Below are 55,821 nucleotides of genomic sequence, written 5' to 3' on the forward strand. Positions count from 1 at the left end.
TAGCTTTGCAGCGCCGGTGGCGGCGGGCTGACAAAGCGCCAGATCACCCTTAGAACCATGGCGGCCAACAGTACAAGGCCAATGCTTTTGTGCAGGTCCGGCGCGTCTTTGCGCCAGCTGCTGTAGTAGTCGAGCCCAACCATCCACAAGCCCAGCGCAAACAGACCGAAGACTGCCAGCGCCACGCCCCAGTGCATGAAAATGCTGACCCAACCGTAGCGCGAAGAAGAATTACGTAGCTGCATTGCCCAAATCCTGTGATAACGGCGACCAAGACTATCGAGTTATCTATCGATTTAAAGCGGAAAATTTCGCTTTGAAATATCGAGAAATACGATCAAGAGCCTAAAATGGGTGAGTTAAGGAAAGATTAAAGGCGAAATTGTGGCGGGATATTAGTGGTAGTCGAGGAAAAATCTGGTAGCTGGGAAGGCCCTTCGCGAGCAGGCTCGCTCCCACACTGGATCAGCGTGAACACAAGATTGGTGCCCACCACAGAACCCTGTGGGAGCGAGCCTGCTCAAGAAAGCGATAGTGCAGGCAAAAAAAAGCGTGGCCAATGACCCGCACTTTCGTTCACTCCAAAGTCTTACTGCGCCATGGTCTCAGTGGCTGCAGCCTTCCTGGCCGGCTTGGAATTTTTCATTAGGCCCACTCTGAGGCTGTAAGCAATCATGGTTGTACGGATCTATCTGGCATTTGTGGGCTAGTTCAGTGCCATGATTTTTTGTCATTGGACGACCATCTACACAGCCAGATACGGCTATCAATATTATTATTGCTGCCAGTGCTTTCATCATGCTCTCCAGTTTTTTGAAGAACATAGAATTTAAGGTCAGGCGCTATCTATCATTTCGATCTGATTCTTTTGTGGGACGCATCTGATATATCGCTGAGGCGTGTAGGACCGGGACGTGGATGGTGCGACCCCAACGCACTGCGCAGCAAAGCCGGATGTTACATGCTTGATAGATGAGCAAAAAAAAGCGCGGCCCTTGAGCCGCGCTTTTTTACCTCTGAATGTTATTGAGCCTTGGTCTCAGTGGTCGCCGCCGGTTTAGCCGCTGGCTTCTTTGCGAGTTCAGCCTTTTTCGTCGGCGCCTTGGCCGGGACTTTTTTCGCCTCGGTCTTGGCTGCCGGTTTCTTCGCCGGAGCTTTAGACGGAGCTTTCTTGGCAGGCTCCGCTTTCACAGGCACCACAGGCTTCGGCGCTTCAACCGGTGCTGGCGCAGGAGTCGGAGCAGGTGTTGGAGCCGGTGCCGGAGTAACCGGAGCTATTGGCTCAGGCGCCTTGACCGGTGCTGGCTTGTCATCCGAACCACCAAACAGGTTGCTGAAGAAGTTGCCCTTCTTCGCCGCCACCGCGCCGGCCGCCACAGCGGCCGCCGCCGGAACTACCTTCGCAGGCTCAAACGACTTGCCCGCCGCCAGGTCTTCAACTTGACTGGCCGCCCGCTGCCCCGTGCGCAAGGCACCTTCCAGAGTGCCCGGGTACAAGGAGTCCGTGTGTTCGCCAGCGAACGCTACACGCTGAATCGGACGTTCCCACAGGCGCCAGTATTTGCTGATCTGCCCCGGACCGAAGGCCAGGTAAGCGCCGCCCATTGACGGATCGGTGCTGTAGCGACGGATTTCATAACCGGTGAACGAACCGCGCGCCTGTGGATAAAAAGCGTGCAGGCGGATCAAGACCTGATCGGCCATCTGCTTGTCGCCGAAAGCCTGCATGACCCGAGCGTTATCGCCGGACAGGTTGATCACCACATTGGCGCCGCCCTTCAGGGCCGGTTCGACCCACAACATACCCAGACCGGTGTTGCTGTAGATTTCGCCGGACATGCGCGCCTTGCTTTCCCATACCGGCGTCTTGAACTTGAGCAGGATCTGGTCGCGCCAGCCGTAGTTGGTGCCTTTGATCGCGGCCATGTGCTGAGTATCCAGCGCCGGGGTCATCTGGATCTTGTTCAGCGCGCGCAACGGCACGGCCACGATGACGTAGTCAGCCTGATAACCGACGCTGCCGACTTTGACGGTCACGCCGTCCTTGTCCTGGATAATGGCCGAGACCGGTGCGCTGGTCTTGATCGTTTTCAGTTGTTTGACGAAAGCCTGGGCCAATACCGTGCTGCCACCGAGCAGGCGCGAAGCGCGCAGGTCACGGTCGGAGACGCCACGATACACCCGGCTCTGCTGGGCGAAGTACAGCAGCGACAGGCGCGAAGGTTCGTCATAGCGGGTACGAATCTGCTGGTTCACCAGCTGACGGGCGGTCGCTGGCAACGTCAGTCGATCGAGCCAGTTGGAGACGTTGATCTGATCCAGGGCATGCAGCGTGCTGTTCGCTGCCGGGTTCTGCGGGTCTTCGATCGAACGCGCCAGATCATCCAGGGTCTTCTCGTAGCGCTTGAGCGCTTCGGCGGTGGCTGGCTCCTTGGTGGCCAGATCGGCAGCGGTGTAATACACGCCGTCGATCAGATAGCTTGGCGTGCGCACGAATTCCGGGGCCGGCGTGATGCCCAGCTTGAACGTCGAGACGTACTTGTTCAACACCGGCTGAGTCTTGTCGTTGCCGATCCACTCGCTGGTGGCCATGCCGGAGCGGCCGCCCAGGCTCGGCTTGGCTTCCAGCAGAGTGACCTGCCAACCTTTGTTCTGCAGCTCATAAGCAGCCGTGAGGCCCGACAGGCCACCGCCGATCACGATCGCCGTTTTATCCTTGGCCAGCGCGGACACGCTGAACAGCCCCAACATCACCAGCGCACAGGCGCGCAGCCAACCAGCAGACATTCAGAGAACTCCGAAAATACACAAGGAAATAGCGGTTTTACGAGTCAGACGACCCAAAGAACCGCGAAGAATACGTTAGCCATCAAAAGGCCGCCAGCGACGTCTATCGTCCTATATAAAGTAGCTCAAACGGCGCAATGGGTTGTCCCGAGGACGCGCTTTGCATAGGCTTGCGCGATTGTATGTCCGCAGATGTCACGGACCGCCTCGAGGAGACTGAACATGGGCCTGAATAATCAGTGGATGCAACGCGATCTCGCGGTGTTGTGGCATCCCTGCACCCAGATGAAAGATCACGAGCAACTGCCGCTGATCCCGATCAAGCGCGGCGAAGGTGTATGGCTGGAAGACTTTGAGGGCAAACGCTACCTCGACGCCGTCAGCTCCTGGTGGGTCAATGTGTTTGGCCACGCCAACCCGCGGATCAACCAGCGCATCAAGGATCAGGTCGATCAGCTGGAACACGTGATCCTCGCCGGTTTCAGCCATCAGCCCGTGATCGAGCTGTCCGAGCGCCTGGTGAAGATGACGCCGGAGGGCCTGACGCGGTGCTTCTACGCCGATAACGGCTCATCCTGCATCGAAGTCGCGCTGAAAATGAGCTTTCACTACTGGCTCAACCGCGGCCAGCCGAACAAGAAGCGCTTTGTCACCCTGACCAACAGCTACCACGGCGAAACCATGGCGGCGATGTCGGTGGGCGACGTGCCGCTGTTCACCGAGACCTACAAGGCCTTGTTGCTGGACACCATCAAGGTGCCGAGCCCGGATTGCTACCTGCGCCCCGACGGCATGAGCTGGGAAGAGCACTCGCGCAACATGTTTGCCGCCATGGAACAGACCCTGGCCGAGAACCACGACACCGTCGCGGCAGTCATCGTCGAGCCGCTGATCCAGGGCGCCGGCGGCATGCGCATGTACCATCCGGTGTACCTCAAGTTGCTGCGCGATGCCTGCGACCGTTATGGCGTGCATCTGATCCACGACGAAATCGCCGTCGGCTTCGGCCGCACCGGGACGATGTTCGCTTGCGAACAGGCCGGCATCCGTCCGGACTTCCTCTGCCTGTCCAAGGCCCTGACCGGCGGATACTTGCCGCTGGCGGCGTGCGTGACGACCGAAGATGTCTACAGCGCGTTCTACGACGACTACCCGACCCTGCGTGCCTTCCTGCATTCCCACAGCTACACCGGCAATCCCCTGGCTTGCGCGGCGGCATTGGCGACGCTGGATATTTTCGAAGAAGACAACGTCATCGAGAACAACAAGGCCCTGGCCCAGCGCATGGCATCCGCCACCGCGCACCTGGCCGATCACCCTAACGTCTCGGAAGTGCGCCAGACCGGCATGGTGCTGGCCATCGAGATGGTCAAGGACAAGGCCACCAAGGAAGCTTATCCGTGGCAGGAGCGGCGTGGTTTGAAGGTGTTCCAGCATGCTTTGGAACGCGGTGCTTTACTTCGACCGTTGGGCAGTGTGGTGTATTTCCTGCCGCCGTATGTGATTACACCTGAGCAGATCGATTTTCTGGCGGAAGTGGCCAGTGAAGGGATCGACATCGCGACTCGCGATAGCGTCAGTGTTTCGGTGCCGAAGGACTTTCACCCGGGCTTCCGAGATCCGGGCTGATTGAATAGCGCTCGTTCCCACGTCGAGGCGTCGAACCGTCCGCGTGGGAATGCAGCCAGGGACGCTCTGCGTCCCAAAAAGCGGACGCTCAGCGTCCAATGAGGCATTCCCACGCAGAGCGTGGGAACGATCAAACTACAGAGACCCAGCATGAGACTGTCCCGCTTCTTTATCGACGCCCCCTTGAGCACCGGCGAACACGAGTTGCCCGAGGCCCAGGCCCATTACATCAGCCGCGTTTTGCGCATGGCCGAGGGTGATGCGCTGCAACTGTTCGACGGCTCGGGCCAGGAGTTTCGCGCCACGCTGGTGGAGGTCGGCAAGAAGCGCGTCGTCGTGCAGATCGATGAAAGCTTCGCCGGACAGGTCGAGTCACTACTGCAGATCCATCTCGGCCAGGGCTTGTCCCGTGGCGAACGGATGGATTGGGCAATTCAGAAAGCCACTGAACTGGGCGTCACTGAAATCACCCCGATCTTCAGCGACCGCTGTGAAGTCCGACTCAAGGACGAACGCGCCGACAAACGCCTGATGCACTGGCGCCAGGTTGCGATCAGCGCTTGCGAGCAATGCGGACGTTCACGGGTGCCGGTGATTCATCCGCCGCTACTGTTGCCGGATTGGTTGAAACAGACCCAGGCAGAATTGAAGTTGGTGCTGCATCCGGTGGCCGAGCCATTGGTCAGTCATGCGAAGCCTGCGACGTTGGCATTTCTGATCGGGCCTGAGGGCGGGTTGTCGGAGGCCGAAGTGGATCAGGCCAAGGCTAGCGGTTTTCACGCCGCCCGCCTCGGCCCTCGCGTGTTGCGCACCGAAACCGCGCCGGTGGTGGCGTTGGCGGTGGCGCAACAACTGTGGGGCGACTTTTAGGTTGGTGATCGTTCCTGATCGTTCCCACGCTCTGCGTGGGAATGCAGCCCGTGACGCTCCGCGTCACTGAACGCAGAGCGTCCCTAGAGGCGTTCCCACGCAGAGCGTGGGAACGATCAGTCATCTACCAGAAGCTACTGCACCGGATCGCTCACCGGCTTGGCGATGATTGCCTTCAGCTCGCTGGTCATCGGGAATTCCAGGTTCAGGCCTTTGGGTGGAATCGGTTGCTGGAACCAGCGCTGATAGATGCTGTTGATCTCGCCCGAACTGTACAGATCGGCGAGGGTCGAGTTCACCAATTCGAGAAACTGCGGGTCGCCCTTGCGCACCATGCAGCTGTAGATTTCCCGCGACTGCTCCTCCCCCACCACGACCCAATTATGCGGATCGCGGGCCTTGGCGCGCTCACCATAGAGCAACGCATCGTCCATATAGAACGCCGCCGCCCGACCTGACTGCAACATCTGAAAGGCTTCGCCGTGGTCCTTGGCACTGATCACGAACATATCGATCTTGTGATCGATGTTGTAGCTCTTCAGAAACCGTTCGTTGGTGGTGCCGGCGGTGGTCACGACATTCTTTCCGCGCAGGTCGGCGAAGCTTTTGATGCCGCTGTCCTTTGCCGTGAGCAACTGCCCCTTCACGTAGATGAACCCGTAGGAAAACGCCACTTGCTGCATACGCTCGGCCGTCACGCCGGTGGAGCCGCACTCAAGGTCGACCGTGCCGTTCTGCACCAGCGGAATGCGCGTTTGCGAGGTCACCAGGTTGTACTTCACCTGCAGATCCGGCAGCTCAAGTTTTTGCTTGATGCGCTCGACAATCTTGCTCGCCAGGTCCACCGAATAGCCCATCGGCTGCCCCGTGTGATCACCCACGTAGGAGAACGGCACCGACGCGTCGCGATAGCCCAGCGTGATGCTCTTGGCATTGGCAACCTTGTTCAGCGTGCCGGTCAGTGGCGCTTCGTTGGCCTGGACCTGGCTGGCGAGCAGCAAGCCGAGGGTGCAGCCGATCAACGTGATTTTTTGCATTGTTATTCTCCGTTGTGGGTAGAGCGATTAGCGGCGGGCGGCGATCACGATGATTTCCACCAGCACCTCTGGACGGGCCAGTTGCGCCTGCAAGGTGGTGCGGGTCGGCGCCTGGCCCGGTGACAGCCACTGCGACCAGACCTCGTTCATGGCGGCAAAGTCGCGGCCAATGTCGTTCAGGTAAATAGTCGCGTTGAGCAGATGATCCTTGTCGCTGCCAGCTTCGGCCAACAACGCATCGATTTTCGCCAGTACTTCGGCGGTTTGGCCGGTAACGTCGGTGCTGTCACCCGGAACCTGTCCCGAGAGAAACACCAGATCGCCAAAGGTCACCGCGCCAGAGAGTCGGCTGTTGCTGTTGATACGGTTGATGTTCATCGGTTTTTCCTTTTCAAGTCAGGCAACGCGGGGGGCGAGGCCCTGCATTTCGATTGAAGGTGCGCGCCGGGCGATCAACTCGCTGAGCACCCGAGCACTGCCACAGGCCAGGGTAAACCCCAGGGCGCCATGGCCGAGGTTGAGCCACAGGTTGCGGTACGCCGTGGCCCCGATCAACGGCACGCCGCTGGGGGTGGCCGGGCGCATGCCGGCCCATTCGATGGCGGCGTCGTAATCACCGGCATTGGGCAAGGTTTCCTGCGCCTGGCGCTTGATCAGCGCCAGACGTTTGGGGTCGAGCGCCGGGTCGAAGCCGACGATGTCGACCATCGCTGCCACGCGCAGTTGTTCACCGATGCGGGCATAAACGATCTTGCGGTTGTAATCGGTGATGCTCAGCTCCGGCGCACGATGTTCGGCGCGGATGGGCAAGGTCAGGCTGTAACCCTTGAGCGGATACAGCGGCAGGTTCATGCCGGGCAGCGCCAGCGCCGGACTGCGATGGCCGGCAGCAATCACCAACTGCTCGACCGGCAGCACTTGCGAACCCATTTCGACTGCCTGCACCGCGCCGTCCGCGTGGCGAATGCCGGTGACCTTGCGCCCAAGTAAAAACTCGCAACGCCCCGACGCCTGGAGTCGAGCCAGCAGTTGCTGGCAGAAAGCATGGCAATCGGCGACTTCTTCGTCAGGCGTATAAATCGCGCCCACAAACGGCGCCTCGGCGAGCGCAGGCTCCAACTGTGCACATTCGGCCCGCGACAGCACGTGCTGCTGTTGCGGATCGGCCAGGCCATGGCGCGCATGCTCAAAACTCGCGGCTTCACGAAACGTCACCAGTTTGCCGTTGCGCCGCCAGTCGAAACCGTCGAGGCGGTCTTCTTCGCGCCAGCCTTGCAGCGTGGACTGGCTCAGCAGTGCCAGACGCAGCAGGTGTGCGCCGTTGCGCTGATTCACCGAACGGCGGCAGGCCGCCAGGAAGGACGCCATCCAGCGCCATTGAGCCGGGTCCAGGCGCGGGCGCAGCTTCAACGGCGAGTCACCTTGTAGCATCCAGCCAATCGCCTGAAGCGGTACGCCTGCATCGGCCAGTGGCGCGACGTAACGGTAGGACAACTGGCCGCCGTTGGCGAAACTGGTCTCGCTGCCCAACGAATCCCGGGCCTCGATCAGCGTCACGTCGATGCCGTCGCGAACCAGTGCGTAAGCCGTCGTCAGTCCGATGACGCCACCACCGATGATGCAAACCCGCTGAGCCATGTCTGTCCTTAACCGTTGTTGAAACAGGCTTCAGGTTAGGACCAGGTGACAGACCTTGAACAATGCATAAAGATGCCTGACCCATAAACAAAGGTTATGGACTTGCCATGCGACTGCGACACATCGAGATTTTCCAGGCCATTCGCCAGACCGGTTCGGTCAGTGGCGCCGCGCAGTTGCTGCACGTATCGCAGCCGGCGGTGAGCAAAGTGCTGCAACACGCCGAACAGCAACTGGGCTTTCCGTTGTTCCTGCGGGTGCGCGGTAAATTGCAGGCTACGCCCGAAGCGCTGGAGCTTGAGCGCGAGGTCGACAAGGTCACCGAGAGCCTGCAAGGCGTGCGACGTCTGGCCCAGAGCCTGCGCCGTGAGCCGGGTCACAGCGTACGGATCGGCGCGATCCCGGCGCTGGCCCTGTCGCTGCTGCCGCCAGCCATCAACGAATGGACGCAACGCTACCCGGACATTGTCTGCGAATTGTCCAGCGCCCACAGTCGTGAGCTGATGCAGAATTTGTTGATGCGCGAAGTAGATGTCGCGCTGACCTTGCAGCCGCCGGATCATCCAGGCCTGAAGGCGCAAGCCCTGGCCTGCGGGATGCTGGTGGCGCTGGCACCGACCGGTTATTGGGCCGTCGAAACCCTGGGCCAACCATTGCCGTTGAGCGAACTGGCCGGTGCGCCGCTGATCGGCCTGTCCAGCGCCGACCCGCTGGCGGCCAGGCTCGACAGCTACCTTGAGGCGGTCGATCCGCCGCCACGGGTTCGCATTGCCGTGCAGACCTATTCGCTGGCGCGGGCGATGGTTGAGTCCGGTGCCGGGCTGGCGGTGATCGATCCGTTTACCGCGCTCGGTGCGTCCCCCGCCACCACGGCGATTCGACCTCTGGCGCCAGCGTTACCGATCACGTTGTATGCGGTCACCCGCGCCGACGAACCGCCACCCCACACCTTGAGTGATTTGTTGCAGGTGTTCAGCCGACGGGCACAGGCGCAACTGGATCGCCTGTGTGGGAGCGAGCCGGCTCCGGGCGGCGTTCCGACGAAAGCGTCAGGTCAGTCGACATCATTGCTGACTGATCCACCGCATTCGTCGGAACGCCGCCCGGAGCCGGCTCGCTCCCACAGGTTTTTCAAATAGCTGCAGTGCGATCTACAACACATAAAACAGAATCGCCACGAAGTGCAGCAAACTCCCGGCGATCACGAACAGGTGCCAGATCCCGTGGGCATGGCGCAAACGACTGTCCAGCGCAAAAAAGACAATGCCCACGGTGTACAGCACGCCACCAGACGCCAGCCAGGCGAAACCTGTACTGCCCAACGCCGCCAGTAACGGTTTGACCGCCACCAGCACGATCCAGCCCATCACCGCGTAGATCACGATCGACAGAATCCGCGCCTCCGAACGCGGTTTGATCTCTTGCAGGATGCCGATCAGCGCCAATCCCCAGACAATTCCGAACAGCGTCCAGCCCCACGGGCCGCGTAGGGTCACGAGACAGAATGGCGTGTAGCTGCCGGCGATCAGCAGGTAGATCGAATAATGATCGACCTTCTGCATGATCTCTTTCTTGCGTCCACGCACGCTGTGGTAAACGGTCGATGCGCTGTAAAGCACCAGCAAGGTAAACCCGTAAATCGCCACGCTGACGATCTTCCACGGGCTGCCGTCCATGCCGGCGATCACCAGCATCCACACCACCCCGACCACCGCTGCCACCGCCCCGACCAGATGCGTCCAGGCGTTCAATCTTTCCCCGTGATACATGTGTTGCTCACCTCAAGATTCGTTGCAACATCGCGCAAGGCTCAGGCCTTGAGACTAAAAGCGCAATGTTTCAGAACACTGCTCCTACAAGAACCCACATACGTGCACAATCGAGCCATTCGAATAAGAGTCTGCATCATGCTGATCGACGAAGAGTTGACCCTGAAAAAACTCGAGGTGTTCCTGGCCTTCATGCGCACCGGCAACCTGGCCCGTGCCGCCGCCGAATTGCAGACCAGCAACGTCAGCGTGCACCGGGCGATCCATTCCCTGGAAAGCGCCCTGCGCTGCCCGCTGTTCAAGCACGAAGGCCGCAACCTGACGCCGCTGGAAAGCGCTTATGTGCTGGAGGAGCGGGCGCAGAAGCTAATTCAGGACGTGGTCGAAACCGTGCGCCTGACCCGCGAAGCGGCCGGATTTTCCGCTGAACGCTTCAAGCTGGGCTCGCTGTATTCGCTGACGGTGAAGACCGTGCCGCAGCTGATCATGGGCCTGAAAATCCGTCGCAGCGAGCTCAACATCGACCTGATCCTCGGCTCGAACTTCGACCTGCTGTACAAGCTCAAGAACATGGAAGTCGACGCGATCCTGGTGTCCCTGGACGAGAGCGTCAACGACCCGGATTGCGAGCAGATTCCGCTGTTTTCTGACGATATCTTTCTGGCCACGCCGGCTGACTCGAAGTTCGCCCAACGAACCGAAGTGGATCTGGCCGAAGTGCGCGACGAGACGTTCATTACCCTGACCCAAGGCTTCGCCACGCATCAGGATGGGAAACGTGTCTTCCAGCAGGCTGGGTTCGAACCCAAGGTGGCGATGCAGGTCAACGACATCTTCACCCTGCTGAGCATGGTCAGTTCGGGGGTGGGTTATGCGTTGTTGCCGGGGCGGATCGCGGCGGTGTACGAGAACCGGGTGAAGCTGATTCCGTTGCAGGAGAAGTATCGGTTGCAGCAGCACATTGGGGTGGTGTTTCTGAAGGCCAAGGAGAGGGATCCGAATTTGCTGGCGCTGTTGGCTGAGTGTCGGATGTATGCCAATCGGCAGCCCTGACAGACCGTGTCGCCTGCATCGCGGGCAAGCCACGCTCCCACAGGAACTGCGCTGTCCTTGTGGGAGCGGGCTTGCCCGCGATGGCGTCGGTACAAGCAGCAACTATCTAGCGGGCTAGCCCACAATCCCGCGAACAATAAAGTACAACAACGAAGGCCCGAGCAAGCACCCAAGCCCGGTATGGAAGGTCGCGGTCAACGCGCCATAAGGCACCAACCGCCGATCCGTCGCCGCCAGTCCGGCCGTCACACCGCTCACAGTACCCGCCAACCCGCCAAACACCATCGCCGAACGCGGGTTATCCAGGCCCATCCAGCGCGCCGCCATCGGTGTGCCGACCATCACCAGAATCGCCTTGATCAATCCGGTGGCAATCGACAGCGCCATCACATCCGAGCTGGCACCAATCGCCGCTCCGGTCACCGGGCCGACGATGTAGGTTACCGCGCCAGCGCCAATGGTGGTCATGCTGACCGCATCGCGATAACCGAACGCCCAGGCAATACTCGCGCCGACAATGAACGGCAGAATCGTGCCGAGCAGCAGTGCAATGACACCGATCAATCCGGCCTTTTTCGCTTCGGTGGCCTGCACTTCAAAGGCCGTGGCCACGATTGCAAAGTCCCGCAGCATCGCACCGCCCATCAAACCGATACCGGAAAACAGCGTCAGGTCCGCCAGGCCTTTTTGCCCGCCAGTCATGGTGCCGCCGACCCAGGCCAGCACCAGCCCGATCACGATGGCGATCGCCGAACCATGGATGCGTCCGAACGTCAGGCGTTTGGACAACACCACCGACACCCACATGATCACGCCAACGAACGCGAACGCGGTGACCAGACCGTTATGCTCCAGACCTTTCTCAATGAGATCCCACATATCAGCGACCTCCTACTGGAGTGCCGACCGGTGTGATGTCCACCGGTTCATCGGGCAAAGGTTCGCCTTTGTGAGTCCGGCTGATCAGCGCAATGGTGCAGCCGCAGATCACCACCGAACCGATCGCCGCCAGCACCGCCACCGGGCCACCGTGCAGGGCGGTGACGACGTTCTGTTGTGCGGCCATCGCGACCACGACGGGAATGTACATGGCGCCCCAGAAACCGACGCCCATCTCGCAGTCCTTGGTCATGCCGCCGTGCTTATTCATCCATAACCGCGCGCAGATCAACAGGATCATCGCGATCCCGACGCCGCCGACGTTTGATTTCACGCCCAGCAACACGCCGAGCATGTCTCCCACGATCACCCCTGCCAGCGTACAAATCGCCAACAGCGCCACACCGTAAATAATCATTGTTGTTGTCCTCAAAGTGCATCGTCGAATGTTGTTTTTGTTGTTCGAAGCCTTAAGTCGGGGGTCTAGGATTGGCGGCTTCCCTCCTCACGCAACAGCGCCTGCAGGGTATCGAGCCGCGCACCGTCGAAAGCGATCACGGTGCCCTGCTCGAATACCCGGCGCGCCAGCCCGGTCAGAACTGCACCGGGCGGCAGTTCAATCTGTAGTCGTACGCCGCGCTCGTAGGCGCTTTGCACCGTGCCGCGCCAATCCACCACGCGACACATGTTGAAGGCCAGGTCGTCGCGCAAGGCATCGGCTTGGGTGACGGGCCGGGCGCGACTGCCGCTAAGGTAGCTCAGGGTCGGTGTTTTCAATTGCACCTTGGCGAAGGCTTCGGCCAGGGTTTTCGCCGGTGTTTCCAGCAGCGGGCAATGGGAAGGAACGCTGACCGACAGGCGCTTGGCCACGCCTGCACCACAACCTTTCGCCAATTGCGCTACCGCTTTCATCGCCCCTTCGCTGCCAGCAATGACCACTTGGTTATCGGCATTAATGTTGGCCAGATACACCGGTGATTCGGCGCTGTGAATCTGTGCCAGCAGTTCTTCAACCGTGGCCAGTTCCAGACCAATGATCGCGGTCATGCCGTAGCCCTGTGGATACGCCTGCTGCATCAACTCACCGCGCAGGCTGACCAGATGCAGCGCATCGCTGAAGCTCAAGGCCTCGGCCACCACCGCTGCCGGGTACGCGCCAATGGACAACCCGGCGACGTAATCCGCCTTCAATACCAGCTGGCGTGATGCGGCGACCCCGGCAATCAGCAGACAAAGCTGAACCGCCCGGGTCGACTTCAACGCTTGGGCAGAGTCCAGAAGAAACACGTCTTCTCCGAGGACGTCACTGGCCTCGATCACCGTTTCCCGAGGCAAGCGATGGAGCATGCCCGGCTGCTGCGCGCCTTGCCCCGGAAACACCAGCAGACTGCTCACGCTGCTTGCTCCTGCGGATTCCACGGATCAATCACGAGACAGGCCTGGCGCGCATTTTTCAGCAACACCCGACGTACCGGGCCGGCCCATTCTCTCAAGGCGACAGCCCCGAAAGGCGTCTGCAACTGCATGTCCACCAGACACGCAGCGGTGTCGAGAAGACTCACCAGTTCCTGCGCCTGAGTACGGCTCAGCGGTTGCGGTGTGCGCAGGATCAGGTCGAGGTCGCTGCGCTCGTGCAATGCCGCAAAGCCGCTGGCCAACTCGAACCCGGCGCTGCCACTGACGCCCCAGACCCAACCACAGCCATCGAGCAGCGGACGCAGTTGATCAAGGGCACGCACTGCGGGTAAAGCCCGATCAATCGAGACATGACAAAGCGCTTCCGGCTGCACCCGACGCTGGATCGCATCGATCGCCATCGATGTTGCATACCGCTGCTCGCGTAACCGCCCACGTACCCCGACCGCGATTTGACCCGTTGCGCTCAACGCACGCCGAACCACCACCGGCTGACCCGCGCTGACCGACTCGATCACCCACGAAGGCACGTCCGCGGGCAGCTGCTCCAGAGTCATCCCCCAGAGCAGGTCGTGGGCCAGAAACGTGCTCACCACTGCTCTCTCAACAGTTGGCGCACCTTGCTCGACGCCGCGCGGTTGCTCGCGCCCAAGCGGCCACTCAGATCGCGACCGGTGGCAGCGACATCGCCAATCGCCTGATTGAGGCATTCCGTCACTCGCGTCACGTCGGCCGCCGTCGGCTGCTCGATCTGTTCCACCGACAAGGTTTCCCAAAGCAAACCCAGGCTGGCATAGCTGTCGATGTCATACGCCATGGGCGGCACGCTGGCGGCCAGGGTTTCGAGTTCTTCGACACTGCGCAAGGTCACCCGCGCCGCCGACGCCTTGCCCATCGCATGCACCATCACCCCCGGATCACGCAGGGCGATCAGCCGATTGGCCTGATACCCATGAGCGAGAAACGCCCCGGACATCGCCTTGCCCACCAGCAAACCAATCACCGCGTGGCCGGCCAGTCGGGCGCGGGCATAACTGTCCGCGGCACCGGCCAAGGCCTGATGAATGCCGAGGGCTTCTTCGCGCCGACCGTAGGCCTGGCTCGGCACATCGACGATGGCGATCAAGGCACGCTTGTGCGGTTTATCCAGATCGGCTGCGATAACTTCATCCACAGCCTTGGCCAAGCCCCAGCCTTCCAACAGACCGACCTCGCCATTGCGGGCGCGGACGAAGCGGTTGTCGGGATCAGCCACCACGGCAATAAACCGAACAGGTTGATCGCCCAACACACCATCAGCGACTTTCAACGACGCTGGCAAACCATCGACCGGTTTGGCGCCCGCACTCAAGGCATTGAACCAGTTCAAACCTCTCAGGGAATACGAACTCATGAGCGCTCTCCTTGGTACAGATCGCGAACCGTTGACGGCTCGATTTGCGGCTCGGCGTCCAGACGGGCCAGCCGTTGCAGGAACAATTCGGCCTGACGGCTGCGTTGTTGCGCAGGCAAACCCTGTTGCAGCAATTCGCTGACCTGCTGCTGAACCTGCGCCACGTCGTCAGCGACAAAGCGATCTGCCAAACCACTGGCGAAACGTTGCTCGCCACCAGTCAGGCTCCAGATGAAGGGACGATCACGGGAGTCGTATTCCTCAAGCCCGGCTTCCTGTTCGATCACTTGCGGACCGTTCAGGCCAAGCCGCGCTTCCTGAGTCACCAGCAGATAGCTGCACAACCCGGCAGCAATCGACATCCCGCCAAAGCAGCCAACGCTGCCGGCCACCACGCCGATCACTGGCTGGTACTGGCGCAGATCGACAATCGCCGCATGAATATCGGCAATGGCCGCCAGCCCGAGGTTGGCTTCCTGCAGGCGCACGCCACCGGTTTCCAGCAGCAACACGGCGCGAGTCGCAATACCTTTGCGGTTGTCTTCGGCCGCCAATTCCAGCGCACCGGCAATCTTCGCCCCGCCGACCTCACCGAGGCTGCCACCCTGAAACGCACCTTCGATCGCGGCGATCACCACCGGCAAACCGCCAATGCTGCCCTTGGCGATCACCACGCCGTCATCCGCTTGCGGCACCACACCCTGGCGCGACAGCCATGGCGACATGACGCGCTGAAACGGGTCGAGCAGTTCACGGAAGGTGCCGGCGTCGAGCAAGGCTTTCGCCCGTTGTCGGGCACCGAGTTCGACGAAACTGTGCTTGTGCAGAAGCGCGGTGCTGTCAGTCATGGCCGATCTCCTCAAAGCCTTGTTCCAGACGCAAGCGCACCACACCCGGCGTGGCGCCGAAATCATGGATATCAATCGCCATAGCGGGCGGTGTCTGACCGTCGAACATCCGCGCAAACAGATGCTGCCAGCGTTGTTCGGCGCCATTGACCGAGGTCTGCACCTTGATCGTCAACTTGCCGGCCTGACCCGGTTCGATCAGCACTTCCAGGTCGCCGGAGCCGACACAGCCCACCAGCGTCCTGCCGTGTGGCGGCTGCCCGGCGGGGAATTCAAACGATAAGGTTTCCATCAGCAAGCTCCCTGGATGATGCCGTCAGCCGACTCGACGCGGTCGATGAACAGGCAGGCTGCGAGCAAGTCCGCAGCGCCACCGGGCGAGGCATTCAACGCGATTAATTGTTGGTCCAGCTCATGCAGGTGACGACGACCGCCGAGGCTGGCACTGCCGCCGGCATCAAGCACGGCCTGGGCGCCGAGTTGCATGGTGTGCAGGCCTTGTTCGCCGGCACGGTAGAGCACGCAGGTGTCGGCCAGTTGGGTCATGATCGCCAGCAGCGCATCAAGGCGAGCGTTCTGCTCGCCATGGCCGGCGGCGCGGCTGCGTTTGAGTTGCGGCAGCGCCCGTTGAATCACTGCCGGGAAACCAAGCTGGGCTTCTTCACGGGCACCGCGTGCGCCATAACGCTGGGCAACTTGGGCACCGTGGCTGAGCGGACGCGGGGCGTAACGGTCGTCGAGCAGCGCCAGGCGTGCAGCGCGCAAAGTCACGGCACTTGCTTTGGTATTGGTGGATTCCAACGCGGTAGCAGCGACCAACAGGCCCAACGCCCAAATGGCCCCGCGATGAGTATTCACCCCGTGGGTGGTGGCGAGCATCGTTTGCTCCCCTTCCCGGCCGATCCGCCCGAGGGCTTCACGCAGCGGCAAGCCCACTTCAGCAAACTCGATGGCCGCTTCGGCCATTTCCTTGAACGCTGGCCACAAGGACAGCGCCGAAGCGTGCATCAGCCCGAGGTGCAAATCGGTATGCGCGCCATTGCCGCGACGGTCGACCAGCGCCGGTTTCGGCGACAGGTCCGCTTCGTCGATCAACGCATCGACGGCCAGATCCGCCAGCTGCTCAGCCAGGGACAAGGTTTTCGGTTGCAGGTTGAATGCGTGCATTACCAGCTCCTGAACTTGGCGGGCGGGTTATAGAGGCCACCGGACCACTCGACCAGATCGGCCACGCTTTTGGCCGCCAGCAGTTCGCGGGTTGCGTCGGTGCGGCGGATGCCGAGGTCTTCGGGCAAGGCGATCAAACCTTCGCGGCGCATGCGCGCGGTGTCTTTGGGGTTGTGGCGCAGGCCAATGACGGTTACCCCGGCCACGGCGGCGATCATCGCCTGGCGCTCTTCCAGCGAACGCGCCTTGTACAGATAGGCGATGCCTTCTTCAGTCAGCAGGTGGGTGACGTCGTCGCCGTAGATCATGATCGGCGCCAGCGGCATGCCGCTTTTTCTCGCCACTTCCACCGCGTCGAGGGTTTCGACGAAGGTCGGTTTGCCGCCCTCCTGGAAAGTCTCGACCATTTGCACCACGAGTTTCTTGCCCCGTTCCAGCAGCGCTTCGGGCGCATCGTCATGGCGCATGTCGAGCCAGGCCGGCGTGCTGTGACGGCGACCGCGCGGGTCGTGGCCCATGTTTGGCGCACCACCGAAACCGGCGAGACGTCCGCGCGTCACTGTGGAGGAATGGCCGTCGCCATCAACTTGCAGGGTGGCGCCGATGAACAGGTCCACCGCGTATTGCCCGGCCAGTTGGCAGAACATCCGATTGGAACGCAGCGAGCCGTCGCGTCCGGTGAAGAACACGTCAGGCCGTGCGGCGATGTAGTTTTCCATGCCCAGTTCGGTGCCGAAGCAATGCACGCTTTCGACCCAACCGCTTTCGATGGCCGGGATCAGGGTCGGGTGAGGATTGAGGGTCCAGTTGCGGCAGATCTTGCCCTTCAGGCCGAGGGATTCACCGTAGGTCGGCAGGATCAGTTCGATGGCGGCGGTGTTGAAACCGATGCCGTGGTTGAGGGACTGGACGTTGTGTTTTTCGTAGATGCCGCGGATCGCCATCATCGCCATCAGCACGTGAACGGGCTTGATGTGCCGTGGATCACGGGTAAACAGCGGCTCGATGTAGAACGGCTTGTCGGCCACCACCACGAAGTCCACCCAGGATGCCGGGATGTCGACCCGCGGCAGTTCACTGACATCGTCCACCAACTGATTGACCTGGACGATGACAATGCCGTCGCTGAAGGCGGCGGGTTCGATCAATGCAGGGGTGTCTTCGGTGCTCGGGCCGGTGTAAATATTGCCGGCGCGGTCGGCCATGAAACCGGCCGAGAGCACGACGTTGGGGATCAGGTCCACCACCAGTCGCGCATAGAGCTCGATGTAAGTGTGGATCGCACCGATTTCCAGCAGGCCGTCTTCGAGCAACTGGCTGATGCGCAGGCTCTGGGTGCCGGCAAAGGAGAAGTCGAGCTTGCGGGCGATGCCGCGTTCGAACAGATCCAGATGCTCGGCGCGACCGACGCTGGGCATGATCATGTGCAGGTCGTGCAGCTTGTCCGGGTCAGCCTTGGCCAGGGAGCGTGACAGGAAATCCGCCTGCTTCTGGTTGTTGCCCTCCAGCACCACGCGGTCGCCGGGCAGGATCAAGGCCTCCAGCGCGGCCACGATTTTGTCGGTGGGCAACACCACACCGTCGGCGAGACCTCGCACAAGCTCGAGACGCCGCTGCTTTTCGCTGCGCCGCCGCGTCCATCGCGAGTCGGGGGATATTGTTGTTGTCATGACCACTCCACGGGTTCGCTGTCGTGGGAGTCACCTTAGGAGTGTTGGGTGGGGGCATCAATCAAGCAGAGAGACGGATCGTTACGCTCAGGGTAATGGTTGACCGGACTGGCGCCTTCGCGAGCAGGCTCGCTCCCACAGGGAATGCGTTACCCTGTGGGAGCGAGCCTGCTCGCGAAGGGGCCGGTCAGGTCAACCCGGCACTCACCAGCAGTTCCTCCAGCGCCAGCAAGTCAGGCACCTTCGCCACCTGCTCCCCCACCTGCACCGCCGCCAGTTCCAGCGCACACAGCGGCACATCGACATAGCTCAACTGGCTGTCGAGCTTGTACGACCGCGGAATCCCCTGCACCAGCAACGCAATGAACTTCAGCTCAGGCCGCCCGCCAAGGGCATTGAGGATGACAATCCGCGCCCGCTCACCGATGACGATTTTGTTGCCACACGCCGACTCGAAACTGAGCAATGGAATCTGCCGGTTACGCCACGCTACCCGTCCGAGATACCAGGGTGGCGTATCGGGATCGAAGGTTCCCGGTTGGTAATCGATCAGCTCGGCGATGGCGACGTTGGGCAAAATCAGGTTACGGTCGGCCAGGGGCAACAGCAGCCCGGTGAGGTTGCTGGTGCGATGCTCAAGCATGGGTCTTGCTCCATAGGGCGATACTGTCGAGCAGCACCGATTCCTGGTACGGCTTGCCGAGGTAGTCGTTGACGCCGATGGCCATGGCGCGGTCGCGGTGTTTCTGGCCGGTGCGCGAGGTGATCATGATGATCGGCAGGTGCCGCAAGCGTTCGTCCGCGCGCACCCGGGTCGCCACTTCGAAGCCGTCCATGCGCGGCATTTCGATGTCCAGCAGCATCAGGTCCGGCAGGTGTTCTTCGAGCAGCAGCATGGCGTCGACGCCGTCCTTGGCGGTCAGCACGTTCATGCCGTGGCGTTCGAGCAAACGGCTGGTGACCTTGCGCACGGTGACCGAGTCATCGACCACCAGCACCAGCAAGGGTTTGTGCGGCTCGGGTCCCGCGTCTTGAGCCAATGGTCGCTGCGGCAAACGCGCCTGCATGGCGCGGATCGGTGCCAGCAGATCGACAATCAGCACCACCCGGCCATCACCCAGGATCGTTGCCCCGGACAAACCCTGTACCGCTGCGAACTGCGGACCCAGGCTTTTCACCACGATCTCGCGAGTGCCGGCCATGGCATCGACCTGCACGGCAATATGTCGCTCGTTGCATTGCACCAGCAAGACCGGCAGCGGCAGGCTCTGGCCCAGCAGTTTCGGACGGGTGCTGGTCTTGAGCAATTCACCGAGGTAACACAGTTCATAGTGTTGCCCGGCGTATTTGTAAGTCGGCGGATCGAGCCGGTAATGCCCTTCGAGTTCGTTAGGCAACACGCGCACGATACCGTCGATGGTATTCAGCGGGATCGCGTATTGATCTTCCCCGCACTGCACCATCAGCGCCCGGTTGACCGACACGGTGAACGGCAGGCGAATGCGGAAGTGCACGCCCTGCCCAGGCACAGAGTCGATGCTCATCGTGCCGCCGAGTTGCCGGACTTCTTCGTGAACCACGTCCATACCGACGCCCCGCCCGGAAATCTGGGTGATTTTCTCGGCGGTGGAGAACCCCGGTTGCAGGATGAATTGCAGCACGTCGCGGTCGCTGATGTTGCTGTCCGGCGCCAGCAGGCCGCGCTTGATCGCCTTGCGCCGGACCGCGTCCAGCGGCACGCCGGCACCGTCGTCGCGGATGTCGAAAATGATGTCGCCGCCCTCTCGCGACAGGTCGAGGGTAATCCGCCCCTGAGCTGGTTTACCGGCCGCGATACGCACCTCGGCGGACTCCAGTCCGTGGTCCACGGCATTGCGTAGCATGTGCTCCAGCGGCGCCGCCATGCGTTCGAGCACGTTACGGTCCATCTCGCCTTCAGCGTTGCCAACGATGAACTCCACGTCTTTGCCCAACTCGCTGGAGACCTGGCGAACGATGCGCTTCAAGCGCGGCAGCATGCGCTCGAACGGCACCATGCGCGTACGCATCAGCCCTTCCTGCAACTCAGTGTTGATGCGGCCCTGCTGTTGCAGCAGGTTGTCCGCATCCTGATTGCGCCGCTCGAGGGTTTCCTTGAGGTCGAGCAGGTCCGAGGCGGATTCGAACAGCGCCCGCGACAGTTGCTGCAACTGCGAATGACGGTCCATTTCCAGCGGGTCGAATTCTTCGTAGCCCAGGCGTTCGGCGTCGACCTGCTGACGGCTGAGAATCCGCCCCTGGGTTTCGGTATCGAGGCGGCGCAACTGGTCGCGCATGCGCTCGATGGTGGTTTCCATTTCGCTCAGGGCCACGCGCGCATCGTTGACCTGTTGCTCGATCCGACCACGGAAGATCGAGGTTTCGCCGGCCAGGTTGACCAGGTCGTCGAGCAGTTCAGCCGAGACCTTGACCATGTCGGCGCCGGCGTCAGGTGGCAGCGCGAGTGGCTCGGGCTTGTGCGTTGCAAGTGTTGCAACCGGCGCTTCAGGCACCGCTGGGTGGCTGAAATTCCTGATCGCGTCGATCAGTTGATCGGCCGCTGGCAACGGGTCCCCGGCGCGGGTCGCATCGAGCATTTGCGCCAAGCGGTCATGGCTGCTTTGCAGCAGCGCGAACAATGCGGGGGTGGGTTGCAGCACGCCAGCGGACAGGCCTTCGTAGAGAAATTCCAGCTCATGGGCGAGGTCGCCGATCGGGACGATCTCCACCATCCGCGCGCCACCCTTGAGGGTGTGCAGATCGCGCAACAGGGTTTCCACTTCCTGACGATGGGTCGGTTCAGCCTGCCAGCGCACCAATGCGGCGCCAGAGTTTTCAATGATGTCGAACCCTTCCTCGAGGAAGATGTCCTGCAACTCGGGATCATGGGCGGTCGAGTCGTTGACCGGCGCGGGCTCGACCCGCTCAAGGGTACTGACATTGTCCTGACGGAATTGGCGTATGACTTCGATCAGTTCGCCCGGATCGCCCAATGGCTGCTGGTCTTGCAGTTGTTCAAGCAACCCTGCGAGTCGGTCATGGCTGTGTTGCAGCAGCTGCGCCAACGCTTCGCCGTGACTGAAACGGCGATCGACCAAGCCTTCGTAAAGGCTTTCCAACTCATGGGCCAGGTCACCGATGGGCTCGACTTCGGCCATCCGCGCACCGCCCTTGAGGGTGTGCAGGTCACGCTGCAGGGACAGCAGCGGCGCGGCGTTGTCCGGGTCGCCCAGCCAGCGTTGCAGGGTCTGGCCGGCGCTGTCGAGGATATCCAGCGCTTCCTCGAGGAAGATCGCGACGATCTCATCGTCCAGCTCAACGCGGCTCTTTGTAGGAGCTGGCTTGTCGGATCGCCGCACCGCAGCGAAGGACGTTAACGATGACGCGTTTTCCATGGATAAACGCGGCGCCTGTGAGTCCTTCGCTGGCAAGCCAGCGCCTACAAGGGTCTGCGCCAGTTCCGCCGTAGCGCTGCCCAGCTCGCGAATGCTCAGGGTTCGGCTGCCGTCACTACGGATCAAGCCCATCGCCGAGGGATCGAGGCTCTCATCGAGCAAGCCGCGCAAGGCCTGGATCCGCTCCGGTTGCGGGCTGACTTCCTGGCCGGCGGCCAGTTCGTCGAGCATATTGATCAGTGCTTCATGGGCACTTTGTGCCTCGTGAAAAAACCGCTCACTGACCGCCAGGCTGCTTTCCTCCACCGCGCCATAGAGGTCGAGCAAGGCTTCGCAGAGCTCATCCACCGGATGCAGATCGGCCAGGTGCGCGCCTTCGCCCAGGGTGGTCAATTCGTCCAGCAGTGCACTGAGTTCCTGCCGCTCGCCGGGATGTTGCTGCCAACGCCGCAACAGACTTTCGGCATCCAGCAGAATGTCCATGCCCTGGGCGAGAAAGTTGTTGATCAACTGCGGATCGCGCTTGATCCGCAGCCGGGTATTGGGTGCACTCAGTAGACTTTGCAGACGCTCGGCCAGTAACGCCTGGGTGCGTTCGATCAACGCGCGGGCACCGGGAATCCCGGCCAGTGGATCGCGCGTGAGTTGACGCAGCCCGAGACGGAACAGTCCTTCAGCCTCCAGCAACAGTTCGACTTCATCCTGATCCAGCGCAAGCAGGTGTGCCTTGTATTCCCTGGTCAGTTGATCCAGCGGCGTTGCCAGCTCGGCAATCGGCAAAACGCCCGCCATGGAGGCACTGCCCTTGAGGGTGTGCAAGGCCCGCTGCAACTCGTCGCTGGCCTGCAACGGCACCTGCTCGGCGGCCCGGTCGAGAAAGCGGTTGAGACTGGCCAAATGGGTTTCGGCTTCGTTGCGAAAAATCTCCAGCAACAACGGATCAAGCGCCGCAACCTCCTGCGTGACCTCATCCGCCGGCGGTTCACGACCCTCGGCCAGCGCATGGGCACGCGCGGCCAATTGATCGACATCATTGCGCTGGCGCTGGTCATTGGCGGCAAATTCGGCCACCAACTCCGGCATCAGGTTCAGCGCATCAGCCAGCAGTTGTTGCACCGCGGCCCCCGGCGCGACGTTGTTTTCCAGCACGCGGTTAAGCAGGTTTTCCACAGCCCAGGCCAGTTCGCCCAACACCAGCGCGCGGACCATCCGGCCACTGCCCTTGAGGGTATGGAAGGCCCGGCGCAGTTCGCTCAGGGCCGACTTGTCGTCGGCATTGGCCGACCAGCGCGGCAGGTATTCCCGGAGGATTTCCAGGACCTCGGCGGTTTCTTCGAGGAAGACTTCCCGCAGCTCATCGTCCACCCGCTCTTCGCCGACCGGCGGCGGCAACAGGCTGCCGGGGGAGGTCAAGGCGGGCGGGTTGACGGCAGATACAGGACTGGCCAGCACATCGGCCAGGGTCTGCACGATGGCCGGATCGTCCAGTTCCTGATGATCGCGCATGAGCTGTGCTTGCGCCGGGCTGAGCACCTCTTCAAGCACCGGCACCTGTTGCTCGCGGGGGAAAAAGCCGAGGGAGGCCAGGCTCTTTTGCGCGACGTCGAGCAGATGTTCGCCCGGCGCTTCGGGGTCGTCGCCAAGGCGTTCCAGGTAGTACTCGATGCTGGTCACGACGTCGGCCAGGCTGTCGAGTTCCTGCCAGCCGGGGTGATCCGGATCCAGCAACAGATGCTCGTGGATAAACTGGTTGCAGGTTTCGATCAGGCTCGCCGCGCGGCTCAACGCAATCATCGCCAGCGCGCCGCGTACCTGGGTCAGCAAGGCCGGCAATGGCTGCAGGTGCTGGCGATCCCAGTCGGCGTCGATGTAGTCGACGATCATGTCCTTGGCCTGTTGCAGGCAAATGCGTGCTTCCTTGATCACGATCTGGTGGATCTGCGTCAGGTCGGTGGTCGGCAGACGGCTTTCTTCCTGGCTTTGCGGCTCGACGGTGCCAACCATGCCGGCCAGGGTCGCTTCGACATAGAGCAAGGCGCCGGCGACGTCCATGAGGATTGCGTCATTGGGCTCACGCTGGCCTTGGGCAAGGCTCAGTACCACCGCCAACTGATCGATGATGACCTTGCGTGGCTGGCCGAAACCGAGCACCGCCAGGGTGTCGGCGATTTGCCGTAGAGGCGCCAGCAAGCTGTCGAGGTCCGAGGTGTGCTGACGGTCGCTGCGCACGAACAGGTCCAGGCGCTCCTTGACCCGCACCAGTTCTTCGCACAGCGCCGCCAGCACCGAGCGCATGGCGTCGCGGTCGGGGCCGGCCAGCCGTGCCCGTTCTTCATCGACCATCGCGCTGTCAGGCAGCGCATCGTCCAGTCCGTAGCGATCTTTCATGGTCAGCATCTGCCCGGTAGGGTGTTCGGCCTTGGCAATGTAAAACAGCAAACGCTTGAGCAACACCGGCGGCGCCGGCTGATTGATGCCGGGCATGCCCTGTTCGAGCAGCCGTTTGAGCTCCTGATCGGCCTCCTTGAACAGGCTACGCAAGGCCGGGCTATTGACGATCTCGCCGCTGCGCATGCCTTCGACCAGCGCCGAGGCGACTTGCCACAACGGCCCCAGGGGCGCAGTGCCACACAGCCCTTCCAGGCGCGAAAACACCTTGGTCAGGTACCCGAGATTAGTCTCCTCATCCTGCTCGTGCAGCAATCCGGCCAGGGCCATCTGCACCATCTGCCGCAGCTTGCGTAGCACATCAGGTAAATCCGCCGGTTCCAGCAACGCCAGGGATTCCTCATCCAGTGGCAGAAGGTCCGGCAATTGCGGAGTGAACAGGCTGGTTTCCGACAACAGGCTTTCGCCTCGGGCGCTGCGCAGATCGTTGATCAGCGGCAACATGACCAGCGGCAGGTCCCGACGGGCGCCTTGCACCCGGTCGAGGTAGATCGGCAGTTGCCCGAGGGCCTGCAGCAACAGATGGATCGCCTCATCACGACGGTCGACGCGGTTAAGCAGCAGGGCGCTGGTCAATTGCTCCATTTCTTCGGCGAACAGCGCCGCGCCGTAGAACTCGACCATCTGCAAGCTGCCATGAACCTGATGGATGCACGCCAGGCATTCGCTCAGGGCGTGCGTCGCCTGCGGGTCATCCAGCAAGGTCACGATCGCCTGATGAGCCACTTTCAACGTTTCGGCAATCTCGCCCTTGACCCACTCGAGGGCCACATAGTCGTGCCGATCACCCATAACCACTCCAGTCCGCACCCCAATCAGGAATCATACGCCCCAGGGCGCTTCACACTTTATCAGCAGCCTGCGCCCTGGTGGCCGGCAAGGTGAAACCGGACACCGAACGCCGCAGCTGACTGGCCATTTTCGCCAGGTTGCCGATGCTTTCGGCGGTGGCCGTGGAACCGGACGAGGTCTGCGTGGTGATCTGCTGGATCACGTTCATCGTCAGGGAAATCTGCCCGGCCGAAGACGCCTGTTGCTGCGCGGCGTTGGAAATACTCTGGATCAGCGCCGCAAGGGTCTTCGACACCCCTTCGATTTCTTCCAGGGCCACCCCCGCATCCTGCGCCAGATGCGCGCCGCGCACCACTTCGGTGGTGGTCTGCTCCATGGAAATCACGGCTTCGTTGGTGTCGGTCTGGATCGCCCGCACCAGGGTTTCGATCTGTCGGGTCGCGGCGGACGAACGCTCGGCCAGTCGTTGCACTTCGTCGGCCACCACTGCAAACCCGCGCCCGGCGTCACCGGCCAGGGACGCCTGGATCGCCGCATTCAGGGCGAGGATGTTGGTCTGGTCGGCAATGTCATCGATCAGGCTGACTATATCGCCAATTTCCTGGGAGGACTCACCCAATCGCTTGATGCGCTTGGCGGTGTCCTGAATCTGCTCGCGAATATTGTCCATGCCGTGGATTGTGTTATGCACCACTTCGTTGCCCTTGTTGGCGATTTCCACCGAACGCTCGGCCACCGCCGAGGATTCGGCCGCGTTGGCCGAGACCTGATCGATGGACTGAGCCATGTCGTTGATCGCCGTGGACGCTTCGGCAATCTGCTGGGCCTGATGCTCCGAGGCCTGGGCCAGGTGCATGGCGGTGGCCTGGGTTTCCTGCACCGCGGCGGCAACCTGGCCGGCCGTGAGGTTGATCGTCGCCACCAGATCCCGCAGTTGATCGACGGAGTAGTTGATCGAATCGGCGATGGTTCCGGTAAAGTCTTCGGTCACCGTAGCGGTCACGGTCAGGTCGCCGTCGGCCAGGTCCTCGATTTCGTCCAGCAGCCGCATGATTGCGTTCTGATTGCGCTCGTTCTTCTCGGCAGTCTCGCGCAACTGACGATTGGTTTCGCGCACCATCACCAGCCCGATGAGGATGATCGACATCAGTGCCGCGAGGCCCAGTACATAGCCGCCAATGGTGTCGGTGTTGCGCCCGCCGGCGAGATTTTCGAATCCGGTGGCCAGGTGCGAGGCTTCGTCGAGCAGGGTTTGCGACAAGGTAAAAATGTTGCCGGCCGATTCACGAACCTTGAACAGCTCCGGCGAAGTTTCGAGGATTTCGTCCACCGAACCCGAGACGAATTCGAACAGTTCTGAAATCTCGACCAACCGGGCGCGGGCATCGCGGTCTTCGACCTGGCTCACCTTCAGCGCCGGATTACCCTGGAGCATGCCGGTGAGCACCTGGCCGAATCGCGCGGCGTCGCGACCGAACGCGTCGGCGGCCTGTTGCGAGCTTTCGTCTCCGGACAGCACGGTGTTCACCGCGCCGAGGATACGTTCAGCCAGCAGCGTCTGACGCTGGGCCATCGCCACCTGTGCGGCCGGAGCACCGCGTTGCAGGAGGATTTCGACGACCTTTTCGTATTCGACCTGCAGCTGCGGCACGGTTTCGGCCAGGGTGGCGGCGACCTGGTGCAGGGACAGTACGGTCTGTTCGCTTGCGAGGATCGTGTCGGTGTTTTTCAGCAGACGCTCCCAATCCAGCTGCACGGCGCGCATTTCCGGGCGCACGGTAGACGGCGCCGGCGGCAGGCCGGTGGAGGGGTCGCCCTGCTTCAAATAGCCCCAACGCCGGGCAAAATCATTGCGCGCGTCGCTGAGCAGTTTGAACGCCGCCGCCTTACCCGCCGCGGCTTCGGTGGCGTTCTTGGCGATGCGCTGGGACAGCACGCGCAGCTCGCCGGCGTGGCCGATGTACTGCTTGTCGTACGTGGCCTGGGTATTGAGGTAAGCGAAGTGGGCGAACAGCAGCATGATGAAGACGATCAGCGCGATGAACAGCGCGATGATCTGTGAGCGGCTGCGCGACCCTTCCGGCTTGCCTGTTTTTGCTTTTATCATCGGTCCTCGCCTTTAACCAACCTTTAGAACCCACCGAAGATCCCTTGTGGGAGCGAGACCGGCTTGCTCGCGAATGCGGTGTGTCAGTCGACATCAAAGTTGCATGATCAGCCGCATTCGCCGGCAAGCCGGTCTCGCTCCCACAGGTTCAAAGTGCGACGTTCATGAATCCTGGCGACTGCACCAACGCAAACGGGCTGAACACCTGCCAGCTCTGCTCGCGTTGAAAACGGCCGGTGACGAACGCCGACATCGGCCCGTGCCCATTGCCTGCCGGCTCCAGGCTGTCCTGGGCGAAGTGCTGCAAGCCGAAGACTTCATCGACCATCAACCCGGCGAACATATCGCCATGCTCGACCACCAACACCCGCCGCTGCTTGCGCAGAGGCGACAGTTCATGACCGAAGAAACCACACACATCCATGATCGGCAGCAATCGTCCGCGCAAGTTGGCGACGCCCTTGACCCAGGGCTTGACGCCCGGCAGTTGAGTGAACCGTGGCTCGTGCAATACTTCGCTGACTTCGCCCATGGGCGCGACGTACCAGCGCTCGCCCAGGCGAAAACCGATACCGCTCCAGCTGTCCTGTCGGAACGGCTGGGACGGTAGATCCGCCGCCAGCAGACGACAACGCCGATCGATCTGCAACAGCAGTTCGAAGGCGGTCAGCGACTCGGTCATGGCCGGACGTTCAACCGGCCAGCACGTTGTTCAGGGTCTTGATCAGGGTGTCTTCGTCGACCGGTTTGGTCAGGTAGTCCCTGGCCCCCTGGCGCGTGCCCCAGACCTTGTCGGTTTCCTGATCCTTGGTGGTGATGATGATCACCGGAATGTGCCCGGTCTCCGGGTCTTTGGTCAGCTGACGGGTCGCCTGAAATCCGTTGAGGCCGGGCATGACGATGTCCATCAGCACCGCGTCGGGTTTTTCCTGGCGGGCCAGGGCGACGCCGTCGGCGCCGTTTTCGGCTTTCAACACTTCATGCCCGTGCTTTTCCAGCATGCCGGTCAGTTTGTACATTTCGGTCGGCGAATCATCGACGATCAGAATACGTGCCATGGTCTTCCCCATTCTTGTCGACACCGGGCCCGCTGGCCGAGCGTCACTGTGGTGTCTTACTGCGGCAAAACGGCGGCGAAGCCCGGTACATGGGCCTGGATCGCGTTCAGCAGTTCTTCCTTGCTGAAAGGTTTGGTCAAAAACTGGTCGGAGCCGACGATGCGCCCCTTGGCCTTGTCGAACAGCCCGTCCTTGGACGACAGCATAATCACCGGCGTGGACTTGAATGCGCTGTTGTTCTTGATCAAGGCGCAGGTCTGATAACCATCCAGACGCGGCATCATGATGTCGACAAAGATGATGCCGGGGTGATTATCGGCAATCTTGGCCAGGGCATCGAAACCATCGATGGCCGTGATGACCTCACAACCCACGTTCTTCAACAGCGTTTCGGCGGTGCGGCGAATCGTCTTCGAATCGTCGATCACCATGACCTTCAAGGCGCTGGAATGCTGTTCCATAAATGCTCTACCGTCGCCTTTGCGAATCAAATTGTCCATTTGCGCTAACCGGAGGCTTGAAACCCTTGATGTTCAAGGCCCAGCACGATATGGCAGCCTTTTTAGCACAGTCTCCAAATCCAATCTATCGGGCGACTGGCGCGGTGGTTTTTCCTTGACCCGGAACACACTCAGCGCCACTCTGACGCCACTTTTATACGGTCCTGTGGACTGATCTTTTGTGTAGGAGCGAGCTTGCTCGCGATGGACCCGAGAACACCACGGGGTGTCAGGCTCAGAGCGTTATCGTTGACGACCATCGCAAGCAAGCTTGCTCCTACAGCAGATCGCCATAGCCCCCCAAATTTTCGAGGAAACACCCATGAGCGTTCGCGTCGGGATTGTCATGGATCCTATTGCCAGCATCTCCTATAAAAAGGATAGCTCGCTGGCCATGCTGCTGGCCGCGCAGAAGCGCGGCTGGGAACTGTTCTATATGGAACAGCGCGATTTGTACCAGGCCGAAGGCGAAGCGCGGGCGCGGATGCGTCCGTTGAAAGTCTTCGCCAACCCGCAAAAATGGTTCGAACTGGACGCCGAGCAGGATTCGCTGCTGAGCGATCTGGACGTGATCCTGATGCGCAAGGACCCGCCGTTCGACATGGAGTTCGTCTACTCCACGTACCTGCTCGAGCAAGCCGAGCGCGCTGGCGTACTGGTGGTCAACAAGCCGCAAAGCCTGCGTGACTGCAACGAGAAGCTGTTCGCCACGCTGTTCCCGCAGTGCACCCCGCCGACCATCGTCAGCCGTCGTCCAGACGTATTGCGTGAGTTCGCCGATCACCATGGCGATGTGATACTCAAGCCGCTGGACGGCATGGGCGGCTCGTCGATCTTCCGTCATACCGCCGGCCACCCGAACCTGTCGGTGATCCTCGAAACCCTGACCCTGCATGGCAATCAGCAGATCATGATCCAGGGTTATCTGCCGGCCATCGTCGATGGCGACAAGCGCATCCTGATGATCGATGGCGAACCGGTGGATTACTGCCTGGCGCGAATCCCGGCGGCGGGCGAAACCCGGGGCAACCTGGCCGCCGGCGGGCGTGGTGAAGCGCGTCCGCTGACCGAGAAAGATCGCTGGATCGCCGCCCAGGTCGGCCCGACCCTGCGCGAGAAAGGCCTGCTATTCGTCGGTCTCGATGTGATCGGCGAACACCTGACGGAAATCAACGTCACCAGCCCGACCTGCATTCGCGAGATTGATAATGCGTTCGGCACCGACATCGGTGGCCTGCTGATGGATGCCATTGAGAAGAAGCTCCAAGCTGCAAGCCTCAAGCCGCAAGTTTGAAGCATGCGGTATACAGCTTGTCGCTCGAAGCTTGTCGCTTGAAGCTAAAAACCAACATTGCGTTATCATGCCGGGCCCGTAAAAACGCGATGTTGGTTTTTTTGTCATGACGCTTCCGTCCGATCTGCCCGCTGAACTCGCCCATCGTGGTGTGCGCCCGGTCGATCGCCTCGGTTTTACCCTGTTCCTGGCCGCGCTGATTCACCTGGCCTTGCTCTTGGGTGTCGGGTTCACCATGGTTGAACCCAAACAGATCAGCAAAACCCTGGAAATCACCCTCGCCACCTTCAAAAGCGATAAAAAGCCGGAAAAAGCCGATTTCCTTGCCCAGGAAAACCAGCAAGGCAGCGGCACCCTGGATAAAAAGGCGATTCCCAAGACCACCGAGGTCGCGCCGTTTCAGGACAACAAGGTCAAGAAAGTCACACCACCGCCAGCGGCCAAACCTCAAGTACAGGAAGCCCCGCCCAAGGCAGCCGTGACCACCGTCGCGCCAAAACCGAAAAAAGCCCCGGCCAAAACCGCAGAACCCAAGACCGACACCAAACCCAAGGTGGCGGCGCCGACATTCGACAGTGAACAGCTGTCCAGCGACATCGCCAGCCTCGAAGCGGAACTGGCCAACGAACAACAGTTGTACGCCAAGCGCCCGCGCATCCACCGCCTGAGCGCCGCCTCGACCATGCGCGACAAGGGCGCCTGGTACAAGGACGAATGGCGCAAGAAGGTCGAGCGCATCGGTAACCTCAATTACCCGGACGAGGCCCGACGCCAGCAGATTTACGGCAATTTGCGCCTGATGGTCTCGATCAACCGCGACGGTTCGCTGTATGAGGTGCTGGTGCTGGAGTCTTCCGGGCAACCGCTGCTGGATCAGGCGGCGCAGCGGATTGTGCGGCTTGCAGCACCGTTTTCGCCGTTTACCGGGGATCTGTCGGACATCGACCGGCTGGAAATCATCCGCACCTGGAAGTTCGCCCGTGGGGACCGTTTGTCCAGCAACTGATCAGCGCAACCCCCTGTGGGAGCGAGCTTGCTCCGGGCGGCGTTCCGACGATAGCGGCAGTACATTCAATATTCATGTAACAGACAGACCGCCATCGCGAGCAAGCTCGCTCCCACATTGTATCGATGTCGACTGGCAAATTGCGCCATCCCCGGCTTGTCAGTTCGCCCCTCCAACGCCACACTAGCGCTCATGAAGAACGTCAGCCCCAGCTACCTCAAGCATCACTTCCTGATCGCCATGCCTCACATGGTCGACCCGAACTTTGCGCACACCTTGACCTACATCGTCGAGCACACGGCCAATGGTGCCATGGGGCTGGTGGTCAACCGTCCGCAAGACCTGAACCTGGCCGATATCCTCGAGCAATTGCGCCCCGACATCGAACCGCCGGTCCTCTGCCAGCATGTGCCGATCTTTATCGGCGGGCCGGTGCAGACCGATCGCGGCTTTGTTCTGCATCCATCGGGAAAAACCTTTCAGGCGACCGTTGATCTGGAAGGCGAGCTGTCTCTGTCGACCTCCCAGGACGTGTTGTTCGCCATCGCCGACGGCGTCGGCCCTGCGAAAAGCGTGATCACCCTGGGCTACGCCGGTTGGGAAGCCGGGCAACTGGAGGCCGAACTGGCCGACAATGCCTGGCTGACCTGCCCGTTCGACGCCGACATCCTGTTCAATACCAGCAGTGAATTGCGCCTGGAAGCGGCGGCCAGGCATCTGGGCATTAATCTCAGCCTGCTGACCAGCCAGGCGGGGCACGCCTGATGGCCCTGCGGTTGATTCTGGGTTTCGACTACGGCACCAAACAGATCGGCGTCGCGGTCGGCCAGGTGATTACTGGCCAGGCCCGCGAGCTGTGCACCTTGAAGGCACAGAACGGCATTCCCGACTGGAATCAGGTCGAAGCGCTGATCAAGGAGTGGAAACCCGATGCCGTAGTGGTCGGCCTGCCATTGAACATGGACGGCACACCAAGCGACATGTGCCTGCGGGCGGAAAAATTCGCCCGGCGCCTGAATGGCCGCTACAACCTGCCCTTCTATACCCACGACGAACGCCTGACCACCTTCGAAGCCAAGGGCGAGCGGCGTGATCGCGGCGGGCAAAAGGGCAGTTACCGCGACAACCCGGTCGACGCCATCGCCGCGGCCCTGTTGCTGCAAGGCTGGCTCGACGAAAACACCGCGCTGTTCGAATCCTGAGCGCAACAGATCCTGATGAGCCGCTGCGCGTCTCTTTTAGCTACAACCCGAGCCCCGCCCAAGCGCTATACCCCAAAAGCTGGGCTCGGGCCGAAGAAGGAGCAAACCATGAGCCTGCCTAATCCCGGCGAACTGATCAGCCAGATGGCGATCCGCCTCAAGGACCACCTGGAACACCGTGGCATCAGCGAACCGCGTTACATCGGCATTCGTACCGGCGGTATTTGGGTCGCCCAGGCGTTGCTCGACGAACTGGGCAACGACTCGCCCTTGGGCACGCTGGACGTTTCCTTCTACCGTGACGACTTCAGCCAGAACGGCCTGCACCCGCAAGTACGCCCGTCTGCCCTGCCCTTCGAGATCGAAGGCCAGCATCTGGTGCTGATCGACGACGTGCTGATGAGTGGCCGGACCATCCGCGCCGCCCTGAATGAACTCTTCGACTACGGCCGCCCGGCCAGCGTGACATTGGTCTGCCTGCTGGATCTGGACGCCGGCGAGTTGCCGATTCGCCCGGACGTAGTGGGCGCGACCCTGTCGCTGGCAGCCCACGAGCGCGTAAAGCTGTCCGGTCCGGAGCTCAAGCTCGAACTGCAAGACCTCGCCTTTTAATTCGCCCTATTGAGAGTCCCCCTCGCGATGACGCCTCTAGAAACCAAGCGCCCGCTGCAGCTCAATGATCAGGGCCAGCTGCGCCACTTCCTCTCGCTCGACGGTCTGCGCCGCGAGTTGCTGACGGAAATCCTCGACACCGCGGACTCGTTCCTCGAAGTCGGCGCCCGGGCGGTGAAGAAAGTCCCGTTGCTGCGTGGCAAGACCGTGTGCAACGTGTTCTTCGAGAACTCCACCCGCACCCGCACCACCTTCGAACTGGCGGCCCAGCGGCTGTCGGCCGACGTGATCACCCTCAACGTGTCCACATCGTCGGCGAGCAAGGGGGAAACCCTGCTCGATACCCTGCGCAACCTGGAAGCCATGGCCGCCGACATGTTCGTCGTGCGTCACGGTGACTCCGGCGCGGCCCACTTCATTGCCGAGCACGTCTGCCCGCAAGTGGCGATCATCAATGGTGGCGATGGCCGACATGCCCACCCAACCCAGGGCATGCTCGACATGCTCACTATCCGTCGGCACAAAGGCAGCTTCGAAAACCTCTCGGTGGCCATCGTCGGCGACATCCTGCATTCGCGGGTTGCGCGCTCGAACATGCTGGCCCTGAAAACCCTCGGTTGCCCGGACATCCGCGTGATCGCGCCGAAAACCCTGCTGCCGATCGGCGTCGAACAATACGGGGTGAAGGTCTACACCGACATGACCGAAGGCCTGAAAGACGTCGACGTGGTGATCATGCTGCGCCTGCAGCGCGAACGCATGACCGGCGGTCTGCTGCCGAGCGAAGGCGAGTTCTACCGCCTGTTCGGCCTGACCACCGCGCGCCTGGCCGGCGCCAAACCGGATGCCATCGTCATGCACCCGGGGCCGATCAACCGTGGGGTGGAGATTGAGTCCGCCGTGGCGGACGGCCCGCACTCGGTGATCCTCAACCAAGTGACCTACGGCATCGCCATTCGTATGGCCGTGCTGTCCATGGCCATGAGCGGGCAGACTGCCCAGCGCCAATTCGAGCAGGAGAACGCCCAGTGAAGCTCAGCATTCTCGGCGCCCGCGTTATCGATCCAAGCAGCGGCCTGGATCAAGTGACTGATATCCACGTTGAAGCCTGCAAGATCGTCGCCATTGGCGCCGCACCGACCGGTTTTGTCGCCGTCGACACCCTCGATGCCCAAGGCCTGGTGGCCGCGCCTGGCCTGGTTGACCTGAACGTCGCCCTGCGCGAACCGGGCTACAGTCGTAAAGGTTCGATCATCAGCGAAACCCGCGCCGCCGCAGCCGGCGGCGTGACCAGCCTGTGCTGCCCACCAAAGACCAAACCGGTGCTGGACACCTCGGCCGTGGCCGAACTGATCCTCGATCGCGCCCGCGAGGCCGGCAACACCAAGGTTTTTCCGATTGGCGCCCTGAGCAAAGGCCTGGACGGCGAACAGCTGGCAGAGCTCGTGGCGTTGCGCGATGCCGGCTGCGTGGCTTTCGGCAATGGCCTGGAAAGTTTCCGCAACACCCGCACCTTGTGCCGGGCGCTGGAATACGCCGCGACTTTCGACCTGACGGTGATTTTCAACTCCCAGGACCATGATCTGGCCGAAGGTGGCCTGGCCCATGATGGCCCGACCGCCAGTTTTCTCGGTTTGCCGGGCATTCCGGAAACTGCCGAGACCGTGGCCCTGGCCCGGGACCTGTTGCTGGTCGAGCAAAGCGGCGTGCGCGCGCACTTCAGCCAGCTCACCAGTGCTCGCGGCGTCGCCCTGATCGCTCAGGCCCAGGCGCGCGGCCTGCCGGTAACGGCCGACGTCGCGCTGTACCAACTGATCCTGACCGACGAAGCACTGATCGACTTCAGCAGCCTCTATCACGTCCAGCCACCGCTGCGCACCCGTGCCGACCGCGATGGCCTGCGCGAGGCGGTGAAGTCCGGTGTGATATCGGCCATTTCCAGCCATCATCAGCCCCATGAGCGGGACGCGAAACTGGCGCCGTTCGGTGCCACCGAACCGGGCATCAGCAGCGTTGAGTTATTGCTGCCACTGGCGATGACGTTGGTGGAAGACGGTTTGCTGGACCTGCCAACGTTATTGGCGCGCCTCAGCGCCGGACCTGCCGAGGCCTTGCGCCTGCCGGCGGGCAAGTTGGCGGTGGGTGGGGCGGCGGATATCGTACTGTTCGACCCTGCGGCCTCGACCGTGGCTGGCGAAACCTGGCGGTCCAAGGGTGAGAACTGCCCGTTCATGGGGCACAGCTTGCCGGGTGTGGTGAGGTACACCCTGGTAGATGGGCGCATCACTCACCAGGCTTAAGACCGCGTCGCTCCAATCGCGGGCAAGCCCGCTCCCACAGGGTTTGTTGTGACCGCAAATCTTGCGGCTAACCCATAAACCTGTGGGAGCGGGCTTGCCCCGTGCGGCGTTCCGACGATGGTTTACTGGAAGGCGCCTCTGTTCTGGGCATTGCGAATCGACACCTGATCATTCAACGTCCAGAAGTCATACAGCACCCCCAGAAAAAACAACCCGCCCGTCACCAGGTACAGCAAGCCGCTGATCCATTTGCCTTGATACATCCGGTGTACGCCAAATACCCCAAGAAACGTCAGCAGAATCCAGGCGACGTTGTACTCGATGGGCCCGGCGGTAAATCGCAAGTCCGCTTCACGATCCATGGCGGGGATCAGAAACAGATCGATCAGCCAGCCGATACCCAACAAACCGAAAGTGAAGAACCAGATCGTCCCGGTCACCGGCTTGCCGTAATAGAAGCGGTGAGCCCCGGTAAAACCGAAAATCCACAGCAGGTAGCCGATCACTTTGCTGTGGGTGTCCTGATGTGGAACGGGGTGTTGATAGGTGTTCATGGAGGACCTCGATTCACACGATAGATAAATATTCTTTAAATCTTTGTGACTTTTTTACAGGTGGCCGACGCATGGCATCCGGCCACGTCATTCTGCGCCAAAGCCTTGTTCGCAAAAGACTTATTGCCAAAACCCGCGTCAACTTTTTGCTTATTTGGTTCCGTTGCGACCAGGCGGAATCGACCAACGGACTTAAAAAAGACCAAAAAGCTGTTATAAAGTTGCGCGTTCACCCATATGAGCCTTGCCTAATGCGTCCATTTTTCAAGACATGGCTAACCATTTGCCTATTATTGCCCCTGGCCGCCCACGCCACCAACCGCGAGCAACGTCTTCCAAACGTTAATGGTTACACCCCGAAATCCCATGTATCTGTTCCTTCAAGCAAGTACAAGAAAGCCGGACCACGGTCCCCTTACCTGAACAGCAGCAAGACCAGCAAGAACACGAGCAGCCTGGTTCCGCCAATGGCGAGCAAGGAAAGCAGCAATGTGCTGAGTCGCGCGGTCAACGTGCTTGGCACTCCGTACCGTTGGGGCGGCAGCAGCCCAAGCAAGGGTTTCGATTGCAGTGGCCTGGTGAAATACGCGTTCAACGACGCCACGTTTGACCTGCCGCGCACGTCGAACGCCATGGCCAGCGGTCATGGCGAGAAAGTCGATCGCAAGGATCTGAAGCCTGGCGACCTGATTTTCTTCAACATCAAGAGTCGCAGGGTCAATCATGTTGCCATCTACCTGGGCAACGACCGCTTTATCCACGCACCACGCCGTGGCAAATCGGTCAGCATCGATACCCTGAAAAAACCGTATTGGGAAAAACACTACGTGGTTGCCAAGCGGGTTTTGCCGAAAGAGCAGAACACCATACAGGTGGTTCAACGCTGATTTGAGCTCCCGGCGGCAGTACTGATCGCTCCCATGCTCCGCGTGGGAATGCAGCCCGGGACGCTCTGCGTCCCTGCTGAAGCGGACGCAGAGCGTCCATTGAGGCATTCCCACGCAGAGCGTGGGAACGATCATCCACCCCTCAAAAACTATCCGGTGACCGCGCTTTCTCCCGCGCATGCTCCCGGCTGATCAAGCCCTTGTTCACCAGATCCTTCAAACACATATCCAGCGTTTGCATCCCGATCGACCCCCCGGTCTGAATCGACGAGTACATCTGCGCCACCTTGTCTTCGCGGATCAGGTTACGAATGGCCGATGTGCCCAGCATGATTTCGTGGGCCGCGATCCGCCCACCGCCGATCTTCTTCACCAGCGCCTGGGAAACCACCGCCAACAGCGACTCGGACAGCATCGAACGCACCATCGACTTCTCATCCCCCGGAAACACATCCACTATCCGGTCGACGGTTTTCGCCGCCGAGGTGGTGTGCAGCGTGCCAAACACCAGGTGACCGGTCTCGGCGGCCGTCAGCGCGAGACGGATGGTTTCCAGATCGCGCATCTCCCCCACCAGAATCACGTCCGGATCCTCCCGTAGCGCCGAGCGCAGGGCTGTGGCGAAGCTGCGGGTATCGCGATGGACCTCGCGCTGGTTGATCAGGCACTTGCGCGATTCGTGGACGAACTCGATCGGGTCTTCGACGGTAAGAATGTGATGGTGGCGATGGTTGTTCAGGTAGTCGATCATTGCCGCCAGGGTGGTGGACTTGCCGGAACCGGTCGGACCGGTCACCAGCACCAGGCCACGGGAAGATTCTGTAATCTTGCGAAACACTTCCCCCATCCCCAGGTCCTCCATGCTCAGCACCTTGGACGGGATGGTCCGAAACACCGCCCCAGCACCGCGGTTCTGATTGAACACATTGACGCGAAAACGTGCCACACCCGGCACTTCAAAGGAAAAATCGGCCTCCAGGTGTTTTTCAAACTCCACCCGCTGGACATCGTTCATGACGTCGTAGATCAACTCATGGACCTGCTTGGCGTCCAGTGCCGGCAGATTGATGCGCCGCACATCGCCATCGACGCGAATCATCGGTGGCAGGCCCGCAGACAGGTGCAGGTCAGACGCACCTTGTTTGGCGCTGAAGGCCAGCAGCTCAGTGATATCCATAGCGCTCCTCAATTCCAGTAGAATGCCGCGACCCTCAGACCCGCTGGCGCCTCTTGAATGTCCACGATAGCAGACAACATCGCACAGGTTAGTTCACGCATCCACGCCGCGGCCGTCGCCGCCCATCGTGATGAACACAGCGTCCAGCTGCTGGCTGTGAGTAAAACCAAGCCCGCTGCAGCGGTGCGCGAAGCCTGTGCCGCCGGGATCCGCGACTTTGGCGAAAACTACCTGCAGGAAGCCCTGGGCAAACAACTCGAATTGGCCGACCTGCCCTTGATCTGGCACTTCATCGGCCCCATTCAATCGAACAAGACTCGCGCTATCGCCGAGCACTTCGCCTGGGTGCACTCCGTGGATCGTTTGAAAATCGCACAACGCCTGTCCGAACAACGTCCCGCCGATTTACCTCCACTGAACATCTGCATCCAGGTCAACGTCAGCGGTGAAGCCAGCAAATCCGGCTGCACCCCGGCCGATCTGCCGGCACTGGCCAACGCCATCAGTCAATTGCCGCGTCTGAAGTTGCGCGGGTTGATGGCGATTCCCGAGCCGACTGAAGATCGCGCTGCCCAGGACGCCGCTTTTGCTGCCGTACAAAGCCTGCAAGCCGGTCTCAATCTGCCGCTCGACACACTTTCCATGGGCATGAGCCACGACCTTGAGTCGGCCATCGCCATGGGCGCCACCTGGGTCCGTATCGGTACGGCCCTGTTCGGCGCTCGCGGCTCTCAACAAATGCATGGCCAGCCCTGAACATGGCTGACACCCCTCTTTATAAGGACCTGACATGAGCAAGACTCGTATTGCCTTTATCGGTGCCGGCAACATGGCCGCCAGCCTGATCGGTGGCCTGCGCGCCAAAGGCCTGGACGCTGCGCAGATCCGCGCCAGCGATCCGGGCGCTGAAACCCGCGCTCGTGTGAACGCCGAGCACGGCATCGAAGTATTCGCCGACAACGCCCAAGCCATTCAAGACGCCGACGTGGTCGTGCTGGCGGTCAAGCCCCAGGCGATGAAAGCCGTCTGCGAAGCCATCCGCCCAAGCCTGCAACCGAATCAACTGGTGGTCTCGATCGCTGCGGGCATCACCTGCGCCAGCATGAACAACTGGCTCGGCGCCCAGCCGATCGTGCGCTGCATGCCCAATACCCCGGCGCTGCTGCGTCAGGGCGTGAGTGGCTTGTTTGCCACCGCGCAAGTCACCGCCGAACAACGTCAGCAGGCCCAAGAGCTGTTGTCGGCCGTCGGCATCGCCCTGTGGCTGAACGAAGAACAGCAACTGGACGCGGTGACGGCCGTTTCCGGCTCGGGTCCCGCGTACTTTTTCCTGCTGATCGAAGCCATGACCGCCGCCGGCGTGAAACTCGGCCTCCCTGCGGACATCGCCGCCCAACTGACCCTGCAAACCGCCTTGGGCGCTGCACACATGGCGGTCGCCAGCGATGTCGACGCCGCCGAACTGCGTCGCCGCGTGACGTCCCCTGCGGGCACCACGGAAGCGGCCATCAAGTCGTTCCAGGCCGGGGGCTTCGAAGCCCTGGTAGAAAAAGCACTCGGCGCCGCTGCGCACCGCTCGGCCGAGATGGCCGAACAATTGGGTCAATAAGGAGCCTTACATGATTGGATTGAACACCGCAGCGGTCTACGTGCTGCAAACCCTCGGCAGCCTGTACCTGCTGATCGTGCTGTTGCGCTTCGTGCTGCAACTGGTGCGCGCGAACTTCTACAACCCGCTCTGCCAGTTCGCCGTGAAAGCCACCCAGCCGCTGCTCAAGCCGCTGCGCCGGATCATCCCGAGCATGTTCGGCCTGGACATGTCCTCGCTGGTGCTGGCGATCCTCGTGCAACTGGCGCTGATGGCCCTGACCCTGCTGCTGACCTATGGCACCATCGGCAACCCCCTGCAATTGCTGATCTGGTCGCTGATTGGCGTGACGGCGCTGTTCCTGAAGATTTTCTTCTTCGCGCTGATCATCAGCGTGATCCTGTCGTGGGTCGCACCGGGCAGCCATAACCCTGGCGCCGAGCTGGTGAACCAGATCTGCGAGCCGGCCCTGGCGCCGTTCCGCAAGATCGTGCCGAACCTGGGCGGCCTGGATATCTCGCCGATCCTGGCATTCCTGGTGCTCAAGCTGATCGACATGCTGGTGATCAACAACCTCGCCGCCATGACGATGATGCCGGAAATCCTGCGCCTGCTGATGTAATCCGGATCTTCAGCGCACGGCAGGATAACCGTGTCATCGTTCTTCGCGAGCAAGCTCGCTCCCACATTTGAAATGCATTCCCCTGTGGGAGCGAGACCGGCTTGCCGGCGAAGAATGCGCCTCGGTCGAGCTGAATGAAATCAGGCCCGGCCTTTGCTTGCCGCTAACCCCACCGGTCTTTAGACTTACGCCTCATTTCAACGAGAGCAGGGTCGATGCCAGCTGCCTTTCCCCCCGATTCTGTTGGTCTGGTGACGCCGCGAGTGGCGCACTTCAGCGAACCCCTGGCCCTGGCCTGCGGCCGTTCGCTCCCGGCTTATGACCTGATCTACGAGACCTACGGCACGCTGAACACCACGGCGAGCAACGCCGTGCTGATCTGCCACGCCTTGTCCGGCCACCACCACGCCGCCGGTTTCCACAGCCCCGATGACCGCAAACCCGGTTGGTGGGACAGCTGCATCGGCCCCGGCAAACCGATCGACACCGACAGGTTCTTCGTGGTCAGCCTGAACAACCTCGGCGGCTGCAACGGCTCCACCGGCCCGAGCAGCATCAACCCGGAGACCGGCAAGCCGTTCGGTGCCGACTTCCCAGTACTGACCGTGGAAGATTGGGTGCACAGCCAGGCGCGCCTGGCGGATCTGCTCGGTATCAGCCAATGGGCCGCCGTGATTGGCGGCAGCCTCGGTGGCATGCAGGCCATGCAGTGGAGCATCACGTACCCTGAGCGCATTCGCCACTGCCTGGCCATCGCCTCGGCACCCAAGCTGTCGGCGCAGAACATTGCCTTCAACGAAGTAGCGCGCCAGGCGATTCTGACCGACCCCGAATTCCACGGCGGCTCGTTCCAGGAAGCAGGCGTGATTCCCAAGCGCGGCTTGATGCTGGCGCGGATGGTCGGGCACATCACGTACCTGTCCGATGACTCCATGGGCGAGAAATTCGGCCGGGGCCTGAAGAGCGAGAAGCTCAACTACGACTTCCACAGCGTCGAGTTCCAGGTCGAAAGCTACCTGCGTTATCAGGGCGAAGAATTCTCCGGACGTTTCGATGCCAACACGTACCTGCTGATGACCAAGGCGCTGGACTACTTCGATCCCGCGGCGAATTTCGACGATGACCTGGCGAAAACCTTCGCCCATGTCCAGGCCAAGTTCTGCGTGATGTCCTTTACCACCGACTGGCGCTTCTCCCCTGCCCGTTCGCGGGAACTGGTGGACGCGCTGATGGCGGCCAAGAAAGACGTCTGCTACCTGGAAATCGACGCTCCGCAAGGCCACGACGCCTTCCTGATTCCGATCCCGCGTTACCTGCAGGCTTTTCGCAACTACATGAACCGAATTTCGCTTATATGAGCCGTTATCACTTGGGGAGGAAGCCATGAGAGCCGATCTGGACATCATCCAGGAATGGATCCCCGCCGGTAGCCGCGTGCTCGACCTCGGTTGCGGCGACGGCGAATTGCTGACCTGGCTGCGTGATAACAAGCAAGTCACTGGCTATGGCCTGGAAAACGACCCGGACAACATTGCCGAGTGCGTGGCCAAGGGCATCAACGTCATCGAGCAGGACCTGGACAAGGGCCTCGGCAATTTCGCCAGCAACAGTTTCGACATCGTGGTCATGACCCAGGCGCTGCAGGCCGTTCATTACCCGGACAGGATCCTCGATGAAATGCTGCGCGTCGGTCGCCAATGCATCATCACTTTCCCCAACTTCGGTCACTGGCGCTGCCGCTGGTACCTGGCGAGCAAGGGCCGGATGCCGGTGTCCGATTTTCTGCCGTACACCTGGTACAACACGCCGAACATCCACTTTTGCACCTTTGAAGACTTTGAAGCGTTATGCCGCGAACGTGAAGCCAAGGTCATTGATCGGCTTGCCGTGGATCAACAGCACCGTCACGGGTGGGCCAGTAAGCTATGGCCTAATCTATTAGGTGAAATCGGTATTTACCGCGTCAGCAGCCCCGGGCTGCAAGACCACAAGGTCGCGGTCTGAGTCACGACATTTCGAGGAGAACGATCATGGGTCGTCTAGCGCTGTTTGTACTTACTGCCTGCCTGAGCGTCACCGCCATGGCCGCCGACGTCATCAAAGGCGAGCGCCAGGAGACCTTTGGCGACGTGACGGTGCACTACAACACCTTCAATTCCACCTTCCTGACGCCGGACATCGCCAAAGCGGCGGGTCTGACCCGAAGCAAGAACCAGGGTGTGATCAACGTATCCGTGCTCAAGGATGGCAAGCCTCTGACCGCTGAAGTCAACGGTACGGTCAAAGATCTCACCAGCCAAAGCGTCTCGTTGAAATTCAAACAGATCACCGAACAGGGCGCTGTCTACTACATCGCGCAATATCCGGTCGATCAGCAGGAAACCCGTACCTTCCAGATCAACGTGAAGAACGGCGATAAAACCAACACCATCAGTTTCCAACAAGAGCTTTTCCCCGGCCAATGATGAACTTCACGCAACTCGTACTGGCCAGCCATAACGCCGGCAAACTCAAGGAACTCCAGGCCATGCTCGGCGAATCGGTGCAACTGCGCTCGATCGGCGAGTTCAGCAGCGTCGAGCCTGAAGAAACCGGCCTGTCGTTCGTCGAGAACGCCATTCTCAAGGCCCGTAATGCCGCGCGCATCTCCGGTCTGCCGGCGCTCGCCGACGATTCGGGGCTGGCGGTGGATTTCCTCGGCGGTGCGCCAGGGATCTATTCGGCGCGTTATGCCGACGGTCTGGGCGATGCGGCGAATAACGCCAAACTGCTCGACGCGTTGAAAGACGTGCCGGAAGCCGAGCGCGGCGCGCAGTTCGTCTGTGTGCTGGCGCTGGTGCGGCATGCCGACGATCCGTTGCCGATCCTCTGCGAAGGCCTGTGGCACGGGCGCATACTGCCGGCAGCCAGCGGTGAGCACGGTTTCGGCTACGACCCACTGTTCTGGGTGCCGGAGCGCGAATGCTCCAGCGCCGAGCTGAGTCCGAGTGAAAAGAACCTCATCAGCCACCGCGCCCGTGCAATGGATCTGCTGCGCCAGCGTCTGGGCTTGAAATGACCCTTGAATCGTCCGCGTCACCGCTGATCTTCGGCGGTGCCGCACAATCGCCACGGGCTGCGCTCCCAATACTGCCGCCCTTGGCGCTGTACATCCACATCCCGTGGTGTGTGCGCAAATGCCCTTATTGCGACTTCAACTCCCACACCGCCAGCCCGGTGCTGCCGGAAGAAGAGTATGTGGACGCGTTGCTGGCCGACCTCGATCAGGACCTGCATGCAGTCTACGGTCGTGAACTGAGCTCGATCTTCTTTGGTGGCGGTACGCCAAGCCTGTTCGGCGCCGAGGCGCTGGGCCGCTTGCTCAGAGGCGTCGAGCAACGCATTGCGTTTGCCAGCGACATCGAAATCACCCTGGAGGCCAATCCGGGGACTTTCGAGCAGGAGAAGTTCGTCGCCTACCGAAAGCTGGGCATCAATCGCCTGTCGATCGGCATCCAGAGCTTTCAGCAAGAAAAACTCATGGCTTTGGGGCGGATTCACAACGGTGACGAAGCGGTGCGTGCTGCCGGCATGGCCCGTCAGGCCGGGTTCGACAACTTCAACCTGGACCTGATGCACGGTTTGCCCGATCAGTCCCTGGACGACGCCCTGAGCGACCTGCGCCAGGCCATCGCCCTCAAGCCGACCCACCTGTCCTGGTATCAGCTGACGCTGGAGCCGAACACGGTGTTCTGGAACCAGCCACCGACGCTGCCGGAAGACGACACCTTGTGGGACATCCAGGAAGCCGGTCAGACCCTGCTGGCCGAGCACGGTTACGCGCAATATGAAGTCTCGGCCTATGCCCAACCCGGTCGTGCGGCGCGGCATAACCTCAATTACTGGAGTTTCGGCGACTTCATTGGCATCGGTGCCGGTGCCCACGGCAAGCTCAGCCATCCGGACGGACGCATCGTGCGTACCTGGAAGACGCGCCTGCCGAAGGACTACCTCAACCCCGCCAAAAGCTTCCAGGCGGGCGAGAAGGTCCTGACCAACGAAGAGCTGCCGTTTGAATTCCTGATGAACGCCTTGCGCCTCACCGAAGGCGTCGAGTCGTGCTTGTATCCGCAACGCACCGGGCTGACCCTGGAAAGCCTCGCCGAAGGCCGTCGCGAGGCCGAACAAAGTGGCTTGTTGCAGGTCGAACCGTCACGTCTGGCGGCCACGATGCGCGGACAACTGTTTCTCAATGACTTGCTGCAGAAATTTCTGACATAAGGAAATCGAATGGATTTGGTACTCGACCTGCTCGCCACGGCGTCCCGCTGGAGTCGCAGCAATCTTTCGGAAATCGCCCTGGCCTTGGTGGGCTGCCTGCTGGTGCTGTTTGGCGCGGATATCAAAGGCTGGGTCGATCAACGCCTGGGCAGCATCGCCGGCGCCTTGCGCGTGCCGCTGATGGCCCTGGTGTGCATGGTCGGCAGCGGCGTGGCGCTGATCTACGCCACCCCGTGGATCATCAAGGGCCTGAGCCAGTTCAACAACTACAGCCTGGCACCGGTGTTGTTGGTGGTGCTGGTGCTCATCGGTGTCGTCGCCGACCGCCGCTGACTTTCGGACACACCACAAAACAACTGTGGGAGCGAGCTTGCTCGCGATGAGGCCATTACATTCAACATCTCAGTTGACTGTCAGGCCGCCATCGCGAGCAAGCTCGCTCCCACAGTTTGTATTGCGTATGGTTTAGGACTGCTTTTCGAACTTCAGGTCCCAAACACCATGCCCAAGCCGTTCGCCGCGGCGTTCGAACTTGGTGATCGGGCGTTCGGCCGGGCGCGGGACGCACTTGCCGTCTTCGGCCAGGTTGCGATAACCCGGCGCAACGTTCATCACTTCCAGCATGTACTCGGCATACGGTTCCCAGTCGGTGGCCATGTGCAGCACCCCGCCGACCTTCAACTTGCTGCGCACCAGTTCCGCGAACGACGCCTGAACGATACGGCGCTTGTGGTGGCGGCTTTTGTGCCATGGGTCCGGGAAAAACAGCATCAGGCGATCGAGGCTGTTATCAGCCACGCAATTGTTAAGCACTTCGATTGCGTCGCAATCGTAGACCCGCAGATTGGTCAGGCCCTGGGTCAGCACGCCATTGAGCAGTGCGCCGACACCCGGACGGTGAACTTCCACGCCGATGAAATCCTGCTCTGGCGACGCCGCGGCCATTTCCAGCAGCGAATGGCCCATGCCGAAACCGATTTCCAGCGAGCGCGGCGCCGAACGGCCGAACACCTGATCGAAGTCCACCGGTGCATCGGCCAGCGGCAGGACGAACAGCGGCGTGCCCTGCTCCAGGCCTTTTTGCTGGCCTTCGGTCATGCGGCCGGCGCGCATCACGAAACTCTTGATGCGGCGGTGTTGGCGTTCTTCGCCTTCTTCCGGCTGGATAGGCGTGTCGTTCGATTCAGTCATCAATGGCTCTTACTTGATCAGACCATCCAGCGGCGAGGAAGCGCTGGCATAGAGTTTTTTCGGCATGCGGCCGGCGAGGTAGGCCAGGCGACCTGCAACGATGGCGTGTTTCATGGCTTCGGCCATCATGATTGGCTGCTGGGCGTGGGCGATGGCCGAGTTCATCAGCACCGCTTCGCAACCCAGTTCCATGGCGATGGTGGCGTCGGAAGCAGTACCGACACCGGCATCCACCAGCACCGGGATCTTGGCTTCTTCGAGGATGATCTGCAGGTTGTACGGATTGCAGATCCCCAGGCCCGTGCCGATCAGACCGGCCAGCGGCATGACCGCGATAACGCCGATTTCTGCCAGTTGACGGGCGATGATCGGGTCATCGCTGGTGTAGACCATCACGTCGAAGCCTTCCTTGACCAGCACTTCGGCGGCCTTGAGAGTTTCGATCACGTTGGGGAACAGGGTTTTCTGGTCCGCCAGCACTTCCAGCTTTACCAGGTTGTGGCCACCGAGCAGCTCACGGGCCAGGCGGCAGGTGCGCACAGCCTCGGTAGCGTCGAAGCAACCGGCGGTGTTAGGCAGGAAGGTGTAGCGATCCGGCGACAGGACTTCGAGCAGGTTCGGTTCGCCCGGGTTCTGGCCGAGGTTGGTGCGGCGCACGGCGAAGGTGACGATCTCGGCACCCGAGGCTTCGATGGCCAGGCGGGTTTCTTCCATGTCGCGGTACTTGCCAGTACCTACCAGCAAACGCGACTGGTAAGTACGACCGGCCAGGACAAAGGGCTTGTCGCTACGAACGATGCTCATGGGAAATCCTCTATAGGGGTGAGGTTCTTGCAGAATTCTGTGCCCTTGCGGGCCAGGCGACTAGCCGCCGCCGATGGCGTGCACGACTTCGACCGAATCGCCGTCGTTCAGCGTGGTGTCAGCATGCTGGCTGCGCGGGACGATATCCAGATTGAGTTCGACCGCCACCCGGCGTCCGGTCAGTTCCAGACGGGTCAGCAGGGCCGCAACGGTTTCACCGTCGGGCAGTTCAAGGGATTCGCCGTTCAATTGAATGCGCATACCGAATGGCCGCCATCATTTTAAGGGGCTGGCATTCTAGCCCGATCAGTCTTGGCGACCCAAGCCCTTAAGTCAGCCCAAGCGCCAAGCGGCAAGCCCCAAGCAAATCCAGCCCGCGAGAAACGCGAGGCCACCGATAGGCGTGACGATGCCAAGCTTGCTCACGCCAGTGATCGTCAGCAGATACAAGCTGCCGGAAAACAGCAGGATGCCGATGGCAAAGGATGCCCCCGCCCAAGTGATCAAACGGCCGGGGATCTGCGTGGCCAGCAGCGCTACACCCAGCAGCGCCAAGGTGTGCACCAGTTGATAGGTGACGCCGGTGTGGAAGATCGCCAGGTATTCGGGCGTCAGACGGCTTTTCAGTCCGTGGGCCGCGAATGCTCCAAGAGCAACGCCGGTGAAGCCGAAGAAAGCGGCCAACATCAGAAAGCCACGCAGCATGAAGAACTCCAGTCAGACTCGATCCACAGGGTCTGTATAATGGCCCGCTCGACGGGTTCGGCCAAGCCATCTCTATGCTGCGTTTATTCTTACGACGATTCACGAAGGCCCTGCTCTGGTTCGCGGGCGGCAGCGTGTTGCTGGTTCTGATCTTTCGCGTGGTGCCCCCACCGGGCACGGCGCTGATGGTCGAGCGCAAGGTCGAATCCTGGATCGACGGCGAGCCGATTGACCTGCAACGCACCTGGAAGCCCTGGGATGAAATCTCCGACGACCTGAAAGTCGCGGTGATCGCGGGCGAGGATCAGAAATTCCCGGAGCATTGGGGTTTTGACTTTGGGGCGATCCAGAAAGCCTTGGCCCATAACGAGCTCGGCGGTTCGATTCGCGGTGCCAGCACCCTGAGCCAGCAAGTCTCGAAGAATCTGTTTTTGTGGTCCGGCCGCAGTTGGCTGCGTAAAGGCCTGGAAGCGTGGTTCACCGGGTTGATCGAGGTGCTGTGGCCCAAGCAGCGGATTCTTGAGGTGTACCTGAACAGCGTCGAGTGGGATGACGGGGTGTTTGGCGCGGAAGCGGCGGCCCGGCATCACTTTGGTGTGAGCGCTCGTTCGTTGTCCCGGCAGCAGGCAAGTTTGTTGGCTGCTGTTCTGCCAAACCCGCGGGTCTGGAGTGCGAGTCATCCGACCAACTATGTCGCACGGCGGGCCGGGTGGATTCGGCAGCAGATGAGCCAGTTGGGTGGCGACAGTTATCTGGTCGGCCTCAACGATTCGCGTCGGGCGCCTTGGGCGCAGTAGCCGATTTCCTGAGCGCTGAAGATCCACTGTGGGAGCGAGCCTGCTCGCGATAGCGGTAGATTATTCAACATCTGTACCGACTGACCTGACGCCATCGCGAGCAGGCTCGCTCCCACAGGGGCCGGCGCCAGACGAAAAACCAGTACAAACAAAAACGCCCCGATCAATGATCGGGGCGTTTTTTATTGCCGGTTCGCAGGTTATGCGGCAATCGACAACTTGAGCTTGTTCATCGCGCTCTTCTCGAGCTGACGAATACGCTCGGCCGACACGTTGTACTTCTGCGCCAGGTCGTGCAGCGTGGCTTTTTCTTCTGCCAGCCAGCGCTGGTAGAGGATGTCACGGCTGCGGTCGTCCAGCACTTCCAGCGCTTCGTGCAGGTTGTGGTTGGAGTTGTCGCTCCAGTCGGCATCTTCCAGTTGACGGGCCGGGTCGTACCGGTGGTCTTCCAGATAGTTGGCCGGCGACTGGAATGCACTGTCGTCGTCCGCTTCCGCGGCCGGGTCGAAGGCCATGTCATGGCCGGTCAGGCGACTTTCCATCTCGCGCACTTCCCGCGGCTCTACGCCAAGGCTTTCCGCCACACGGTGGACTTCCTCGTTGTTCAGCCACGCCAGACGTTTTTTCTGGCTGCGCAGGTTGAAGAACAGCTTGCGCTGGGCCTTGGTGGTCGCGACTTTCACGATGCGCCAGTTGCGCAGGATGAACTCGTGGATTTCCGCCTTGATCCAGTGCACCGCAAAGGACACCAGGCGCACACCCATTTCCGGGTTGAAGCGCTTCACGGCCTTCATCAGGCCGACGTTGCCTTCCTGGATCAGGTCAGCCTGAGCCAGACCGTAGCCTGAATAGCTACGGGCGATATGTACAACAAAACGCAGGTGGGCGAGCACCATCTGCCGAGCCGCCCCCAAATCCTGCTCATAATAGAGACTCTCGGCCAGTTCACGCTCCTGCTCCGGCGTCAGCAATGGAATGCTGTTTACCGTGTGCACATAGGCCTCCAGGTTTGCACCCGGGACCAGAGCATATGCAGGTTGCAAAGAATTGGTCATACGAAAAAACCTCCGACTTACATAACTCGTGCAGTTCAGCACTGCGAAAATTGACCGGAAACCGAAAGACAAGTTCCCATAAACGCTGAAAGGTCAATACGAGCAAAATGATATTACTTTGGCGCAAGCTCCCTCAGGTGGCGTGCGACTGCAATCCATGCACCGATATACCCCAACAGCACCGCGCCAAGCAAGAGCGACAGACCGTCGGCAACCGGCACGCCGGCCAGTGCGAAATCACTGCCATACAACCCGGCCAGCCCGACTACCGCGTCGTTCAGCCAGTCCAGACCGAACGCCAGTACGCCCCATGAAAGAAGCCCCGCACCAAAGCCATAAAGCGCACCCATATACAGAAAGGGCCTGCGCACATAGCTGTCAGTGCCGCCTACGAGTTTAATCACTTCTATCTCTGTGCGGCGGTTTTCAATATGAAGACGAATGGTATTGCCTATCACCAAAAGTAATGCAGAAACCAGAAGCACGGTCAGACCGAAGACAAAACGGTCACCCAGCTTGAGGATCGCCGCCAAACGCTCGACCCAGACTAGATCAAGTTGCGCCTGCTGTACCTTCGGCAACTCGGAAAGTTTTTGTCTCAATGCTTCAAGGGCAGGCTTGTCGACTTCGGCCGGGGTCACCAGCACTACGCCTGGCAGCGGATTTTCCGGCAACTCCTTGAGCGCCTCGCCCAGGCCGGACTGTTGCTGGAACTCTTCCAGCGCCTGATCGCGGCCGACATATTCGGCCTCCGCGACACCGGGCATGCCCTTGATCTGCTCGCGCAACGCCTCGCCCTCGGTCGGGCTGGCGTCGATTTGCAGATAGAGGGAAATCTGCGCCGCACGCTGCCAGGAACCGCCGAGGCGCTCGACGTTACCTAGCAGAAGTGACAGGCCCATGGGCAGACTGAGGGCAACCGCCATCACCATGCAGGTGAAAAAACTGCCGACTGGTTGTTTGCCCAAGCGACGCAAACTATCCAGCAGGCTGGCACGATGGCTTTCGATCCAGGCGCGTAACAGCGTGGCGAAATCCGGACCATCATCATCGTCGCGTTTTTTCTTCTGCGGTTGCGGATCGGCACCTTTGGGCGCTACGCGCTCGGAAACCTTGGGGCTGCGTGTCGCACTCATACGGCGGCCTCCCCGTCACCGATCAATCGGCCGCGTTGCAGGGTCAGCATGCGGTGACGCATGCGAGCGATCAGCGCGAGGTCGTGACTGGCGATCAGTACGCTGGTGCCCAGGCGGTTGATGTCTTCGAAGACGCCCATGATTTCGGCTGCCAGGCGCGGGTCGAGGTTACCGGTTGGTTCGTCCGCCAGCAGCAAGGCCGGGCGGTGAACGATGGCACGGGCGATGCCGACGCGCTGTTGCTGCCCGGTAGACAGATCGCCCGGGTACAGATCGGTCTTGTCCGACAGCGCCACGCGCTCCAGGGCCGAATCCACTCGCTTGACGATCTCGGCCTTGGACAGGCCAAGAATCTGCAACGGCAACGCGACGTTGTTGAACACCGTGCGATCGAACAGCAACTGGTGGTTCTGGAACACCACGCCGATCTGCCGACGCAGGAAAGGTATTTGCGCGTTGCTGATGGTGGCCAGGTCTTGCCCGGCCAGCAGCAATTTGCCAGTGGTCGGGCGTTCCATGGCCAATAGCAGCCGCAACAGGGTGCTTTTACCGGCGCCGGAATGGCCGGTCACAAACAAGAATTCGCCCCGACGGACTCGAAAGCTCAGCTCATGCAAGCCGACGTGACCGTTCGGATAGCGTTTACCGACCTGTTCGAAACGAATCATGAACGCTCCCGCTCGGCAAACAGTGCCTGGACAAAGGGTTCTGCTTCAAAAGTACGCAAATCATCGATGCCTTCACCGACACCGATGTAGCGAATCGGCAGGCCAAACTGCTTGGCCAGGGCGAAAATCACCCCGCCCTTGGCGGTGCCGTCGAGTTTGGTCAAGGCCAGGCCGGTCAGTTCGACGGTCTGGTTGAACTGCTTGGCCTGGTTGATGGCGTTCTGGCCGGTACCGGCATCCAGTACCAGCAACACTTCGTGGGGCGCGTCGGCATCGAGCTTGCCGATCACCCGGCGCACCTTCTTCAGCTCTTCCATCAGGTTGTCTTTGGTGTGCAGGCGACCGGCGGTGTCGGCAATCAAAACGTCGATGCCACGAGCCTTGGCGGCCTGCACGGCGTCGAAGATCACCGATGCCGAGTCGGCGCCGGTGTGCTGGGCAATTACCGGAATCTTGTTGCGCTCGCCCCAGACCTGCAATTGCTCGACCGCTGCGGCGCGGAAAGTGTCACCCGCCGCGAGCATGACTTTCTTGCCTTCGAGTTGCAGCTTCTTCGCCAACTTGCCGATGGTGGTGGTCTTGCCGGCGCCGTTGACGCCGACCACCAGAATCACGAACGGCTTGTTCTGCGAGGTGATCTTCAGCGGCTGCTCGACGGGCTTGAGCATTGCCGCCAGCTCGGCTTGCAGGGACTTGTAGAGCGCATCCGCATCGGCCAGCTCTTTGCGTGCCACCTTTTGGGTCAGGCGCTGGATGATCACCGAAGTGGCTTCGACGCCCACATCAGCGGTCAACAGACGCGTCTCGATGTCTTCGAGCAGCTCGTCATCGATGATCTTCTTGCCCAGGAACAGGCTGGCCATGCCTTCGCCAATGCTGGCGCTGGTCTTGGACAGGCCTTGCTTGAGGCGGGCGAAGAAACCGGCTTTGGTTTCTTCGGTACGCGCAGGCTCTGCGGGTGCTTCGACGGGCACGACAGGTGCCGGGGCAACGGGCGCAACGACAGGAATGGAGGCTGGAACAACCGGAGCAGCGACAGGAATGGGTGCTGGAGCAACCGGAGCAATCGGAGCAGCAACAGGCACGGGTACTGGAGCAATCGGAGCAACAACTGCTGGAGCCACAGGCGCCGGGATCACCGGAGCAGGCTCGGCCACCACGACTGGCGCGATCACCGGCGCCACCACCGGTGGCTGAACCGGCTCGGGAGCAAAGGCCGTCGGGGCCGGAATCGGCGGCGCAATGTGCGGCGCCAACTCATCTTCGACCAATGCCACCGGCTCTTCCGCCACAGGCAATGTCAACCAGGGCTCGGCAACGGGGGTCAACGGCACCTGGGTCACGATTTCGGCCACAACATCGGGCTCAGGCTTGGTGACCGGTTGCAGCACCGGCTCGGCAATCGGCAAGACCATCGGCGCGGGCGCTTCATCGATGACCGGCGCAGGTGTTGGCTCAGGCTGCTCAGGAAGTAGCTGGGGCTGTGGCTGTTCGACGACGGGTTCCTGCGGCTTTTTGCGCAGCCATCCGAACAGGCTTTTCTTCTCGCCAGCCGCAGCTGGGGCTTTCTTGTCGTCGTTGGAACCAAACATGGAGGACGGCTATCTCACAGTAGCGACGCGCCAAAGGGCGCCTCGGCAAATGAATATTCGATGCAGAACAGACTGCGATTGATCCAGCTTGTTCACGCGCAACATTTTGTCGAGGTGCAAACGGCACCTTACAAAATCGATTTCACGAAGGACTGAAGCGGCAAAATCGGCGAAAAAGCTAAGTCTAGTCGATAAACCACAGCCTTTTGCCGCAAACCCATACAACCTGATCAAACGCAAAGGCCTGATAGGCGTGGCCGCCAGTAAAACGGATCAGTATCCTAGCACCCTCTCGCCCGCTGACGCTAAGAACAAGCGGGCAGCCCCAAAGGTTTAAAATACGAATGAATGCTCTAGCCCGCCGCGCTGCAGGCCTGCTGCTCAGCACAGTTTGTCTGCCCCTCTCGGCCCTGGCTGCCGATCCACAACCCACCCACGAATTCACCCTCGATAACGGCCTGAAGGTTGTCGTGCGCGAAGACCATCGTGCGCCGGTGGTGGTTTCCCAAGTCTGGTACAAGGTCGGCTCCAGCTACGAGACGCCGGGCCAGACCGGTTTGTCCCACGCCCTGGAACACATGATGTTCAAGGGCAGCGAGAAAGTCGGCCCCGGCGAGGCTTCACTGATCCTGCGCGACCTCGGTGCCGAAGAGAACGCTTTCACCAGCGACGACTTCACCGCTTACTACCAGGTCCTGGCCCGCGACCGCCTGGGCGTGGCCTTCGAGCTGGAAGCCGACCGCATGGCCAACCTGCGCCTGCCGGCGGACGAGTTCGCCCGCGAGATCGAGGTCATCAAAGAAGAACGCCGCCTGCGCACCGACGACAAGCCGATGTCCAAGGCCTACGAACGCTTCAAGGCCATGGCCTACCCGGCCAGCGGTTACCACACGCCGACCATCGGCTGGATGGCGGACCTGGACCGCATGAAGGTCGAAGAGCTGCGCCACTGGTACCAGTCCTGGTACGTGCCCAACAATGCCACCCTGGTGGTGGTGGGCGACGTGACGCCGGATGAAGTCAAAACCCTGGCCCAACGCTACTTCGGCCCGATCGCCAAGCGTGACGTGCCTGCGGCGAAAATTCCGCTGGAATTGGCCGAACCCGGCGAACGCCAGATCACCTTGCACGTGCAGACCCAACTGCCGAGCCTGATGCTGGGCTTCAACGTGCCCAGCATCGCCACCGCCGAAGACAAACGCCCGGTGAACGCCTTGCGGCTGATTTCCGCCCTGCTCGATGGCGGCTACAGCGGCCGCATCCCGACGCAACTGGAACGCGGTGAAGAACTGGTGTCCGGCGGTTCGTCGAGCTACGACGCCTATACCCGTGGCGACAGCCTGTTCACCCTGTCGGCAACACCGAACACCCAGAAAAACAAAACCATGGCCCAGGTTGAAGCCGGCTTGTGGAAGCTGCTCGAACAGCTGAAAACCACGGCGCCGTCCACCGAAGAACTGGAACGCGTCCGCGCGCAGGTCATTGCCGGCCTGGTCTACGAGCGTGACTCGATCACCAGCCAGGCCACCGCTATCGGCCAACTGGAAACCGTGGGCCTGTCCTGGAAATTGATGGACACCGAACTGGCCGACCTGGAAAGCGTGACTCCGCAAGACATCCAGAACGCCGCCAAGCTGTACTTCACCCGCGAACGTCTCAGCGTCGCCCATGTACTGCCACAGGAGACGACTCATGAGTGAGCGTAAAAAAACACGCCTGGCGGTGGCCGGCCTGATCGTCGCCGCACTGATCGGGTCTGCCGCGTTTTACTTTGCCAAGACCGACGAATCAAAGGCCAGCGAAGCCCTGGACAAAGCCAAGGCCAGCCAGAAGCTGCAATCGCTGGCCGAGCTCGATGGCAAGGCACCCAGCCGCCGCAGTCTGGATGTGCAGACCTGGAACACCGCCGAAGGCGCCAAGGTGCTGTTCGTCGAGGCTCGCGAATTGCCGATGTTCGACATGCGCCTGATCTTTTCCGCCGGCAGCAGCCAGGACGCAGACGCGCCGGGCCTGGCCGTGCTGACCAACGCCATGCTCAACGAAGGCGTGGCCGGTAAAGATGTCGGCGCCATCGCTCAGGGCTTCGAAGGCCTGGGCGCGGACTTTGGCAACGGCGCATTCAAAGACATGGCCCTGGCCTCCCTGCGCAGCCTCAGCGCCGTGGACAAGCGCGAACCCGCGCTGAAGCTGTTCTCGGAAGTGGTCGGCAAACCGACCTTCCCTGCCGATTCGTTCGCGCGCATCAAGAACCAGATGCTCGCCGGTTTCGAATACCAGAAGCAGAACCCCGGCAAACTGGCCAGCCTGGAGCTGATGAACCGGCTCTACGGCGATCACCCGTACGCGCATTCCAGCGATGGCACGGCGAAAACCGTACCGGCGATCACCCTGGCGCAATTGAAGGCGTTCCATGAAAAAGCCTACGCCTCCGGCAACGTGGTGATTGCGCTGGTAGGCGACCTGTCCCGCGCCGAAGCCGAGGCGATTGCTGCACAGGTTTCCGGTGCGCTGCCCAAAGGGCCGGCCCTGGCGAAAATCCCGCAACCGGCAGAACCCAAAGCCAGCATCGGCCACATCGAGTTTCCGTCCAAGCAGACCAACCTGATGCTCGCGCAGCTGGGCATCGACCGTGACGACCCGGACTACGCGGCGCTGTCCATGGGCAACCAGATCCTTGGTGGCGGTGGTTTTGGCACCCGGTTGATGAGCGAAGTGCGCGAGAAGCGTGGCCTGGCCTACGGCGTCTATTCGGGCTTCACCCCGATGCAGGCGCGGGGTCCGTTCATGATCAACCTGCAAACCCGCGCCGAGATGAGCGAAGGCACACTGAAACTGGTGCAGGATGTACTCGCCGACTACCTCAAGACCGGCCCGACGGAAAAAGAACTCGACGACGCCAAGCGTGAACTGGCCGGCAGCTTCCCGCTGTCCACCGCCAGCAACGCCGATATCGTCGGTCAGCTCGGCGCCATGGGCTTCTACAACCTGCCATTGAGCTATCTGGAAGACTTCATGCAGCAATCCCAGAGCCTGACCGTCGAACAGGTCAAAACCGCACTGAACAAACACCTGAGCACGGACAAACTGGTCATCGTCAGCGCTGGCCCGACCGTGCCGCAAAAGCCGTTACCGGCCCCATCTGATAAACCTGCCGAGCAACCGCTCGGGGTTCCGGAGCATTAATGGCCACTCGTCCTAAAAAACCCGTACACAACGTGCATAACGGCGTGAACCAACTTCGTATCATCGGCGGTGAATGGGGCAGCCGAAAGCTGAGCTTCCCCGATGCGCCGGGCTTGCGTCCGACCCCGGACCGGGTGCGCGAAACCCTGTTCAACTGGCTCGCGCCCTATGTCGCCGGCGCAAAAGTATTTGATCCATTCGCCGGCAGTGGCGCGTTGTTTCTCGAGGCTTTATCCCGTGGCGCAGCGATGGGCCAGGCGCTGGATGCGAGCAACATCGCGGTAGCGAGCATCAAGGAGCATCTGGGTACCCTGCGCTGCACGACAGGCCAGATTCAGACGGCCGATGCCTTGCGCTACCTGGAAACCCAGCCAGCGGTTGCCTACGACCTGGTGTTCCTCGATCCGCCGTTCAACCAGAATCTGTTGCCCGCCGTTTGCGCGCTGCTCGAAGAACGCCAATGGCTGGCCGACGACGCCTGGGTGTACACCGAAAGCGAAACCGCGCCTTCGACGCTTGGCCTGCCGGGGAACTGGCGCCTGCATCGCGAACAAAAATCCGGGCGCGTCTACTACTCGTTGTGGCAACGTATGGCAGAGATTGCCGGTTAACCGACCGGCCTGAAAAGGTGCGCACAGGTTGCGCACCGCTGCATCGAGAGCCATCGTGTCCCTTCCGTCAGAACGCTTCACACCCGCCTTCGGCCTCGGCAAT

General features: G+C 61.1%; 57 protein-coding genes (2 of these 57 cut by a window edge). 26 read left to right on the top strand and 31 right to left on the bottom strand.

Annotated features, from left to right (window positions below; translation table 11 throughout):
* Both ACA067_RS30785 and ACA067_RS30790 read right to left on the bottom strand, forming a co-directional pair.
* Positions 1 to 245, bottom strand: partial view of a cytochrome b gene (locus ACA067_RS30785; RefSeq protein WP_497459823.1) — the beginning only. It extends 307 nt beyond the left edge of the window; 245 of the gene's 552 nt are visible here — the first part of the coding sequence; it begins with the start codon at positions 243 to 245; the stop codon falls past the left edge of the window.
* A gap of 778 nt (positions 246 to 1,023) precedes the next feature.
* On the bottom strand, positions 1,024 to 2,787 hold the full coding sequence (locus ACA067_RS30790; protein WP_497459824.1) for a flavin monoamine oxidase family protein: 1,764 nt from the start codon (positions 2,785 to 2,787) through the stop codon (positions 1,024 to 1,026).
* Between the two features lie 222 nt (positions 2,788 to 3,009).
* Here ACA067_RS30790 and ACA067_RS30795 point away from each other — a divergent pair, with 222 nt between their 5' ends.
* The gene (locus ACA067_RS30795) at positions 3,010 to 4,416 is read left to right on the top strand and encodes an adenosylmethionine--8-amino-7-oxononanoate transaminase (protein ID WP_497459825.1); all 1,407 of its coding nucleotides are present in this window, start codon (positions 3,010 to 3,012) and stop codon (positions 4,414 to 4,416) included.
* Positions 4,417 to 4,566: 150 nt separating this feature from the next.
* Positions 4,567 to 5,286 (top strand): 16S rRNA (uracil(1498)-N(3))-methyltransferase, encoded by a 720-nt coding sequence (locus tag ACA067_RS30800; RefSeq protein ID WP_497459826.1) that lies wholly within the window; start codon positions 4,567 to 4,569, stop codon positions 5,284 to 5,286.
* Positions 5,287 to 5,420: 134 nt separating this feature from the next.
* On the opposite strand, the gene ACA067_RS30805 is transcribed toward ACA067_RS30800, so the two are convergent.
* Genes ACA067_RS30805 through ACA067_RS30815 form a run of 3 tightly spaced genes read right to left on the bottom strand, consistent with a single transcriptional unit; the run spans position 5,421 to position 7,961 of the window.
* Complete coding sequence (locus tag ACA067_RS30805; RefSeq protein ID WP_497459827.1) at positions 5,421 to 6,323, bottom strand: transporter substrate-binding domain-containing protein; 903 nt, start codon at positions 6,321 to 6,323, stop codon at positions 5,421 to 5,423.
* 27 nt (positions 6,324 to 6,350) lie between these two features.
* Entirely contained in the window at positions 6,351 to 6,701 is a 351-nt protein-coding gene (locus tag ACA067_RS30810) for a RidA family protein (RefSeq protein ID WP_497459828.1), read from the bottom strand.
* Between the two features lie 18 nt (positions 6,702 to 6,719).
* The gene (locus ACA067_RS30815) at positions 6,720 to 7,961 is read right to left on the bottom strand and encodes a D-amino acid dehydrogenase (protein WP_497459829.1); all 1,242 of its coding nucleotides are present in this window, start codon (positions 7,959 to 7,961) and stop codon (positions 6,720 to 6,722) included.
* A 107-nt stretch (positions 7,962 to 8,068) separates the two neighbouring features.
* Here ACA067_RS30815 and ACA067_RS30820 point away from each other — a divergent pair, with 107 nt between their 5' ends.
* On the top strand, positions 8,069 to 9,100 hold the full coding sequence (locus ACA067_RS30820) for a LysR family transcriptional regulator (RefSeq protein WP_497459830.1): 1,032 nt from the start codon (positions 8,069 to 8,071) through the stop codon (positions 9,098 to 9,100).
* 12 nt (positions 9,101 to 9,112) lie between these two features.
* On the opposite strand, the gene trhA is transcribed toward ACA067_RS30820, so the two are convergent.
* Positions 9,113 to 9,730, bottom strand: coding sequence for a PAQR family membrane homeostasis protein TrhA (gene trhA, locus ACA067_RS30825; RefSeq protein ID WP_415771981.1), 618 nt, complete (start codon positions 9,728 to 9,730; stop codon positions 9,113 to 9,115).
* Positions 9,731 to 9,868: 138 nt separating this feature from the next.
* Here trhA and ACA067_RS30830 point away from each other — a divergent pair, with 138 nt between their 5' ends.
* A complete protein-coding gene (locus tag ACA067_RS30830; RefSeq protein WP_497459831.1) occupies positions 9,869 to 10,783 on the top strand; it encodes a LysR family transcriptional regulator in 915 nt (304 codons plus the stop codon).
* A gap of 114 nt (positions 10,784 to 10,897) precedes the next feature.
* Here the strand turns inward: ACA067_RS30830 and madM are convergent, their stop codons facing one another.
* The 15 genes from madM to pilG form a co-directional block, all read right to left on the bottom strand.
* Positions 10,898 to 11,662, bottom strand: a complete 765-nt coding sequence (madM, locus tag ACA067_RS30835; protein WP_497459832.1) for a malonate transporter subunit MadM — start codon at positions 11,660 to 11,662, stop codon at positions 10,898 to 10,900.
* 1 nt (position 11,663) lies between these two features.
* Complete coding sequence (gene madL, locus ACA067_RS30840; protein ID WP_497459833.1) at positions 11,664 to 12,080, bottom strand: malonate transporter subunit MadL; 417 nt, start codon at positions 12,078 to 12,080, stop codon at positions 11,664 to 11,666.
* 65 nt (positions 12,081 to 12,145) lie between these two features.
* A complete protein-coding gene (gene mdcH, locus ACA067_RS30845) occupies positions 12,146 to 13,057 on the bottom strand; it encodes a malonate decarboxylase subunit epsilon (protein WP_497459834.1) in 912 nt (303 codons plus the stop codon).
* Positions 13,054 to 13,674, bottom strand: coding sequence for a malonate decarboxylase holo-ACP synthase (locus ACA067_RS30850; protein ID WP_497459835.1), 621 nt, complete (start codon positions 13,672 to 13,674; stop codon positions 13,054 to 13,056). The genes mdcH and ACA067_RS30850 overlap by 4 nt, the downstream gene beginning before the upstream one ends.
* On the bottom strand, positions 13,668 to 14,471 hold the full coding sequence (gene mdcE / locus ACA067_RS30855) for a biotin-independent malonate decarboxylase subunit gamma (RefSeq protein WP_497459836.1): 804 nt from the start codon (positions 14,469 to 14,471) through the stop codon (positions 13,668 to 13,670). The genes ACA067_RS30850 and mdcE overlap by 7 nt, the downstream gene beginning before the upstream one ends.
* Entirely contained in the window at positions 14,468 to 15,319 is an 852-nt protein-coding gene (locus tag ACA067_RS30860; RefSeq protein ID WP_497459837.1) for a biotin-independent malonate decarboxylase subunit beta, read from the bottom strand. The genes mdcE and ACA067_RS30860 overlap by 4 nt, the downstream gene beginning before the upstream one ends.
* The gene (locus ACA067_RS30865; protein ID WP_149416385.1) at positions 15,312 to 15,611 is read right to left on the bottom strand and encodes a malonate decarboxylase subunit delta; all 300 of its coding nucleotides are present in this window, start codon (positions 15,609 to 15,611) and stop codon (positions 15,312 to 15,314) included. The genes ACA067_RS30860 and ACA067_RS30865 overlap by 8 nt, the downstream gene beginning before the upstream one ends.
* Positions 15,611 to 16,486, bottom strand: coding sequence for a triphosphoribosyl-dephospho-CoA synthase (locus ACA067_RS30870; protein ID WP_497459838.1), 876 nt, complete (start codon positions 16,484 to 16,486; stop codon positions 15,611 to 15,613). The genes ACA067_RS30865 and ACA067_RS30870 overlap by 1 nt, the downstream gene beginning before the upstream one ends.
* Entirely contained in the window at positions 16,486 to 18,156 is a 1,671-nt protein-coding gene (gene mdcA / locus ACA067_RS30875; protein WP_497459839.1) for a malonate decarboxylase subunit alpha, read from the bottom strand. The genes ACA067_RS30870 and mdcA overlap by 1 nt, the downstream gene beginning before the upstream one ends.
* Positions 18,157 to 18,343: 187 nt before the next feature.
* Entirely contained in the window at positions 18,344 to 18,799 is a 456-nt protein-coding gene (locus ACA067_RS30880; protein ID WP_497459840.1) for a chemotaxis protein CheW, read from the bottom strand.
* A complete protein-coding gene (locus ACA067_RS30885) occupies positions 18,792 to 24,809 on the bottom strand; it encodes an Hpt domain-containing protein (RefSeq protein ID WP_497459841.1) in 6,018 nt (2,005 codons plus the stop codon). The genes ACA067_RS30880 and ACA067_RS30885 overlap by 8 nt, the downstream gene beginning before the upstream one ends.
* Positions 24,810 to 24,858: 49 nt before the next feature.
* Positions 24,859 to 26,916 carry a methyl-accepting chemotaxis protein gene (locus ACA067_RS30890; RefSeq protein WP_497459842.1) on the bottom strand — a complete coding sequence of 686 codons (2,058 nt, stop codon included), beginning with the start codon at positions 26,914 to 26,916 and terminating at the stop codon, positions 24,859 to 24,861.
* A gap of 148 nt (positions 26,917 to 27,064) precedes the next feature.
* Positions 27,065 to 27,598, bottom strand: coding sequence for a chemotaxis protein CheW (locus ACA067_RS30895; protein WP_497459843.1), 534 nt, complete (start codon positions 27,596 to 27,598; stop codon positions 27,065 to 27,067).
* A 10-nt stretch (positions 27,599 to 27,608) separates the two neighbouring features.
* Positions 27,609 to 27,974, bottom strand: a complete 366-nt coding sequence (pilH, locus tag ACA067_RS30900) for a twitching motility response regulator PilH (protein ID WP_007987790.1) — start codon at positions 27,972 to 27,974, stop codon at positions 27,609 to 27,611.
* Between the two features lie 56 nt (positions 27,975 to 28,030).
* On the bottom strand, positions 28,031 to 28,435 hold the full coding sequence (gene pilG / locus ACA067_RS30905) for a twitching motility response regulator PilG (RefSeq protein ID WP_008152601.1): 405 nt from the start codon (positions 28,433 to 28,435) through the stop codon (positions 28,031 to 28,033).
* 361 nt (positions 28,436 to 28,796) lie between these two features.
* Between pilG and gshB the strand changes: the two genes are divergently transcribed.
* From gshB to ACA067_RS30940, 7 genes are all read left to right on the top strand, one after another.
* Positions 28,797 to 29,768: a glutathione synthase gene (gene gshB / locus ACA067_RS30910; RefSeq protein WP_497459844.1), complete on the top strand. Its 972-nt coding sequence runs from the start codon at positions 28,797 to 28,799 to the stop codon at positions 29,766 to 29,768.
* 106 nt (positions 29,769 to 29,874) lie between these two features.
* A complete protein-coding gene (locus tag ACA067_RS30915) occupies positions 29,875 to 30,774 on the top strand; it encodes an energy transducer TonB (RefSeq protein WP_497459845.1) in 900 nt (299 codons plus the stop codon).
* Between the two features lie 192 nt (positions 30,775 to 30,966).
* Positions 30,967 to 31,539 carry a YqgE/AlgH family protein gene (locus ACA067_RS30920; RefSeq protein WP_497459846.1) on the top strand — a complete coding sequence of 191 codons (573 nt, stop codon included), beginning with the start codon at positions 30,967 to 30,969 and terminating at the stop codon, positions 31,537 to 31,539.
* Complete coding sequence (gene ruvX, locus ACA067_RS30925) at positions 31,539 to 31,976, top strand: Holliday junction resolvase RuvX (RefSeq protein WP_005792259.1); 438 nt, start codon at positions 31,539 to 31,541, stop codon at positions 31,974 to 31,976. Before ACA067_RS30920 ends, ruvX begins: the two co-directional genes overlap by 1 nt.
* A 108-nt stretch (positions 31,977 to 32,084) precedes the next feature.
* Positions 32,085 to 32,588: a bifunctional pyr operon transcriptional regulator/uracil phosphoribosyltransferase PyrR gene (pyrR, locus tag ACA067_RS30930; RefSeq protein ID WP_497459847.1), complete on the top strand. Its 504-nt coding sequence runs from the start codon at positions 32,085 to 32,087 to the stop codon at positions 32,586 to 32,588.
* 27 nt (positions 32,589 to 32,615) lie between these two features.
* Complete coding sequence (locus ACA067_RS30935; protein WP_150798557.1) at positions 32,616 to 33,620, top strand: aspartate carbamoyltransferase catalytic subunit; 1,005 nt, start codon at positions 32,616 to 32,618, stop codon at positions 33,618 to 33,620.
* Positions 33,617 to 34,888 (top strand): dihydroorotase, encoded by a 1,272-nt coding sequence (locus ACA067_RS30940; protein ID WP_497459848.1) that lies wholly within the window; start codon positions 33,617 to 33,619, stop codon positions 34,886 to 34,888. Before ACA067_RS30935 ends, ACA067_RS30940 begins: the two co-directional genes overlap by 4 nt.
* 122 nt (positions 34,889 to 35,010) lie before the next feature.
* Here the strand turns inward: ACA067_RS30940 and ACA067_RS30945 are convergent, their stop codons facing one another.
* Positions 35,011 to 35,442 (bottom strand): NINE protein, encoded by a 432-nt coding sequence (locus ACA067_RS30945; protein ID WP_497459849.1) that lies wholly within the window; start codon positions 35,440 to 35,442, stop codon positions 35,011 to 35,013.
* Positions 35,443 to 35,693: 251 nt separating this feature from the next.
* On the opposite strand from ACA067_RS30945, the gene ACA067_RS30950 reads away from it, so the two are divergent.
* Entirely contained in the window at positions 35,694 to 36,329 is a 636-nt protein-coding gene (locus ACA067_RS30950; protein WP_497462872.1) for a C40 family peptidase, read from the top strand.
* 142 nt (positions 36,330 to 36,471) lie between these two features.
* Here ACA067_RS30950 and ACA067_RS30955 read toward each other — a convergent pair whose 3' ends face one another.
* The gene (locus ACA067_RS30955; RefSeq protein WP_497459850.1) at positions 36,472 to 37,506 is read right to left on the bottom strand and encodes a type IV pilus twitching motility protein PilT; all 1,035 of its coding nucleotides are present in this window, start codon (positions 37,504 to 37,506) and stop codon (positions 36,472 to 36,474) included.
* 57 nt (positions 37,507 to 37,563) lie between these two features.
* Between ACA067_RS30955 and ACA067_RS30960 the strand changes: the two genes are divergently transcribed.
* From ACA067_RS30960 to ACA067_RS31000, 9 genes are all read left to right on the top strand, one after another.
* Complete coding sequence (locus tag ACA067_RS30960) at positions 37,564 to 38,262, top strand: YggS family pyridoxal phosphate-dependent enzyme (RefSeq protein WP_497459851.1); 699 nt, start codon at positions 37,564 to 37,566, stop codon at positions 38,260 to 38,262.
* Between the two features lie 34 nt (positions 38,263 to 38,296).
* On the top strand, positions 38,297 to 39,115 hold the full coding sequence (proC, locus tag ACA067_RS30965; protein WP_497459852.1) for a pyrroline-5-carboxylate reductase: 819 nt from the start codon (positions 38,297 to 38,299) through the stop codon (positions 39,113 to 39,115).
* Positions 39,116 to 39,125: 10 nt separating this feature from the next.
* Complete coding sequence (locus ACA067_RS30970; protein WP_497459853.1) at positions 39,126 to 39,716, top strand: YggT family protein; 591 nt, start codon at positions 39,126 to 39,128, stop codon at positions 39,714 to 39,716.
* A gap of 215 nt (positions 39,717 to 39,931) precedes the next feature.
* Positions 39,932 to 41,074 carry a homoserine O-succinyltransferase MetX gene (metX, locus tag ACA067_RS30975; RefSeq protein ID WP_497459854.1) on the top strand — a complete coding sequence of 381 codons (1,143 nt, stop codon included), beginning with the start codon at positions 39,932 to 39,934 and terminating at the stop codon, positions 41,072 to 41,074.
* A 25-nt stretch (positions 41,075 to 41,099) separates the two neighbouring features.
* Positions 41,100 to 41,720, top strand: a complete 621-nt coding sequence (gene metW / locus ACA067_RS30980) for a methionine biosynthesis protein MetW (protein WP_497459855.1) — start codon at positions 41,100 to 41,102, stop codon at positions 41,718 to 41,720.
* Positions 41,721 to 41,746: 26 nt separating this feature from the next.
* Positions 41,747 to 42,181 (top strand): DUF4426 domain-containing protein, encoded by a 435-nt coding sequence (locus tag ACA067_RS30985; protein ID WP_497459856.1) that lies wholly within the window; start codon positions 41,747 to 41,749, stop codon positions 42,179 to 42,181.
* Positions 42,178 to 42,774, top strand: a complete 597-nt coding sequence (rdgB, locus tag ACA067_RS30990) for an RdgB/HAM1 family non-canonical purine NTP pyrophosphatase (protein ID WP_497459857.1) — start codon at positions 42,178 to 42,180, stop codon at positions 42,772 to 42,774. Before ACA067_RS30985 ends, rdgB begins: the two co-directional genes overlap by 4 nt.
* Positions 42,771 to 43,976 (top strand): radical SAM family heme chaperone HemW, encoded by a 1,206-nt coding sequence (gene hemW / locus ACA067_RS30995; protein WP_497459858.1) that lies wholly within the window; start codon positions 42,771 to 42,773, stop codon positions 43,974 to 43,976. The genes rdgB and hemW overlap by 4 nt, the downstream gene beginning before the upstream one ends.
* Before the next feature lie 9 nt (positions 43,977 to 43,985).
* Positions 43,986 to 44,309, top strand: coding sequence for a DUF3392 domain-containing protein (locus tag ACA067_RS31000; protein ID WP_128873530.1), 324 nt, complete (start codon positions 43,986 to 43,988; stop codon positions 44,307 to 44,309).
* 132 nt (positions 44,310 to 44,441) lie between these two features.
* On the opposite strand, the gene trmB is transcribed toward ACA067_RS31000, so the two are convergent.
* From trmB to ACA067_RS31020, 4 genes are all read right to left on the bottom strand, one after another.
* Positions 44,442 to 45,167 (bottom strand): tRNA (guanosine(46)-N7)-methyltransferase TrmB, encoded by a 726-nt coding sequence (gene trmB / locus ACA067_RS31005; protein ID WP_497459859.1) that lies wholly within the window; start codon positions 45,165 to 45,167, stop codon positions 44,442 to 44,444.
* A gap of 9 nt (positions 45,168 to 45,176) precedes the next feature.
* The gene (locus tag ACA067_RS31010; protein ID WP_008068101.1) at positions 45,177 to 45,971 is read right to left on the bottom strand and encodes a thiazole synthase; all 795 of its coding nucleotides are present in this window, start codon (positions 45,969 to 45,971) and stop codon (positions 45,177 to 45,179) included.
* A gap of 60 nt (positions 45,972 to 46,031) precedes the next feature.
* Complete coding sequence (thiS, locus tag ACA067_RS31015; RefSeq protein WP_008026157.1) at positions 46,032 to 46,232, bottom strand: sulfur carrier protein ThiS; 201 nt, start codon at positions 46,230 to 46,232, stop codon at positions 46,032 to 46,034.
* Positions 46,233 to 46,304: 72 nt separating this feature from the next.
* A complete protein-coding gene (locus tag ACA067_RS31020; RefSeq protein WP_497459860.1) occupies positions 46,305 to 46,676 on the bottom strand; it encodes a DUF423 domain-containing protein in 372 nt (123 codons plus the stop codon).
* A 74-nt stretch (positions 46,677 to 46,750) separates the two neighbouring features.
* Between ACA067_RS31020 and mtgA the strand changes: the two genes are divergently transcribed.
* Positions 46,751 to 47,473, top strand: a complete 723-nt coding sequence (mtgA, locus tag ACA067_RS31025) for a monofunctional biosynthetic peptidoglycan transglycosylase (RefSeq protein ID WP_497459861.1) — start codon at positions 46,751 to 46,753, stop codon at positions 47,471 to 47,473.
* A 200-nt stretch (positions 47,474 to 47,673) separates the two neighbouring features.
* On the opposite strand, the gene rpoH is transcribed toward mtgA, so the two are convergent.
* From rpoH to ftsY, 4 genes are all read right to left on the bottom strand, one after another.
* Positions 47,674 to 48,528 (bottom strand): RNA polymerase sigma factor RpoH, encoded by an 855-nt coding sequence (rpoH, locus tag ACA067_RS31030; RefSeq protein ID WP_007897890.1) that lies wholly within the window; start codon positions 48,526 to 48,528, stop codon positions 47,674 to 47,676.
* A gap of 113 nt (positions 48,529 to 48,641) precedes the next feature.
* The gene (gene ftsX / locus ACA067_RS31035; protein WP_497459862.1) at positions 48,642 to 49,664 is read right to left on the bottom strand and encodes a permease-like cell division protein FtsX; all 1,023 of its coding nucleotides are present in this window, start codon (positions 49,662 to 49,664) and stop codon (positions 48,642 to 48,644) included.
* On the bottom strand, positions 49,661 to 50,332 hold the full coding sequence (gene ftsE / locus ACA067_RS31040) for a cell division ATP-binding protein FtsE (protein WP_064680267.1): 672 nt from the start codon (positions 50,330 to 50,332) through the stop codon (positions 49,661 to 49,663). The genes ftsX and ftsE overlap by 4 nt, the downstream gene beginning before the upstream one ends.
* Positions 50,329 to 51,924 (bottom strand): signal recognition particle-docking protein FtsY, encoded by a 1,596-nt coding sequence (ftsY, locus tag ACA067_RS31045; protein ID WP_497459863.1) that lies wholly within the window; start codon positions 51,922 to 51,924, stop codon positions 50,329 to 50,331. The genes ftsE and ftsY overlap by 4 nt, the downstream gene beginning before the upstream one ends.
* A 344-nt stretch (positions 51,925 to 52,268) precedes the next feature.
* On the opposite strand from ftsY, the gene ACA067_RS31050 reads away from it, so the two are divergent.
* The 4 genes in view from ACA067_RS31050 to ACA067_RS31065 are tightly spaced (at most 55 nt apart) and all read left to right on the top strand, a layout consistent with a single transcriptional unit that may run on beyond the window.
* Positions 52,269 to 53,624 (top strand): M16 family metallopeptidase, encoded by a 1,356-nt coding sequence (locus ACA067_RS31050; RefSeq protein WP_497459864.1) that lies wholly within the window; start codon positions 52,269 to 52,271, stop codon positions 53,622 to 53,624.
* Positions 53,617 to 55,107, top strand: a complete 1,491-nt coding sequence (locus ACA067_RS31055; RefSeq protein WP_497459865.1) for a M16 family metallopeptidase — start codon at positions 53,617 to 53,619, stop codon at positions 55,105 to 55,107. The genes ACA067_RS31050 and ACA067_RS31055 overlap by 8 nt, the downstream gene beginning before the upstream one ends.
* Positions 55,107 to 55,718, top strand: a complete 612-nt coding sequence (gene rsmD / locus ACA067_RS31060) for a 16S rRNA (guanine(966)-N(2))-methyltransferase RsmD (protein ID WP_497459866.1) — start codon at positions 55,107 to 55,109, stop codon at positions 55,716 to 55,718. The genes ACA067_RS31055 and rsmD overlap by 1 nt, the downstream gene beginning before the upstream one ends.
* A 55-nt stretch (positions 55,719 to 55,773) precedes the next feature.
* Positions 55,774 to 55,821, top strand: the beginning of a protein-coding gene (locus ACA067_RS31065) for a hydrolase (RefSeq protein WP_497459867.1). The gene runs 951 nt beyond the window's last position; only the first 48 of its 999 coding nucleotides appear in the window; its start codon is at positions 55,774 to 55,776; its stop codon lies beyond the right edge, outside the window.

It is taken from the genome of Pseudomonas sp. LBUM1674, from assembly GCF_059695635.1.

Bases quoted from the DNA above. Each gene is read 5' to 3' on its own strand.
- rpoH (WP_007897890.1), bottom strand. From the start codon at position 48,528: ATGACCAATTCTTTGCAACCTGCATATGCTCTGGTCCCGGGTGCAAAC.
- rsmD (WP_497459866.1), top strand. From the start codon at position 55,107: ATGGCCACTCGTCCTAAAAAACCCGTACACAACGTGCATAACGGCGTG.
- ACA067_RS30895 (WP_497459843.1), bottom strand. From the start codon at position 27,598: ATGACCGAGTCGCTGACCGCCTTCGAACTGCTGTTGCAGATCGATCGG.
- ACA067_RS30970 (WP_497459853.1), top strand. From the start codon at position 39,126: ATGATTGGATTGAACACCGCAGCGGTCTACGTGCTGCAAACCCTCGGC.
- ACA067_RS30885 (WP_497459841.1), bottom strand. From the start codon at position 24,809: ATGGGTGATCGGCACGACTATGTGGCCCTCGAGTGGGTCAAGGGCGAG.
- ACA067_RS30920 (WP_497459846.1), top strand. From the start codon at position 30,967: ATGAAGAACGTCAGCCCCAGCTACCTCAAGCATCACTTCCTGATCGCC.
- rdgB (WP_497459857.1), top strand. From the start codon at position 42,178: ATGATGAACTTCACGCAACTCGTACTGGCCAGCCATAACGCCGGCAAA.
- pyrR (WP_497459847.1), top strand. From the start codon at position 32,085: ATGAGCCTGCCTAATCCCGGCGAACTGATCAGCCAGATGGCGATCCGC.
- ACA067_RS30820 (WP_497459830.1), top strand. From the start codon at position 8,069: ATGCGACTGCGACACATCGAGATTTTCCAGGCCATTCGCCAGACCGGT.
- metW (WP_497459855.1), top strand. From the start codon at position 41,100: ATGAGAGCCGATCTGGACATCATCCAGGAATGGATCCCCGCCGGTAGC.
- mtgA (WP_497459861.1), top strand. From the start codon at position 46,751: ATGCTGCGTTTATTCTTACGACGATTCACGAAGGCCCTGCTCTGGTTC.
- ACA067_RS30865 (WP_149416385.1), bottom strand. From the start codon at position 15,611: ATGGAAACCTTATCGTTTGAATTCCCCGCCGGGCAGCCGCCACACGGC.
- ACA067_RS31055 (WP_497459865.1), top strand. From the start codon at position 53,617: ATGAGTGAGCGTAAAAAAACACGCCTGGCGGTGGCCGGCCTGATCGTC.
- madM (WP_497459832.1), bottom strand. From the start codon at position 11,662: ATGTGGGATCTCATTGAGAAAGGTCTGGAGCATAACGGTCTGGTCACC.
- ftsE (WP_064680267.1), bottom strand. From the start codon at position 50,332: ATGATTCGTTTCGAACAGGTCGGTAAACGCTATCCGAACGGTCACGTC.
- ACA067_RS30830 (WP_497459831.1), top strand. From the start codon at position 9,869: ATGCTGATCGACGAAGAGTTGACCCTGAAAAAACTCGAGGTGTTCCTG.
- ACA067_RS30880 (WP_497459840.1), bottom strand. From the start codon at position 18,799: ATGCTTGAGCATCGCACCAGCAACCTCACCGGGCTGCTGTTGCCCCTG.
- mdcA (WP_497459839.1), bottom strand. From the start codon at position 18,156: ATGACAACAACAATATCCCCCGACTCGCGATGGACGCGGCGGCGCAGC.
- ftsX (WP_497459862.1), bottom strand. From the start codon at position 49,664: ATGAGTGCGACACGCAGCCCCAAGGTTTCCGAGCGCGTAGCGCCCAAA.
- ACA067_RS30815 (WP_497459829.1), bottom strand. From the start codon at position 7,961: ATGGCTCAGCGGGTTTGCATCATCGGTGGTGGCGTCATCGGACTGACG.
- madL (WP_497459833.1), bottom strand. From the start codon at position 12,080: ATGATTATTTACGGTGTGGCGCTGTTGGCGATTTGTACGCTGGCAGGG.
- pilG (WP_008152601.1), bottom strand. From the start codon at position 28,435: ATGGAACAGCATTCCAGCGCCTTGAAGGTCATGGTGATCGACGATTCG.
- ACA067_RS30860 (WP_497459837.1), bottom strand. From the start codon at position 15,319: ATGACTGACAGCACCGCGCTTCTGCACAAGCACAGTTTCGTCGAACTC.
- ACA067_RS31010 (WP_008068101.1), bottom strand. From the start codon at position 45,971: ATGAGCATCGTTCGTAGCGACAAGCCCTTTGTCCTGGCCGGTCGTACT.
- ACA067_RS30810 (WP_497459828.1), bottom strand. From the start codon at position 6,701: ATGAACATCAACCGTATCAACAGCAACAGCCGACTCTCTGGCGCGGTG.
- ACA067_RS30790 (WP_497459824.1), bottom strand. From the start codon at position 2,787: ATGTCTGCTGGTTGGCTGCGCGCCTGTGCGCTGGTGATGTTGGGGCTG.
- gshB (WP_497459844.1), top strand. From the start codon at position 28,797: ATGAGCGTTCGCGTCGGGATTGTCATGGATCCTATTGCCAGCATCTCC.
- ACA067_RS30915 (WP_497459845.1), top strand. From the start codon at position 29,875: ATGACGCTTCCGTCCGATCTGCCCGCTGAACTCGCCCATCGTGGTGTG.
- ACA067_RS31000 (WP_128873530.1), top strand. From the start codon at position 43,986: ATGGATTTGGTACTCGACCTGCTCGCCACGGCGTCCCGCTGGAGTCGC.
- ACA067_RS31020 (WP_497459860.1), bottom strand. From the start codon at position 46,676: ATGCTGCGTGGCTTTCTGATGTTGGCCGCTTTCTTCGGCTTCACCGGC.
- ACA067_RS30890 (WP_497459842.1), bottom strand. From the start codon at position 26,916: ATGATAAAAGCAAAAACAGGCAAGCCGGAAGGGTCGCGCAGCCGCTCA.
- ACA067_RS30800 (WP_497459826.1), top strand. From the start codon at position 4,567: ATGAGACTGTCCCGCTTCTTTATCGACGCCCCCTTGAGCACCGGCGAA.
- ACA067_RS31050 (WP_497459864.1), top strand. From the start codon at position 52,269: ATGAATGCTCTAGCCCGCCGCGCTGCAGGCCTGCTGCTCAGCACAGTT.
- thiS (WP_008026157.1), bottom strand. From the start codon at position 46,232: ATGCGCATTCAATTGAACGGCGAATCCCTTGAACTGCCCGACGGTGAA.
- ACA067_RS30960 (WP_497459851.1), top strand. From the start codon at position 37,564: ATGTCCACGATAGCAGACAACATCGCACAGGTTAGTTCACGCATCCAC.
- ACA067_RS30955 (WP_497459850.1), bottom strand. From the start codon at position 37,506: ATGGATATCACTGAGCTGCTGGCCTTCAGCGCCAAACAAGGTGCGTCT.
- ftsY (WP_497459863.1), bottom strand. From the start codon at position 51,924: ATGTTTGGTTCCAACGACGACAAGAAAGCCCCAGCTGCGGCTGGCGAG.
- ACA067_RS30805 (WP_497459827.1), bottom strand. From the start codon at position 6,323: ATGCAAAAAATCACGTTGATCGGCTGCACCCTCGGCTTGCTGCTCGCC.
- ACA067_RS30870 (WP_497459838.1), bottom strand. From the start codon at position 16,486: ATGCACGCATTCAACCTGCAACCGAAAACCTTGTCCCTGGCTGAGCAG.
- ACA067_RS30795 (WP_497459825.1), top strand. From the start codon at position 3,010: ATGGGCCTGAATAATCAGTGGATGCAACGCGATCTCGCGGTGTTGTGG.
- hemW (WP_497459858.1), top strand. From the start codon at position 42,771: ATGACCCTTGAATCGTCCGCGTCACCGCTGATCTTCGGCGGTGCCGCA.
- proC (WP_497459852.1), top strand. From the start codon at position 38,297: ATGAGCAAGACTCGTATTGCCTTTATCGGTGCCGGCAACATGGCCGCC.
- ruvX (WP_005792259.1), top strand. From the start codon at position 31,539: ATGGCCCTGCGGTTGATTCTGGGTTTCGACTACGGCACCAAACAGATC.
- trmB (WP_497459859.1), bottom strand. From the start codon at position 45,167: ATGACTGAATCGAACGACACGCCTATCCAGCCGGAAGAAGGCGAAGAA.
- ACA067_RS30945 (WP_497459849.1), bottom strand. From the start codon at position 35,442: ATGAACACCTATCAACACCCCGTTCCACATCAGGACACCCACAGCAAA.
- ACA067_RS30950 (WP_497462872.1), top strand. From the start codon at position 35,694: ATGCGTCCATTTTTCAAGACATGGCTAACCATTTGCCTATTATTGCCC.
- ACA067_RS30935 (WP_150798557.1), top strand. From the start codon at position 32,616: ATGACGCCTCTAGAAACCAAGCGCCCGCTGCAGCTCAATGATCAGGGC.
- mdcE (WP_497459836.1), bottom strand. From the start codon at position 14,471: ATGAGTTCGTATTCCCTGAGAGGTTTGAACTGGTTCAATGCCTTGAGT.
- pilH (WP_007987790.1), bottom strand. From the start codon at position 27,974: ATGGCACGTATTCTGATCGTCGATGATTCGCCGACCGAAATGTACAAA.
- metX (WP_497459854.1), top strand. From the start codon at position 39,932: ATGCCAGCTGCCTTTCCCCCCGATTCTGTTGGTCTGGTGACGCCGCGA.
- ACA067_RS30985 (WP_497459856.1), top strand. From the start codon at position 41,747: ATGGGTCGTCTAGCGCTGTTTGTACTTACTGCCTGCCTGAGCGTCACC.
- trhA (WP_415771981.1), bottom strand. From the start codon at position 9,730: ATGTATCACGGGGAAAGATTGAACGCCTGGACGCATCTGGTCGGGGCG.